At 62.2% G+C, this 57,671-nt stretch carries 48 protein-coding genes (2 of these 48 only partly in view); 24 read left to right on the top strand and 24 right to left on the bottom strand.

Translation table 11 applies throughout. The features are described from left to right. From CHB88_RS14390 to CHB88_RS14380, 3 genes are all read left to right on the top strand, one after another. Positions 1 to 695: the 3' portion of an RraA family protein gene (locus CHB88_RS14390; RefSeq protein ID WP_089400030.1), read on the top strand. Its footprint begins 4 nt before the window's first position; the window shows 695 of its 699 coding nt (coding positions 5-699); its start codon lies off the left edge, out of view; the stop codon is at positions 693 to 695. Next, a complete protein-coding gene (locus tag CHB88_RS14385) occupies positions 692 to 1,636 on the top strand; it encodes a hydroxyacid dehydrogenase (protein WP_089400029.1) in 945 nt (314 codons plus the stop codon). The genes CHB88_RS14390 and CHB88_RS14385 overlap by 4 nt, the downstream gene beginning before the upstream one ends. A gap of 126 nt (positions 1,637 to 1,762) precedes the next feature. Beyond that, positions 1,763 to 2,725: a Bug family tripartite tricarboxylate transporter substrate binding protein gene (locus tag CHB88_RS14380; protein ID WP_089400028.1), complete on the top strand. Its 963-nt coding sequence runs from the start codon at positions 1,763 to 1,765 to the stop codon at positions 2,723 to 2,725. A 122-nt stretch (positions 2,726 to 2,847) separates the two neighbouring features. Here the strand turns inward: CHB88_RS14380 and CHB88_RS14375 are convergent, their stop codons facing one another. Further along, on the bottom strand, positions 2,848 to 3,741 hold the full coding sequence (locus CHB88_RS14375; protein ID WP_089400027.1) for a LysR family transcriptional regulator: 894 nt from the start codon (positions 3,739 to 3,741) through the stop codon (positions 2,848 to 2,850). Positions 3,742 to 3,849: 108 nt separating this feature from the next. Here CHB88_RS14375 and CHB88_RS14370 point away from each other — a divergent pair, with 108 nt between their 5' ends. The 4 genes from CHB88_RS14370 (at position 3,850) to paoC (ending at position 9,120) form a co-directional block, all read left to right on the top strand. After that, a complete protein-coding gene (locus CHB88_RS14370) occupies positions 3,850 to 5,070 on the top strand; it encodes an MFS transporter (RefSeq protein ID WP_176442492.1) in 1,221 nt (406 codons plus the stop codon). A 187-nt stretch (positions 5,071 to 5,257) separates the two neighbouring features. Further along, positions 5,258 to 5,908, top strand: a complete 651-nt coding sequence (gene paoA / locus CHB88_RS14365) for an aldehyde dehydrogenase iron-sulfur subunit PaoA (protein ID WP_089400025.1) — start codon at positions 5,258 to 5,260, stop codon at positions 5,906 to 5,908. Then, positions 5,905 to 6,840, top strand: coding sequence for an FAD binding domain-containing protein (locus CHB88_RS14360; RefSeq protein WP_089400024.1), 936 nt, complete (start codon positions 5,905 to 5,907; stop codon positions 6,838 to 6,840). The genes paoA and CHB88_RS14360 overlap by 4 nt, the downstream gene beginning before the upstream one ends. 9 nt (positions 6,841 to 6,849) lie before the next feature. Beyond that, positions 6,850 to 9,120, top strand: a complete 2,271-nt coding sequence (paoC, locus tag CHB88_RS14355) for an aldehyde oxidoreductase molybdenum-binding subunit PaoC (RefSeq protein WP_089400023.1) — start codon at positions 6,850 to 6,852, stop codon at positions 9,118 to 9,120. Positions 9,121 to 9,404: 284 nt separating this feature from the next. Here the strand turns inward: paoC and CHB88_RS14350 are convergent, their stop codons facing one another. Further along, positions 9,405 to 10,052 carry a response regulator gene (locus CHB88_RS14350; protein ID WP_089400022.1) on the bottom strand — a complete coding sequence of 216 codons (648 nt, stop codon included), beginning with the start codon at positions 10,050 to 10,052 and terminating at the stop codon, positions 9,405 to 9,407. Next, on the bottom strand, positions 10,045 to 11,460 hold the full coding sequence (locus CHB88_RS14345) for a sensor histidine kinase (protein ID WP_143131285.1): 1,416 nt from the start codon (positions 11,458 to 11,460) through the stop codon (positions 10,045 to 10,047). The genes CHB88_RS14350 and CHB88_RS14345 overlap by 8 nt, the downstream gene beginning before the upstream one ends. A gap of 232 nt (positions 11,461 to 11,692) precedes the next feature. Here CHB88_RS14345 and CHB88_RS14340 point away from each other — a divergent pair, with 232 nt between their 5' ends. Together CHB88_RS14340 and CHB88_RS24535 are read left to right on the top strand one after the other, a co-directional pair. Then, the gene (locus CHB88_RS14340) at positions 11,693 to 12,619 is read left to right on the top strand and encodes a hypothetical protein (protein ID WP_245844970.1); all 927 of its coding nucleotides are present in this window, start codon (positions 11,693 to 11,695) and stop codon (positions 12,617 to 12,619) included. After that, positions 12,619 to 12,906, top strand: coding sequence for a hypothetical protein (locus tag CHB88_RS24535; protein WP_143131284.1), 288 nt, complete (start codon positions 12,619 to 12,621; stop codon positions 12,904 to 12,906). The genes CHB88_RS14340 and CHB88_RS24535 overlap by 1 nt, the downstream gene beginning before the upstream one ends. A gap of 453 nt (positions 12,907 to 13,359) precedes the next feature. Here CHB88_RS24535 and CHB88_RS14335 read toward each other — a convergent pair whose 3' ends face one another. Genes CHB88_RS14335 through CHB88_RS14320 form a run of 4 tightly spaced genes read right to left on the bottom strand, consistent with a single transcriptional unit; the run spans position 13,360 to position 17,133 of the window. Continuing rightward, positions 13,360 to 13,746, bottom strand: a complete 387-nt coding sequence (locus CHB88_RS14335) for a hypothetical protein (RefSeq protein WP_089400020.1) — start codon at positions 13,744 to 13,746, stop codon at positions 13,360 to 13,362. 31 nt (positions 13,747 to 13,777) lie between these two features. After that, complete coding sequence (locus CHB88_RS14330) at positions 13,778 to 14,071, bottom strand: hypothetical protein (RefSeq protein WP_342745525.1); 294 nt, start codon at positions 14,069 to 14,071, stop codon at positions 13,778 to 13,780. Positions 14,072 to 14,077: 6 nt separating this feature from the next. After that, the gene (locus CHB88_RS14325) at positions 14,078 to 14,380 is read right to left on the bottom strand and encodes a hypothetical protein (protein ID WP_143131283.1); all 303 of its coding nucleotides are present in this window, start codon (positions 14,378 to 14,380) and stop codon (positions 14,078 to 14,080) included. 50 nt (positions 14,381 to 14,430) lie between these two features. Beyond that, positions 14,431 to 17,133 carry a bifunctional diguanylate cyclase/phosphodiesterase gene (locus CHB88_RS14320; RefSeq protein ID WP_089400018.1) on the bottom strand — a complete coding sequence of 901 codons (2,703 nt, stop codon included), beginning with the start codon at positions 17,131 to 17,133 and terminating at the stop codon, positions 14,431 to 14,433. A 266-nt stretch (positions 17,134 to 17,399) separates the two neighbouring features. Here CHB88_RS14320 and CHB88_RS14315 point away from each other — a divergent pair, with 266 nt between their 5' ends. Then, a complete protein-coding gene (locus CHB88_RS14315; protein WP_176442485.1) occupies positions 17,400 to 17,603 on the top strand; it encodes a response regulator in 204 nt (67 codons plus the stop codon). A 344-nt stretch (positions 17,604 to 17,947) separates the two neighbouring features. Next, positions 17,948 to 18,835 (top strand): class I SAM-dependent methyltransferase, encoded by an 888-nt coding sequence (locus tag CHB88_RS14310; protein WP_217900172.1) that lies wholly within the window; start codon positions 17,948 to 17,950, stop codon positions 18,833 to 18,835. Positions 18,836 to 18,975: 140 nt separating this feature from the next. Here the strand turns inward: CHB88_RS14310 and CHB88_RS14305 are convergent, their stop codons facing one another. Further along, positions 18,976 to 19,284, bottom strand: a complete 309-nt coding sequence (locus CHB88_RS14305) for a hypothetical protein (protein ID WP_089400016.1) — start codon at positions 19,282 to 19,284, stop codon at positions 18,976 to 18,978. Then, on the bottom strand, positions 19,281 to 19,646 hold the full coding sequence (locus CHB88_RS24530) for a hypothetical protein (protein ID WP_143131282.1): 366 nt from the start codon (positions 19,644 to 19,646) through the stop codon (positions 19,281 to 19,283). Before CHB88_RS24530 ends, CHB88_RS14305 begins: the two co-directional genes overlap by 4 nt. Positions 19,647 to 20,426: 780 nt before the next feature. Between CHB88_RS24530 and CHB88_RS24525 the strand changes: the two genes are divergently transcribed. The 5 genes from CHB88_RS24525 (at position 20,427) to CHB88_RS14280 (ending at position 32,807) form a co-directional block, all read left to right on the top strand. After that, on the top strand, positions 20,427 to 20,840 hold the full coding sequence (locus tag CHB88_RS24525) for a hypothetical protein (RefSeq protein WP_143131281.1): 414 nt from the start codon (positions 20,427 to 20,429) through the stop codon (positions 20,838 to 20,840). 320 nt (positions 20,841 to 21,160) lie between these two features. Then, positions 21,161 to 21,955 carry a hypothetical protein gene (locus CHB88_RS14295; RefSeq protein WP_089400014.1) on the top strand — a complete coding sequence of 265 codons (795 nt, stop codon included), beginning with the start codon at positions 21,161 to 21,163 and terminating at the stop codon, positions 21,953 to 21,955. 417 nt (positions 21,956 to 22,372) lie between these two features. Further along, a complete protein-coding gene (locus CHB88_RS14290) occupies positions 22,373 to 26,512 on the top strand; it encodes a CheR family methyltransferase (RefSeq protein WP_089400013.1) in 4,140 nt (1,379 codons plus the stop codon). A gap of 607 nt (positions 26,513 to 27,119) precedes the next feature. After that, positions 27,120 to 29,663, top strand: a complete 2,544-nt coding sequence (locus tag CHB88_RS14285; RefSeq protein ID WP_089400012.1) for a sensor domain-containing protein — start codon at positions 27,120 to 27,122, stop codon at positions 29,661 to 29,663. Between the two features lie 180 nt (positions 29,664 to 29,843). Continuing rightward, a complete protein-coding gene (locus CHB88_RS14280; RefSeq protein WP_089400011.1) occupies positions 29,844 to 32,807 on the top strand; it encodes a CheR family methyltransferase in 2,964 nt (987 codons plus the stop codon). A gap of 200 nt (positions 32,808 to 33,007) precedes the next feature. Here CHB88_RS14280 and CHB88_RS14275 read toward each other — a convergent pair whose 3' ends face one another. From CHB88_RS14275 to CHB88_RS14265, 3 genes are all read right to left on the bottom strand, one after another. Then, positions 33,008 to 34,975 (bottom strand): putative bifunctional diguanylate cyclase/phosphodiesterase, encoded by a 1,968-nt coding sequence (locus CHB88_RS14275; RefSeq protein ID WP_176442484.1) that lies wholly within the window; start codon positions 34,973 to 34,975, stop codon positions 33,008 to 33,010. A gap of 43 nt (positions 34,976 to 35,018) precedes the next feature. Then, on the bottom strand, positions 35,019 to 35,570 hold the full coding sequence (locus CHB88_RS14270) for a heme NO-binding domain-containing protein (protein WP_089400009.1): 552 nt from the start codon (positions 35,568 to 35,570) through the stop codon (positions 35,019 to 35,021). Positions 35,571 to 35,993: 423 nt separating this feature from the next. Beyond that, complete coding sequence (locus CHB88_RS14265) at positions 35,994 to 37,697, bottom strand: methyl-accepting chemotaxis protein (protein ID WP_089400008.1); 1,704 nt, start codon at positions 37,695 to 37,697, stop codon at positions 35,994 to 35,996. Here CHB88_RS14265 and CHB88_RS24520 point away from each other — a divergent pair. From CHB88_RS24520 to CHB88_RS14260, 3 genes are all read left to right on the top strand, one after another. After that, entirely contained in the window at positions 37,675 to 37,995 is a 321-nt protein-coding gene (locus CHB88_RS24520; RefSeq protein ID WP_143131280.1) for a hypothetical protein, read from the top strand. The two genes, CHB88_RS14265 and CHB88_RS24520, sit on opposite strands and share 23 nt — an antisense overlap. A gap of 62 nt (positions 37,996 to 38,057) precedes the next feature. After that, positions 38,058 to 38,210 carry a hypothetical protein gene (locus CHB88_RS25190; protein WP_176442483.1) on the top strand — a complete coding sequence of 51 codons (153 nt, stop codon included), beginning with the start codon at positions 38,058 to 38,060 and terminating at the stop codon, positions 38,208 to 38,210. A gap of 231 nt (positions 38,211 to 38,441) precedes the next feature. Next, positions 38,442 to 39,308, top strand: coding sequence for an alpha/beta fold hydrolase (locus CHB88_RS14260; RefSeq protein WP_342745524.1), 867 nt, complete (start codon positions 38,442 to 38,444; stop codon positions 39,306 to 39,308). A 39-nt stretch (positions 39,309 to 39,347) separates the two neighbouring features. Here CHB88_RS14260 and CHB88_RS14255 read toward each other — a convergent pair whose 3' ends face one another. Continuing rightward, on the bottom strand, positions 39,348 to 40,421 hold the full coding sequence (locus CHB88_RS14255; protein ID WP_089400006.1) for an aromatic ring-hydroxylating oxygenase subunit alpha: 1,074 nt from the start codon (positions 40,419 to 40,421) through the stop codon (positions 39,348 to 39,350). Positions 40,422 to 40,511: 90 nt separating this feature from the next. Next, a complete protein-coding gene (locus CHB88_RS14250) occupies positions 40,512 to 41,687 on the bottom strand; it encodes an ABC transporter substrate-binding protein (RefSeq protein ID WP_089400005.1) in 1,176 nt (391 codons plus the stop codon). Positions 41,688 to 41,818: 131 nt separating this feature from the next. On the opposite strand from CHB88_RS14250, the gene CHB88_RS14245 reads away from it, so the two are divergent. From CHB88_RS14245 to CHB88_RS14230, 4 genes are all read left to right on the top strand, one after another. Beyond that, complete coding sequence (locus CHB88_RS14245) at positions 41,819 to 42,772, top strand: LysR family transcriptional regulator (protein ID WP_089400004.1); 954 nt, start codon at positions 41,819 to 41,821, stop codon at positions 42,770 to 42,772. 47 nt (positions 42,773 to 42,819) lie between these two features. Continuing rightward, positions 42,820 to 43,935: an NADH:flavin oxidoreductase/NADH oxidase gene (locus CHB88_RS14240; RefSeq protein WP_089400003.1), complete on the top strand. Its 1,116-nt coding sequence runs from the start codon at positions 42,820 to 42,822 to the stop codon at positions 43,933 to 43,935. Positions 43,936 to 44,216: 281 nt separating this feature from the next. Further along, on the top strand, positions 44,217 to 44,903 hold the full coding sequence (locus tag CHB88_RS14235; protein ID WP_217900170.1) for a glycine-rich domain-containing protein: 687 nt from the start codon (positions 44,217 to 44,219) through the stop codon (positions 44,901 to 44,903). 220 nt (positions 44,904 to 45,123) lie between these two features. After that, the gene (locus CHB88_RS14230; protein WP_089400002.1) at positions 45,124 to 45,588 is read left to right on the top strand and encodes a hypothetical protein; all 465 of its coding nucleotides are present in this window, start codon (positions 45,124 to 45,126) and stop codon (positions 45,586 to 45,588) included. Between the two features lie 146 nt (positions 45,589 to 45,734). On the opposite strand, the gene CHB88_RS14225 is transcribed toward CHB88_RS14230, so the two are convergent. From CHB88_RS14225 to CHB88_RS14180, 10 genes are all read right to left on the bottom strand, one after another. Then, entirely contained in the window at positions 45,735 to 48,191 is a 2,457-nt protein-coding gene (locus CHB88_RS14225; RefSeq protein WP_425436107.1) for a penicillin-binding protein 1A, read from the bottom strand. 115 nt (positions 48,192 to 48,306) lie between these two features. Then, complete coding sequence (locus tag CHB88_RS14220) at positions 48,307 to 48,714, bottom strand: BLUF domain-containing protein (protein ID WP_176442482.1); 408 nt, start codon at positions 48,712 to 48,714, stop codon at positions 48,307 to 48,309. Between the two features lie 272 nt (positions 48,715 to 48,986). Continuing rightward, positions 48,987 to 49,214: a hypothetical protein gene (locus CHB88_RS14215; RefSeq protein WP_089400000.1), complete on the bottom strand. Its 228-nt coding sequence runs from the start codon at positions 49,212 to 49,214 to the stop codon at positions 48,987 to 48,989. Positions 49,215 to 49,321: 107 nt separating this feature from the next. After that, the gene (locus CHB88_RS14210; protein WP_089399999.1) at positions 49,322 to 51,313 is read right to left on the bottom strand and encodes a sensor histidine kinase, YfiR-like protein-associated; all 1,992 of its coding nucleotides are present in this window, start codon (positions 51,311 to 51,313) and stop codon (positions 49,322 to 49,324) included. Continuing rightward, on the bottom strand, positions 51,310 to 51,939 hold the full coding sequence (locus CHB88_RS14205; protein WP_089399998.1) for a TOL_0243 family YfiR-like periplasmic protein: 630 nt from the start codon (positions 51,937 to 51,939) through the stop codon (positions 51,310 to 51,312). Before CHB88_RS14205 ends, CHB88_RS14210 begins: the two co-directional genes overlap by 4 nt. A gap of 29 nt (positions 51,940 to 51,968) precedes the next feature. Further along, entirely contained in the window at positions 51,969 to 53,843 is a 1,875-nt protein-coding gene (locus CHB88_RS14200) for a TOL_0244 family TonB-dependent receptor (protein WP_089399997.1), read from the bottom strand. Positions 53,844 to 54,072: 229 nt separating this feature from the next. Next, entirely contained in the window at positions 54,073 to 55,044 is a 972-nt protein-coding gene (locus CHB88_RS14195; protein WP_089399996.1) for a Bug family tripartite tricarboxylate transporter substrate binding protein, read from the bottom strand. Positions 55,045 to 55,104: 60 nt separating this feature from the next. Then, a complete protein-coding gene (locus CHB88_RS14190) occupies positions 55,105 to 56,022 on the bottom strand; it encodes an alpha/beta hydrolase (protein ID WP_089399995.1) in 918 nt (305 codons plus the stop codon). Between the two features lie 139 nt (positions 56,023 to 56,161). After that, complete coding sequence (locus CHB88_RS14185) at positions 56,162 to 56,839, bottom strand: HD domain-containing protein (RefSeq protein WP_089399994.1); 678 nt, start codon at positions 56,837 to 56,839, stop codon at positions 56,162 to 56,164. Between the two features lie 44 nt (positions 56,840 to 56,883). Beyond that, entirely contained in the window at positions 56,884 to 57,300 is a 417-nt protein-coding gene (locus tag CHB88_RS14180) for a surface-adhesin E family protein (RefSeq protein ID WP_143131279.1), read from the bottom strand. A 192-nt stretch (positions 57,301 to 57,492) separates the two neighbouring features. Between CHB88_RS14180 and CHB88_RS14175 the strand changes: the two genes are divergently transcribed. Beyond that, a protein-coding gene (locus CHB88_RS14175; protein WP_089399992.1) for a hypothetical protein crosses the window boundary here: on the top strand, positions 57,493 to 57,671 show its 5' portion. Its footprint extends 103 nt past the window's final position; the window shows 179 of its 282 coding nt (coding positions 1-179); the start codon lies at positions 57,493 to 57,495; its stop codon lies off the right edge, out of view.

Genomic DNA, 57,671 nt, shown 5'->3' with positions numbered 1-57,671 from the left:
AAAACTCCACTTCCGCACCCGACCTGCAGCGCGACTTCGAGCGCGTGTCGCCAGAGATCGTCGAAAAAGCAGCCACCTTCCAGGCCGCGATCCTGGCAGACGTCGCCGGCCGCCGCGGCACCGTACATGGCCGCGTCAAGGCCGTGGCCCAGAGCATGAAGCTGGCCGGTCCAGCGCTGACCGTTGAAGTTCGTCCTGGCGACAACCTGATGATCCACGCCGCGATGGCGATCGCCAAGCCGGGCGACGTGTTGGTCATCGACGGCAAGGGCGACCAGACTTGCGCCTTGATGGGCGCGATCATGGTCAATCAATGCAAGGCCATGCAGCTCGGCGGCATCGTCGTCGATGCCGCGGTGCGAGACGTGCTCGAACTGCAGGAACTCGGCTTCCCCGTGTTCTCCGCCGGCACCAATCCGAACGGCCCGACCAAGTTCGTGCCGGGCCGCGTAAACTGGCCGGTCTCGGTGGGTGGGGTCACGGTGAAGCCGGGCGACCTCGTCGTTGGCGATGCCGACGGCGTGGTGGTCGTGGAGCGGGAAAAGGCGGCGTCGCTGCTGCCCTTGGCCGAAAAGAAAGTCGCGGACGAGGCCAAGCGCATTGAAGGCATCCGCCTCGGCAAGCAGCTGCGCCCGACCTGGCTTGACGGTGCGCTGCGCGCCGCAGGCGTGCTGAAAGAAGGGGAGTCGCTGTGACCTCCGTTGCCGAGAAGCAGACCATCCTGGTCACTGGCGCCGACTTGGCGCCGCAAGCAGTCGCCATGCTAAAGGATTTTGAGATCGTGTACGCCGGCAAGGCGCCCGACACGGCTGCGCTGGTCGCATTGTGTGCCGAGCACCAGCCGGTCGGCATCATCGTCCGGTACGGCAAAATTCCGGCCGAGGTCATGGATGCCTCCCGACGCCTGCGCGTGATTTCCAAGCACGGCACCGGTGTCGACACGATCGACGGCAAGGCCGCCGCCGAGCGTGGCATTGCGGTCAAGGCCGCTGTGGGCGCGAACGCGCCGGCGGTCGCCGAGCATACCTGGGCACTGATCATGGCCTGCGCCAAGAGCGTCGTCCAGCTGAATGCGCGCATGCATGACGGGCATTGGGACAAGGCGACCCACAAGAGCATTGAGTTGAAAGGCCGTACGCTTGGCTTGGTCGGCTTCGGCGCCATTGGTCAGCGCGTCGCTGACGTCGCCGTGACGCTGGGCATGAATGTGCTGGCTTACGATCCGTTCGCGCGCAAGGAGTATCCGAATGTCACGTTGTGCGACCTGGATACGCTCTACGCCCAGTCCGATGTGGTTTCGCTGCATTGCCCGCTGACGGAAGACAACAAGCAGATGATCAATCGCGACTCGATCGCGAAAATGCGGGCCGGCGCCATTCTCGTGAACACCGCTCGCGGTGGCCTGGTGGATGAAGCGGCGGTCATCGAAGCCGTCAAGTCCGGTAGACTGCACTCCGCTGGCCTGGACAGCTTCGCCAGCGAGCCGCTGATCGGTTCTCATCACTTTAGCGACGTCGACAACATCGTGCTATCGCCGCATATCGGCGGCGTTACCGGCGACGCCTATATCGGTATGGGCACTGGAGCGGCGGCCAATATCCTGGCCGTGCTTGCCGAGGTGCCGGCCGGCGCCTAGCCTAGACTCGACCCGGCGCTCCCTTTACAAGAGAGGGCCGGGCTGCCGCCACCTGTTTCAAAACAGCGCCGGGCAGGGCGTAAAAGACGCAGTAAGACCTCGATCGAGGATCTATTGGAGATGAAAATGTCAATTCGGAAAATTGCGGCGCTGGCAGTCCTCTTGTCGAGCGCGACCGCCGCTTTCGCCGCCGGTTATCCCGAAAAGCCGGTTCGCATCGTCGTGCCTTATGCGCCGGGCGGCGCGGTGGATGTGGTCGCCCGCAAGGTTGCCCAGAAGCTGTCGGAGCAAACCGGACAAACTTTCTACGTCGAGAACAAGCCCGGCGGTACCGGGCTGATCGGCACGCAGTCGGTGGCGCGGTCGGCGCCGGATGGCTACACCCTGCTGGCCATCGACAATACGTATTCCGTCCTGCCGTATGTCTTCAAATCGCTGCCGTGGGACCATGCCAAGGCATTCACTCCGATCACGGTCAGCATGTTCGCCCCCGTCGTACTCGCGGTGAACGCCGAGTCGCAGTTCAAGGATCTCGGGACGCTGCTGGGCCAGGCGCGCGCCAATCCCGGAAAGCTGACCTACGGCAGCGGCGGCGCCGGCAGTGCGCCGCATTTCGCTGGCGAAGCATTCGCGCTCGCGGCAAACGTGAAGCTGACCCACATTCCCTACAAGGGCGCCGGCGATGCCATGACCGGGCTGATGTCGAACCAGATCGATGCGCTGCTGGTTTCGACGCCTTCGGCAGGCGCCCAGATCAAGGCCGGCAAGATCCGCGCGCTCGCTGTCAGCGGGAGCAAGCGGCTGTCTGCCCTCCCATCGGTGCCAACCTTCGGTGAGGCCGGCCTCAAGGACTTTTCGGTCGTGAACTGGAACGGCTTGGCGGCACCGGCCGGCACACCCGAACCGATCGTCCAGAAGCTATATGCGGAAATGACCAAGGTGCTGCAGGCGCCCGATTTCAAGGAGTTTCTCGCCTCGCTGAGCGCGGAGCCGGGCGGCAATGAACCGAAGGCTTTTGCTGCTCTGATCAGGGAAGAAACGGCTCGCTGGGAAGCGGTTTCCAAGAACGCCGCAATCGAAAAGCAGTAGCGTCAGTCAGATGCGCCGCCAAGTGACGGCCTCGGTTCAACCAAAGCGGCCGTTCGAAAAACCTTCGCCGGCCGCTTTTTGCGCCGCGCGGCCCGACGCGCAGCTTGCAAGCAGACTCGCCGCTAGCCTTGATACCTCACCGCGTCGACGAACGCGGAAAAAGCCGGTGAAGCCTGGCGCCGGTGCGGATAGTACAGGTGGAAGCCCTCGAAATACGGACACCAGTCAGCCAGGACTTCCTTGAGACGGCCATCGGCCAAATACGGCGCGGCCAGCGCTTCCGGGACATAGGCGAGTCCGATGCCATCCAGGGCGGCATTGAGTACGTGCACGATGCTGTTGAAGACGAGTTGCCCTTCGCCCTTGACGGTGAATGCCTTGCCATCCTTCTCGAATTCCCAGGCGTAGATGGCGCCGGACGGCCGGTGCCGGATGTTGATGCAAGGGTAGTTGGTCAGCTCGTAGGGCGTTGACGGTTGAGGGTAGCGTTCGAAGCAGGCGGGCGATCCCACCACCGCCAGGCGCCAATCGGGGCTGATGCGCACCGCGATCATGTCTTTGCTGATCGCTTCGCCTAGCCGTATGCCGGCGTCGAAGCGCTCCTCGACGATATTGGTGAATCCATAGTCGACGAACAGCTCCAGGATGATGTCCGGATAGCTTTTGAGGAACTGCGCCAGCACCGGGCGCAAATACAGCTCGATGGCATCGTCCGTGCAGGTGATGCGGATCGTGCCGGCGGGTTTGTCGCGCAATTCGCCAAGCGCCTCGAGCTCTGCGGCGATCTGATCGAAAAGCGGAGCGATGGAGCGCATCAGCCTTTCCCCTGCCTCCGTCGGCGCCACGTTTCTCGTCGTGCGTGCCAGCAGGCGCACGCCCAGCCTTTCCTCGAGTGCCCGAATGGTATGGCTCAAGGCCGACGGTGTGATGTCCAGCCTGGCCGCAGCCTTGGTGAAGCTTTGATCCTGCGCCACCGCCAGGAAAGCTTGCAGATCGTTTATCTTTGCCTGTGCCATTGCTGAATTTTTTTCACAATCCCATCAAGATTGTACCGGCTTATCGCGCTTGTACGGTCAGGGGAGAATTCGGGTCATGGAAACGACATCTGGCAAAGGCAGACTTTCATGACCGACCAAGTTCTTGATTCCCGGGGCAGCGCCCTCGCCCGCAATGGATCTGCGGATCGCCAAGCTTACTGGAGCGGGGTGTTCTCGATGACGTTGTGCGTCTTCGCGCTGATTGCCTCGGAATTCCTGCCGGTAAGCCTGCTGACGCCGCTTGCCGCCGACCTCCATGTCAGTGAAGGCTCGGCAGGCTATGGCATCGCCATATCCGGCGCGTTCGCGGTGCTGACCAGTCTTTCCATTGCGACGATCGCCGGTTCCATGAACCGCAAGACGTTGCTGCTGCTGTTGACGGGGCTGATGTGCGTGTCGGGGCTGATCGTCGGCCTGTCCTCCGGTTATGTGCAGTACATGATCGGCCGTGCACTGATCGGCGTGGTGATCGGCGGCTTCTGGTCGATGTCGGCGGCAACGGCCATGCGCCTGGTGCCGCCCCGAAGCGTGCCCAAGGCGCTGGCCATCTTCAACGGCGGCAACGCGCTGGCGACCGTGGTGGCGGCCCCGCTGGGGAGCTATCTCGGCGGGATCATCGGCTGGCGCGGCGCATTTTTTTGCCTGGTGCCGCTCGCGCTGGGCGCCATGGCCTGGCAATGGGTCAGCCTGCCATCCATGAAGGCAACGCCGCGCGCGGCAGCTTCCGCCAATGCCCTTGGCCTGTTGAAACGACCGCTGGTCGCACTGGGCATGCTGGCGGTCGGCGTCTTCTTCATGGGGCAGTTCATGCTGTTCACCTATGTCCGGCCCTTCCTGGAGACCGTCACCGGCGTGGACGTGCGCATGCTCTCGATCATCCTGCTTGCGCTCGGCGTCACCGGCTTTGCCGGCACGGTGCTTATCGGCAAATTCCTGAAATCGGGCGTGTACCGGACGCTGATCATCATCCCGCTCATCATGGCTGCCATCGCCCTGGCCCTGATCGCCTTCGGCGCATGGATGCCCGCTGCCTTCGCGCTGCTGGGCTTGTGGGGGCTGGTGGCGACGGCCGCCCCGGTCGGATGGTGGGCATGGCTGACGAAATCCTTGCCACGCGATGCGGAAGCCGGCGGCGGCCTGATGGTGGCCGCAGTCCAGCTCTCCATCGCGCTGGGCTCGACCCTCGGCGGCGTGCTGTTCGATGGCAGCGGCTATCGCGCCACGTTTGCAGCGAGCGCAGCCTTGCTTCTCGTTGCCGCGATTCTGGCTTTTCTGACCGCGCGGATCGAGCGGACGCACACCGCCTGATTTCCTGTCAGCCGACGAGTGTGATTGGCAAGGCTTGCCGGATCCTTGTCCAAGAACCGCATTGACGAGCAGGAACCAATACCTACGAGGCTAATCCGATTAGCGATCGTTATCAATTGCACCAACAGAGCGGTGGCTGCGGTCAACGGCCCGCCCTTCTTTCATTGTGAGAACTCAGGAGCGCATCATGCCCGAATTCGATCCGTCACGGCGGACGTTGCTCAAGGCAACCGCGATGGCCGCCGGCGGCGCGGTTGCAGCAGGCCAGCACCTGCCCGAAGTCCAGGCGGCGCCCGCGCCGCAGCCAGCCCGGACAGCGCAGCCGGCCAGCGTGCACGTCCGGCTGCGGGTGAACGGCAAGGATCATGAGATGCTGATCGATCCACGCACCACGCTGCTCGATGCGCTGCGGGAACGCCTGCATCTCACCGGCAGCAAGAAAGGCTGCGACCAGGGGCAGTGCGGCGCCTGTACCGTGATCGTCGATGGCCGCCGCATCACCTCCTGCCTGACCTTGGCGGTGATGCAGCAGGGTCATGAAATCACCACCATCGAGGGCCTGGGCACGCCGGCCAACCTGCATCCCATGCAGGCCGCCTTCATCAAGCACGACGGTTACCAATGCGGCTTCTGCACGCCGGGCCAGATCTGCTCGGCGGTCGCCATGCTGGAGGAAGTCAAGGCGGGCGTCCCCAGCCACGTCACCGCCGACCTGGCCAGGCAGCCGGAGATGAGCGTCATCGAATTCAGGGAGCGCATGAGCGGCAACATCTGCCGTTGCGGCGCCTATTCCAACATCCAGGACGCGATCGCCGAAGTCGCCGGGGTCAAGTCATGAAGCCGTTCACCTACGAAAGGGCGACGTCGCCCGCCGAAGCCGCCGCGGCCGCGGCCCGCTCCACCGGCGCGCGGTTCATCGCGGGCGGCACCAACCTGCTGGACCTGATGAAGCTGCAGATCGAGACGCCGGCGCATCTCATCGACATCAATGACCTGGCGCTCGACCGCATCGAGCCGACGGCGGACGGCGGATTGCGCATCGGCGCGCTGGTGCGCAATACCGACCTTGCCGCCAACGAGCGCGTGCGGCGGGACTATGCCGTGCTGTCCCGCGCGCTGCTTGCCGGGGCATCCGGGCAGCTGCGCAACCAGGCCACGACCGCCGGCAACCTGCTGCAGCGTACCCGCTGTCCCTACTTCTACGATACCAACCAGCCCTGCAACAAGCGCCAGCCCGGCAGCGGCTGCGGCGCGATCGGCGGATACAGCCGGCATCACGCGATTGTCGGCGCCAGCAACGCCTGCATTGCCACCCACCCGAGCGACATGGCGGTGGCCATGCGGGTGCTCGACGCGGCGGTCGAAACGGTGCGCCCGAATGGCGCCACGCGCATCATTCCGATCGCGGATTTCCATCGTCTGCCAGGCAATACCCCGCATGTCGAGAATGCGCTGGAACCGGGCGAGCTGATCACCGCGGTGACCCTCCTCAGGCCGGTTGGCGGCAGGCAGGTGTACCGCAAGGTGCGCGACCGGGCGTCCTACGCCTTTGCGCTGGTGTCGGTGGCCGCCATCCTGCAGCCGGATGGCACGGGCAGGGTGGCGCTGGGCGGCGTCGCCCACAAGCCCTGGCGCATGGAAAGCGCCGAGCCCAACCTGCCCAGGGGCGCCAAGGCGATGGCCGCCGCGCTCCTGGCCGATGCGCGCACCACGGACGACAACGCGTTCAAGGTGCCGCTGGTCGAGCGCACGCTTGCCTCCGTCCTTTAGGAGTTCACCATGAAATTCGACACGCCCGCCACCACCAACCCGATCGACCAGCTCAAGGTGGTCGGTCAACCCGTGGACCGCATCGACGGCCGGTTGAAGACCACCGGTACCGCGCCGTACGCCTATGACCGCTTCGATGTGGTCGCGAACCAGGCGTACGGCTATGTCGTCGGTTCCGCGATCGCGAAAGGCCGCATCGTCTCGATGGATCTGTCCGCCGCCAAGGCGGCGCCGGGCGTGATCACCATCGTCACCGCCCAGAATGCCGGCAAGCTGGGCAAGGGAAGCCTCAACGTCGCGCGCCTGCTGGGCGGGCCGGACATCCAGCACTACCACCAGGCGATCGCCGTGGTGGTTGCCGAGACGTTCGAACAGGCGCGCGCCGCCGCCGCCCTGATGCGGGTGGAATACGCCCGATCCAAGGGGACTTACGACCTGGCGGCGAGCAAGGACAAGTCGGTCGCGGCGGACAGCTTCAACGCGCCGGGCGCCACCTCGATCGGCAATTTCACGGGCGCGCTCGCCTCCGCGCCGGTGCAACTGGATGCCACCTATTCAACGGCCCACGAGTCGCACTCCATGATGGAGCCGCATGCGTCGGTGGCCGCGTGGGACGGCGACCGGCTCACCGTGTGGACCTCCAACCAGATGATCGCCTGGACGGTGGGCGACCTGGCCAAGACGCTGGGCATTGCCAAGGAAAAGGTGCGCGTCATGTCGCCCTATGTCGGCGGCGGCTTCGGCGCCAAGCTCTTCCTGCGGTCGGATGCGCTGATGGCGGCGCTGGCGGCGCGCGCCGCCCGCCGGCCGGTGAAGGTGGCGCTGCAGCGGGCCTTGATACCCAACAACACCGTGCATCGCTCCGCCACCATCCAGCGCGTGCGCATCGGCGCCACCCGCGATGGACAGATCACCGCCATCGGCCATGAAAGCTGGTCGGGCAACCTTCAGGGCGGCGGCCTGGAGGCGGGCGCGATCCAGACCCGTGCGCTGTATGCCGGCGCCAACCGCATGACGTCGAACCGGCTCGCGCTGCTGGACCTGCCGGAAGCCAACGCGATGCGCGCGCCCAACGAGGCGCCCGGCCTGGCGGTGCTGGAAATCGCGATCGACGAAATGGCCGAGAAGCTGGGGATGGACCCGGTCGAATTCCGCATCCGGAACGATACCCAGGTCGTGCCCGATTATCCATCCAAGCCGTCGTCGTCCAACGATCCGCAATCCAAGAAGCCGGAAGAACAGAAAAAGCCGAACCCGCATCCGCCGTTCTCCAAGCGGCAGCTGGTGCAATGCCTGCAGACCGGGGCCCAGCGCTTCGGCTGGGACAAGCGCAATCCCAGGCCGGGACAGGTCCGCGACGGGCAATGGCTCATCGGCATGGGGGTGGCATCGGCCTTCCGCGACAACCTGGTGACCAAGTCGGCGGCCCGGGTGCGCCTGGACGGCCGCGGCAATCTGATGGTGGAAACCGACATGACCGATATCGGCACCGGCAGCTACACCATCATCGCCCAGACCGCGGCGGAGATGATGGGCTTGCCGCTGCAGAAGGTGACGGTGCGCCTGGGCGATTCAAGCTTCCCGGTATCGTGCGGCTCCGGCGGACAGTGGGGCGGCAACAGCTCCACCTCCGGCGTGTACGCCGCTTGCATGAAACTGCGCGAGGCGGTAGCGCGCCAGGCGGGGTTCGGTGTCGAAGAAGCCACCTTCGCCGATGGCCAGGTCAGGTCCGGTTCGCGCGCGGTTGCGCTTGCCGACGTGGCGGGCAGCCGCGGGATGGTGGCGGAAGACATGATCGAGTTCAGCGATCTCGACAAGCAGTACCAGCAGTCCACCTTCGGCGCGCATTTCGTGGAGGTCGCCGTCGACATCGCCACCGGCGAGACGCGCGTGCGGCGCATGCTGGCCGTCTGCGCCGCCGGCCGCATCCTCAATCCGAAGACGGCGCGCAGCCAGGTGATCGGAGGGATGACGATGGGCGTCGGGGCGGCGCTCATGGAGTCGCTGGCGGTGGACGCCCGCCACGGCTTCTTCGTCAATCACGACCTGGCCGGGTATGAAGTCCCGGTGCATGCGGACATCCCGCACCAGGAGGTGATTTTCCTGGATGAGACCGACCCGATATCCTCGCCGATGAAAGCCAAGGGCGTGGGGGAACTCGGCATCTGCGGCGCCGCCGCTGCGGTGGCCAACGCGGTATATAACGCGACAGGCGTGCGGGTGCGCGACTATCCGATCACGCTGGATAAGCTCATTGAAAAAATGAGCGCATTTGCCTGATCCGGCCTTGGAAAAACCGGCTTGACCAGACAAGCAACGCCAGGAAAGCGACGATGCGGCGCCAGGCATGTGTCTGATGCGGCATTCTGCTAGGGTAGGGTCGGCGTGCAGGTTGCGCTGTCCACTGCCCGGTTTGCTCCAGGGTCTTCTCGCTGATTTAACGGGCAGATAAACGATCTGTCAGGCTAGGAGGGAACACCGCAGTCGACGGATTCGCTGGAGCTATTCATGGTCTGGCCGTTGCATGGCAACCCGGCTGTGAAGACAACATTGAAGCGGCGAGCTTAACGCCGGGCCAGGGACTTGTGTTGTACGGCAAACAAAGCGGCTTCCACTCGGCTTCTCACCTGCAGCTTTTGCAAGATGTTCGACACGTAGTGCTTGATGGTCTTTTCAGACAGGAACAACGCTTCACCAATCTCGCGGTTGGTCTTGCCGGCACCGATGCCGGCCAAGATCTCGCGCTCACGGGGCGTCAGTTCCTGCAATGGATCGGTTGCCTTCTCGTTGGTCAGCGATACCAGCATTTCCGCCGCCAGCGACGAGGAGACGTGGACTTCACCATTCGCGGCGTTGCGAACCACGACGGCCAGATCGCTGGCGGAGATCCCCTTCAGCACGTAACCACGCGCCCCGGCCTTGAGCGCTGCGAGCAGTTTGTCCTTGTCCTCCCACATGGTCAGCATCACCACGACAGTCGCTGGACAGGCCGAGGTGACTTTCTCAGCCGTGGTCAAGCCATCCCACCCGGGAAGGCTGATGTCGAGCAGCATCACATCCGGCAGCATGTCGCGCGCCATCGCCAGCGCCTGCTCCCCGGAAGCCGTCTCGCCAATGACCGAGATATCGGGCTCTGCATTCAGGGAGTTCACCACGCCCTGTCTGAACAAGGGGTGGTCGTCCACAACCAGGACGCGAAGCTTTTCATCCATGTTCTATTTCCGGTACGATCAAAGGCAGTCTGACCTGGATGGTCGTGCCGCAGTTCTGGGCGCTATGCACGTCAAAGGATCCGCCAAGCATTTCAACGCGGTCGCGCATGCCGGTCAGCCCGAGCCGCCCCTTCTGAGCCGCCGCCGCCGAGTCGAAGCCGGGTCCGCCATCGCTCACCGAGACAAGCACATCATCAGCATCGTAGGAGATCGCGACGTACTGCCCCTTGGCGCCGGCATGACGGTAGCCATTGGCAAGCGATTCCTGCAGCAGTCGATAGAGCGCGATGCGCACCGATCGTGATGCCTGTCGCTGTACTGCATCCGCGTCGAGCCGCACCTTGGCGCCCGTCTTTCCTTCATAGTCACGGATCGCGCGCTCGGCGATCTGTGTAATGCCCAGGTCATCCATGTCAGGCAATCGCAATCCGGCGCAGATCGAGCGCAAGTCCTTCAATGCCGAGTCGATCGCAGCGTTGATCGGATGGATTTCCGCCGTGCCAGCCGCTTCCTGGCTGGTCCCGCAACGGCCGCATGTGCCGGTAGCCGACTGGAAGCGCATCAAGGCAAAACTGAGGTCCTGGCCAGGGCCGTCATGCAGGTCCGCCGATATGCGTTTCAAAAAGTTTTCATTCAGCTCGGTCGTGCTCGCCGCGGCGCGCCATACCCGCTTGTGCAGCGCCTCGTTCTGGCGCACCAGACCGGTCAACTGGGCCACCTTGTCATTGAGTTCGGCCTGCTGGCGCTCGATCGTGTGGCTGCCGCGGCGCACCAGCAGGAACAACAGCAGATACATGACCGCGATGACCGGCGCCACGACCAGCCAGCTCTGGCGCTTGGCGAGAAACACCTCGTGCATGACCTCGTCCACCGGCTGATAAAACTCGGCAACGGCGATGACCGAGCCCTGGCCCAGGGCGTGGATAGGCGTGTAGGTTTCCAATAGTCTCGGAAAGCGGGCGGCTTCCGCCGCGTTCTCCTCGGCTGCCAGCGAGCTGATCTCCGCATGGACATTTCCTGCCAGCGCTTCCCGCAACCCTTCCTCGATCGGGTACCGCTTGCCAATCACCCAGGCGTCAGCGCTGTAAAGAATGGTGCCGTCGGGGCGCCAGATCTTGAATGCGACGATGCGCCGGCCGAGCGAGGTCTTGTTGAGCAGTTCGTCCAGCGCCTTGTGGTCCGCTTCGAGCAGTGTGGGAGAGGAAGTAAGGCTCTGCACATGCGGTGAAATCATGCTGTCGACGTACAGGCCAGTCACCCCGCCTATCCGGTGGACGACGCTTTCTTCCACTTGGCGGCCGATCAGGGAGCCGATTACCACCATTCCGCCTAGCAGAATGGGAAAGCAGAGCAGCAGGAATTGGCGCGAAAGACTCGCCTGTCGGAATGCAAACATGGGGTTCTCCACAGCGTGGGTGCGCAGGGTACCACCACTTGCCCCGGTATATCCAGGGTTCGCCAACGATTCCGACTAAAGTCGGAAAAAGCCGGGCCTAAGGGCTTAGCAAAGTCCCATCCATCAGCCATGGCGGACGCCTTGATGGATATCTATAGTTCTTTCCGGGCGATCAGTTCGCCGGGAGAGGAACCTGCAACACGTTCCAGAGGCAGACAACATTAAGCATTTGATAAGGACAAGCATGAAACCGAGCAGTCTGATGAGCATGGCGCTTCTGGCCATGGCAGCCGTAACGCAAATCAGCTTCGCAGCCGACTCCGCCGGGTGCGAGGGGGGCGGATTCCAGGTGTTGGGGCGCAGCGGCGCACAGAACACGACCGTACCCGCGAACATGGTGAGCACCGTGTTCCGCGTGCAGGGCAAGTACGTCCAGTTTGACGTCGACGCGGCCACCTTTGGCATACGCAATTACACACTGACCGGCGCGCCCAATGCGCTCGACATCACCGGTGGCATGGCGACCCAGGTGTTTGACAGCAAGATGCCGGATCACCGAGGCTTGGCACTGACCGGTGACGTATCGGTCTCGCTAAGCAGTTCGGCTGATATCGTGTTGACCCGGACCGGCCCGGGCCTGACGATGAAGATCCAGGCCAAAGACTGTGCCAACGGCGGTCTTTTCCAGATGGAGGTTGCGCGCGCTGACGAGACTAAAACGCTTTTCACGCACATCCTTGCGCAGAGCGCCTTCTATTTCGACAACCGCAATTTCCGCGACCGTGAGGGCGACCAGGTGCCTTACAAGGACACTTTCATCAAGGTGGCGTCGCGGATCAACTTCGGTAACGATTATTCGATGAAGTTTGTCGGCCGCGACAGTCCCCAGTTCGCGGACCGGGTGGCGGAACCGCTTTGCACCAACAACATACTGACTCGTTTCGGCACTTATGCCAGGGTACAGCATTGTGGCGGCGTGTCCCAATGGTGGGTGGCCAGCGGCGGCCGGATGGGGCAGGTCATGGGCGAGGACGCGACCGAGGTTGCTCCGCCGGCGACTGCCTGCACGCATAAGTGCCAGGCGCAAAACCAGACTCGCGGCGGTTCGACGGTGCTCGGATTTCCGTTCCCGGTGGCGCCGGCAGACCGTCTGCAACCCCGGATGCCGTAGTGACCGCTTTGCCGCCTGGCGCGGCAAGAGAACGCCTGGCGCAGTTCGCCGGCCAGATGCATCTGGCCGGCGTCCTGCCGGGTGAGCATTGGTTCGATGGCTATCCCCATCCTGCAAAAATCAAATTACAAGACATGGCTTTGTTCCGCTATATGAGTCGGATGGCAGCCACCGATTCTTTAACGGCGTGCGAAAGCCAAACGACTGACTATGAAAAAGACGATCTTCGCTTTGCTTTCATTGTGCGTGGTCCTGAGTGCCTGTGGGGGTGGCGCCGATTCGGATGACTCCATGACGACAACCACATCTGCACATACTTCGACTGCATCAGGCATTTGACGTATCCAATGGTCGGCATCCCATTCCGGTTGCCGGTGGTTCCGTTGAACATCGGACCCACGTGAAGTCATTTGCCGAAAAAGACGCTACAGTGGCGCTCTCAAGAGCGTAGCGGATAACCGCAACTGGCAAACCAGCCTCGCGACTCGCTCGTGCTGATGGTGTTGAGGGATCTGGGGAACAGGGCGGCAGATAGGCAAGCCGGGCGCCGCGTTCGGCGATGGCGGCTTCTATGCCGGACTGCATGCCGCGTTTACAGGCGTGATCGATTCACCCACGAAAATCTACCAGGATGGATGTTACAGCGCGTGCGATTGTTCGCCCCGCACCCTCAGACGAGGCAGACCAGGATCAGAGCAGGAATGAGCAGGACCTGGAAGTGGATCTTTTCAATCCTTCGCTCATGGCTTGCTTTCCCGTGCTTCGATATCCGCCAGCGATTCGCGTCCGCGTGCCGTCAGTTCGAAACCTTCGCCCGCTGCATGTGGCGCGATCAATCCCTTCCTGCTGAGGAAGGCGGCAACATCGCCCTCCAGCTTCGCGGGTGCGGCAGCAGCCACGGCGCTCGCCGCCATCGTGCGCAAGCCGTCGATGCAACGCTTGACGAACAATGTCTGCTGTCCCTTCTCGGTCAGCATGAATGCGCCATCCTTCCCGCGCGTGACGTATTTCAGGCCGATCAGCGCCTTCGCATTTCGCGCAACGCAAGCGCTCGGTCGTTCGCCCTTGCGCGTCTTCCTGATCTGCGCCAGCGCTTCGTATTCGTCCTTCGTCAAACTGTCATCCATGGCGTTTTCTGTTGCGTACTTGTGTTTGCGATTACTTTTTGCGCGTGCCGGCCCGGGCTTGTTTCGGCTGCCGTGTTGGCTGAGCCGGCTTCGGCTGCTTCGGCGCCGCTGCCGTACTCGCCTCCTGGATTTGCTGGTACATGGCCTTCGCGTCCTGTACCGCGCGCTCCTGCGTACGCATCGCCGGAATGTCGTCGTGCAAGGTGAAGAAGTCCGCTGCCTGTGCGCGCATCACCTGCTTGATCGCCGCTTCCTCGCTCACGTCGTACATCTCGGTAATGAGCGTGGTCACTTCATCGAGGTAAGCTTCGTAGGTCATTGTCATGGAAGCCTACCCGAGCGATTTCAAGGAAATGCCCTGTTCCGGGCTTCCTTCAAGGTAATCATGTCCCGCATTTGTCAGCCGCCAGAAACCGTTCTCCCCTTCGGCAACCCAACCCTTGTCCTGCAGCAGGTGCAGGTGGTGGTGGATGACCGTGTGGTCCGTGTTCAGGCGCTGGGCGATGCCGGGTGCGTTGAGTAGCGGTTCTGGCGCTTCCAGAAGCTTCCCGAGAATTGCTTCCATGAGCATGAGGTCTCGTTTCATGGGGGTGTTGGGAAGGTCAAAAACGAGCATTTTAGCGGAATTGTCCAAGTGGATACCGGTTCAAGGCATCGCTGTCCTCAAGGTGAAGAAGAAAACCCTCATCCCGTCGCGGTCCGGTCCTGCCTGCGCAGATCGGCGGCGATGCCGGGAAGCTTCGCTGCAGGGACGGGCTTCGAAAAATAGTAGCCCTGGGCCTCATCACAGCCAAGCTCCCTCAGAATCTGCAGTTGGCCAGAGGTTTCCACCCCTTCGGCAACCACTTTGAGGCCCAGCGCCTGAGCCATGGTGACCATCGATGCAATGAGAGCCCGTCCTTCCGGCTTTTCGACCTCGCTGGTGAACGACCTGTCGATCTTCAGTACATCGAACTGGATCTTCTGCAGCTGCGACAGCGATGAGTATCCCGTGCCGAAGTCGTCCAGGCAGAGCTTGATGCCCATATCGCGCAGGGCGGGCAGCATGTCCAGGCTGCGTGATGATTCCTGCATCATGACGGATTCCGTGATTTCGATCTGCACCAGCTTCGGGTTGAGACCGTGCCGCTCCAGGTTTGACCTGAAGAGGAAAAGGATGTCGGACTCGTTGAATTGGCGTGGCGATACATTGATCGACACCGGCAGCAGCAGGTTGCCATGGGTCGACCACTCGGAGATCTGCCGGCATACCTTCTGAATGATCAGTTCCCCTAGCGGCAGGATCAGGCCGGTGGCTTCGGCGAGCGGGATGAATTCGAGCGGACTGACCAAGCCTCTGTCGGGATGGTTCCAGCGCACCAGCGCTTCCAGGCTTGAAGCTTGCATCGTGGATATGTCTACACGCGGCTGGTAATGCATCTCGAACTCGTCGTGTTCGATCGCACGCCGGATGTCGATCTCGCTGTTCAGCTTCTGCAGAACGGCGTCACGGAAGTGCGGTTGGAAGAAGCGGTAATTGCCTTTGCCGTTCTTCTTGGCTTCATACATCGCAATGTCGGCATGCTTGAGCAGTTCCTGCGCGTCACTCGCATCGCGCGGGAACAGGCTGATGCCAATCGATGCGCCGATTGCGTGCTGCGTCATCGACAGCTGAAAACGCTCGCCGAACGACGCCATGACGCGGTCGGCTACCAGGATGACTTCCTCCTCGCCATGTACCTGCTCCATCAGCACGACGTATTCATCTCCACCGAGCCGCACGACATGGTCCTGCGGGCGTACATGGTTCATCAGCCGGCGGGCAATCATCTTCAGCAGGTCGTCTCCGGCGGCATGGCCGAGCGCGTCGTTGATGTCCTTGAAGCCGTCAATGTCGATGAACAGCAGCGCCAGCGCAGACGAGGCATCACGCACGCGCGCCATGGCGCTCGGCAGGTAATTCTGGATCCAGTAGCGGTTCGGCAGACCGGTCAGCGCATCCTCGTTGCCGCGCCGCTCCAACTCCTCCAGGTGCGCCTTAGACTCGGTGATGTCCCGGATCGTGACGGCAACGTCACTGCCTGACCGGACCGCCTTGTAGTTGATCCAGGCCGCCTTCAGGCGGTCGCGCCGCGTCACCCTGATTTCGCTTTGGTGGATACCCTTGTGCAGCGCTTCATTCAGGCGCATCAGGGCCTCGCTCTTGAGCCTGCCCTCATAAAAATTGCCGATGGACTTGCCGATCAACTGATCCCGCTGCAACTGGAACATCTCGGCGCCATGCTGATTGCAATCGACCACCAGGTAATCGACGACGTTGCCAGCCTTGTCGCGCAGCGGGCGGTTGATGAAGAAACCGTCCTCGCCTTCCTCGGTGGCGGCTCGATAGGCAAGGCGCGCGGCCTCGCTTTCCGATTTGCGCTTGAGCAGAAGATGCAGCAGTACCGCTGCGATGAGGGCGGATGCAGCGAATGCGCCGGTCGCCCAGTATGCTGCCGCAGCGGCGGCTTCCCCTGCGGCGCGGAAGCGGGCAAGCGCTTCCTCTTCATCGAGCCCCACGAGAGCCGTCAGCGGGTGCCCTTCGACTTGGTGCCAGCCGACAATACGGCTGCGTCCGTCGGCGAACCACTGCTTGCCGTCCAGCAAAGTGGCGCCGTGCGGGGTGTCGGGGTCGGGCGTAAAAACGGCTACCGACGCCGGAGCATGCGGAGTGAAATTGGCGTTGCCGATGCGGGCAGCGCGCATGACATGGTCAAATCCCGTCAAGCCCAAATAGCCGTGTCCGCCGTAGGTAGCCTCAGAAAAGTTTGCTGTCAGGAATTCCGGCCGCATCGAAGCGATTACGACCCCGGCAAAGCGTCCTCCATCGCCGATCAGGCGGCGCGAGAGGACGATCACCTCCCGCTCGGATGTGCGGCCCATCATCGGCCGACTCACCAGAAGGGTATCCTGCTGTACGTCTCGGTGAAACTGGAAGTATGACCTGTCGGCGATATTGAATTGAGCATCGCCGCTGACCGCCGTGCTCGTCAGTGCCCGGCCCTCCCGATCAAAGATGGAGACCACGAGAACGGAGTCCGCTGGAAAGACCCCCGCCTCTTTGGCGCCTTCAAGTTTGGTCTGCCCCTTGCTGATGTTCCAGTCGTAACGCACATGGAGCAGGATTCGGTCCAGCACGTCCATTGTGCGTTCCACGCGGTCGGCGTAGCTTCGCGCCAGGCCGTCGACGCGAGTATAGGTTTCTGCGTACGCTTGGTCTTCCTTCTTCCGCATGCTCTCCAGAAAATAGGTCCAGGCAAGCACGGCGCAGGCCAGCGCTGCGAACAGCATGAGCACCGGGATCCACGTATGGCGCGGACACCGGCGGCAGAGCGTGGCCAAGCGGTGGAAGTAGTTATGCAATGCCATGATCCTTGCCGGAGTCCGCGTCCATGGGGCGACAGGCCGGGATGAGCAGGTCGGTTGTTTTCATATCTGACATTTTGGCTTCAGGCGGGATGAATCACAACCATCCAGGGCGGCTGTACCGGCCCGCCCCGCACCTGAATCCTCGATCGCAAGGACGTTATACCCCAGATTTCGTCCATTTGCGGCAGGCCGGATTGCCTTCGACCGGGCAGCGCAGATACGTCATGTCATCAAATCGATGACCCTTGAGTGGCGTGAGGCTGGGGTTGGCGCTCGTCAAGAGCGTGGTCGGCCTGCTCGATATCGGACTGCCGGAAATCGATGGCAACGAACTGGCACGCCATCTGCGGGCGCAGGAGAAAAACGGAGTGACGGTGCTCATTGCCCTGACCGGGTATGGGCAGGAGAGCGATCGAGCAAGCAGTCTGGCTGCGGATTCGACCACTACTTCGTCGAACCGATTGATATAACGGCGCTGACATCCGTCCTTGCGGCAATCAGCAAGAACTGAAACGTGATTTTGTGCCGAAGGTGGCACTGCTTTCGGGCTCAGTTCGGCCGAGAGCAGCCATTCGCAATAAAAACGGCACCTTGGTTGAGCTGAAGACGGTTCAGCAGAAGCGGTCATTTGCGCCTACCATGCAGATGCAGTGGTGGAGTGGTTGGATGAATTCCACGTTGAGGCGGCTAAAACCGGCAGGCCCGACGTGGCGTTGGCCGCGACGTGATTCCATCCGGCAGGAAGCCGGCGAATTGAAGGGCCGGGGCCGGCCCGGCCGCGGCGATGATCGATTGTTCTTGACGAGAGGGCGATATGGAACACAATCAGAAAGTCTGCATCAGCAGCATCTCCCGCCGTACCTTGGTCCTGCTCGTTGTCGCAACCGCGCTTGGCGCTTGCGCGCAAATCGGTGGCATGCGCGCTTCTCCGGAAAGCGCGGCAATTTCGAAGGAGAGGATAGCGGCCATCGTGGCCAGCCCGGATCGGCGGCCGGCCGATCGCACCAACGACCGGCGCCGCAAGCCCGAACAAATCCTGGAATTCATTGGCGTGGGACCAGGCATGACCGTGCTGGACCTCAGTGCCGGAGGAGGGTACACGACCGAACTCCTCGCGCGAGCGGTGGGTCCCGGCGGCAAGGTGTACGGGCAAAGCGCGCCGCGCAATCCGAACGCCGCGCCACCGGCTTCCCCCGAGGCCGGCACCGCATCTCCTTCCGCTCAGGCGGCCCCTCGGCCGGCACCACTGCCGTCGCCTGCCGCCTTGGCCGAGCGCGCCAGGCATCCTGCGCTAGGCCATATCGTTCCAGTCGTCAGACCGTTCGAAGACCCGGTCCCGCCCGAAGCCGCATCCAATGGCCTGGACCTGGTGACGTTCATGTTCAACTATCACGACATGGGACATCTTCAGGTAGACCGTGCACGCTTGAACCGGGCGGTGTTTGCCGCGCTCAAGCCGGGAGGAATGTACGTCATCGGCGATCACTCGGGGCGCCCCGGAACCGGGATCTCGGAATCGGGAACCTTGCATCGGATCGAGGAAGCCTTTTTACGGCGGGAGGTGGAAGCTGCGGGTTTCGTGCTGGCGGCAGAAGGGGCTTTCCTGCGCAATCCGGCTGATCCCCGCGACAAGAATACGCCGGAGCCGCCGCAGCCCAAGGATGAGTTCATTCTCAAATTCATCAAGCCGGGCGGAAAGTAGGGCATTGCGAGGGCAGGCGATCACGGAACTGGAGATCGCGGGTCTTTTGCGCTTTTTCTTGGCGATCCGTTGCTCCGCGCATGAATCGCGGATGCACTCAGGTTTGAAAATGCTTCGAAACGCCTTGGTCAATGCAGGTACTATGCCTTTCGCACGGCATCCTGAAGTCGATCGAACCGCGTACTGCTGAAGCCGAGAAGGTAACGCTCGAAGGCATGGGTAAGCGCGGCGTCGCCGATATACCTCAGGGCGGCGCCGACCGAGGCAAATGTCGAGAGGGCATTGCCATCCCGGTTCAGCATGAAAATAAGCTCCTCTCCACCATCCTGGCGTTCGATGATATCGATGGCGCCGACCGTATAGTCGCAGGGGTTGTCTTTCAACCATTCCCTGAACAAGCCAACCTCCCCGAGTTGCATGACAATCGGATTGCTAATAAATGCACTCATGGCTTTTCCTCGAAATGTGGCTTGATGGACGCTCCGGCAAGCCGTCGCAAGTTGTCAGCCGTAAAGGTGGTGGGGTGAATGCCATTGAATTGCCTATCGCCCTGCGTCCGTTCGGTGAAGGGGCATTTTTTCAAAACGCGGCGGACTGATTGTCCCGGAACCTTGCTACGATGCCATTGCGCGACCCTGTAGTTCATGAAAAGCGTTCGTGATTCGGTGCATTGATGACGTCGAAGCCGACGTTCTTCATGCCTGTAAGTGCCAGCAGCACCCCAGTGGCGTCGCCCGGTCAAGCGCGGCAACGCCATTGCTGCAGGAGACGGTTGTTTGATCGACTTGGTACCGCCGAGGTGCGTGGTCATCCATTCGGCTGCTGTCGATCACCACGGACGAATACTGCTTTGGCCCGTGGGCTTAGGGATCGTAGTGAGCGGGAAAACCTGTCGCGAGACGTGCTTGGCAAAAATCCCCGGTAATCGCGGGTGGGCGTGATCGTGGCGGTCCCCTTCACGGAACCGACCGTCTGGAAGGGTGTAATGTACCGATGCGAAGACGGGCGGTTAGAGGCATCGGACCTGACCACATTGGACCTAAAGCCAAGGTATGGCAAGCATTATTTCGATTTTAGCTATAGGCGAGAGAGGACATACCTGCTTTCCATTCCTTGCAACGCTGAAGCCAAAGAGGGTCCGCGAGCATGCAGCGGCGAGCAGTCGATCGTCACTTCGGGCTGTTCTCGTCCGGCTTTGGTATCGGGGTGCCGATCTGCATGGACGGAACGGATTCGGCATCGCAAAGAAAGCTGCCAAAGGTCCGTCCGCGGCGGATCATCGCTTCCTTGCTCGCCGTATCATCGTAGCGCCTCGAATTTCCATGCTCCCGCGCGCTCCTAGTTCGCTCCGCCCCAACCAGGCGCGGAAATGCCGCTTCAGTTGAAAAGTCCGAAAAAGATATATGCAGGAATTGAAGCGCCACGTCGAAACAAGCCTATTACTGCACGCGCGCTGCCGTTTGGTGATCCGCGAAGATGTATGCGTTTTCGCAAACATCCACGCCGAATCCGGGCAACTGTGCTTCGCAAACCAACTCACATGACCCTAGGCCATCAGAATGTTGGTCATTCGTCCTGAGAGGCAGGGGTCATGACGCAAATAGTCTATTTCGATGCCGTGCAGCGAACTCTGGCAGCGACGGAAGTCGAAGCCAAGCTGACGGCCATATGTCGCCGCTTGACTTTGAGGATCGAGGGTTTTGTCTGGAATCATGGCGAAGGCATGGATCATAAGAGCCCTCACCTGCTGGACATCAGCATTGGTGAACATGTCATTCGCATGTACTTCACAGACCAGGAATTGGCCTGTTACTGGGGGGAGCAACTTAAGGAAGCGTCGGATGCACGCCTGGAAGCAATATGCAGCAATCTACAGCAAGCCTTGCAAAATTCTGGCGTATCGAGCGGTTCGACAAACCAAGCTGGAAAGTCCGGATGCGTGCCGCCAGCAAATGGCCTGCGTGCATTTCGCAGGGTGCCCCGGGGGAAGAAGTCTACCGGCTAGCCTTTTAATGAAGTTAGCAGCGACGCTGATATACAAGCATTGTTTGCAAAGTCTTCCTCCCGACAGAGGCTTGCGGTCGATTCGAGGCATTTGATGCGCTGGCGTGGTGGAATTTGATGGCAAACGTGAGCTTGCCTCAAAGACGGACGCTTAGTCCAGCAATGCATCAAGAGAAAACCATCAGCGGTGAAGCGACATGGTCCCAAAAGCAAGGCCTGTTTTGTATGCCATCATGCAGCAATCTCTCAAGCGGTGAAGTGGTCTGGCAGGGTTCCCGCTGCCTGCATGTCTGAGATGCAGACCCATCGGCGGAGGTAAATATGACCGTATTGGTATCGGTAAAAATTAATGACGGCGTGGTAATGGCGGCAGACAGCGCCAGCTCTTTTGCCAGCGGCATGGTGTACTACCACTCGCACAAGATCATGAATGTCCATGCCGCCTTGCCGGTGGGGGTCATGGCGACTGGCGCCGGGGGCATTGGAAGTGAATCAGTTGAGACCCTGCTCAAGGATTTGCGCAATCGGCTAAGCGGCAACGACAGTCAGCATCTGGAATGGCGGCTGGATCCGAGCAATTACAGTATGGAAGCCATTGCCAGGCGCTTGCGGGCATTTTTATTCGAGGAAAAATCGATAGCGCATGGCGCCACAACGTACACGAAGTTCCGGCTGTGCGGATATTCGGCAGGCAGGCCGCTGGCTGAAATATGGGAAGTCAATCTGATGGGACAGGACTGTCCGCTGCCGCGCTGTGTCCAAGGGGAACAGGAATTCGGCTTGCGCTGGGACGGCGAATACGAGGCACTGGACCGGCTCGTGTTCGGGCTCGGTACCCGGTTCAACGAGTTCGCGGTCAAGCATGGTTTATCAGAAGAACAGGCAAACGCATTACGCGAGAAACTCGTGCCCGACTTGTACGAACTGCTGTTCGTCGATGCCATGCCGATTCAGGATGCGATAGATCTGGCCCGTTATCTGGCCGAGACCACCGTGGGATTCATCCGATACTCGGTGCCACGCCCCAAGACCGTGGGTGGACCGATCGAGATCGCGTCCATTACCAAGCATGAAGGTTTCCAGTGGGCGCAACGGACGCCCGAGCCAGAAATCTGACTTCGTGTACCGGGATCAGGTCGCGCATTTTCCTTGGCTGATCTTTCGGCTGCTGACGGGTTTTCCTCCTGTCGTTACGGTTGCATTGCGAAGAAACATCATGCTCCCTGTGGACAAGGGCTCCCCGGCTGCCATGTTCCGTCGCTGCTTCCCGAAGCCGTCTATGCCCGGCTCCTGCTTGAGTTCCAATTGGCGAAGCGTGCCACAAGTGCTGTTTCGATCTGCGCGACCGCTTTGATCGCCTCATGGGCATCGCGCCGGGCGGCAGTGACGGTCGACAGGCAGCCGGCCTGCAAGGGGCGGGTGCTTAGCGGTCAATCCTCTGATGAGAGGCGGGATTCCCGACACCTTCGCTGAGGTGGAATGAGTTATGCTCGTTCGTTAATGTGAAATAGCCAACTATCCGAGAGTTTTGCCATGGACGACAACGAACGCCAGATTTTCGAATTTCCCCCGCCGGCGCCGGGATTCATCCCCAGCTCGCTCCCGTTCTGTGTGGTCGGAATCGGCGCCTCCGCGGGCGGCATCGATGCGGTGAGCCGGTTTCTCGAAGCCATGCCGGCGGAAAACGGCATGGCGTTCGTCATCGTGCTGCATCTCTCGCCCAAGCATCAAAGCAGCCTCGACAAGATCCTGCAGGTCAAGACCAGGATGCCGGTCAGCCAAGTCACTGAAACCGTGCCGATCGAGCCCAACCATGTCTATATCATCTCGCCGACGCTGGATCTGCTGATGAACGATGGCACGCTGCAGGTGGTCTCGGCAGCACGTCCTCCCGGCCGTCATGTCGCCATCGACCTGTTCCTGCGCACCCTGGCGGAAGTACACCGGGAAAGGGCGATTGGCATCATCCTTTCCGGCGCGGGTTCGGATGGCGCGGTCGGCATTGCGCGCATCAAGGAAAAGGGCGGTCTCACCTTGGTGCAAGCCCTCGACGATGCGGAGTACGACAGCATGCCGCGCAGCGCGCTGGAACGGGGAACGGTCGATCTGGTATTGCCCGTGGTCGAGATGCCGCAGAAACTGCTGGAGTTGACCCGCAACGCCCGCCTGGTGCAGCTGCCTTCCGCCGGCGAGCTGGAGCGCAGCATTCACGTTGACGATGCCGAAGCCCAGGCGCAGGAAGCGGAATATGCGCTGCGCGACATCCTGGAGATTTTGCAGCAGCGGACCGGCCATGACTTCAAGCACTATAAGCGCGCGACGGTGCTGCGCCGGATCGAAAGGCGGCTTCAGGTCTGCGGCCTGGCCAACGTAATCGCTTACCGGCATTACCTGGAACGGCACGACGAAGAAGCATCGGCGCTGCTGCAGGACATGCTCATCAGCGTCACCAATTTTTTCCGCGATCGCACCGCTTTCGAGGCCCTGGAGCGCGATGTCGTGCCGCGCATTTTCGAGGAGGCGAAGGACACCGAGCAGATCCGCGCCTGGTCAGTGGGTTGCGCCACCGGCGAGGAAGCCTACTCGATTGCGATGCTCCTCGCGGATCAGAACGGCCTGATGGCCAAGCCGAGACCGATACAGGTCTTTGCATCCGACATCGATGAGCAGGCCGTGGCGACCGCGCGCACCGGCCTCTATCCGAGCTCAATCATCACCGATGTGACGCCGACGCGGCTGCGGGAATATTTCGACCGGCAGGACGAGCACTTCCGCGTGAAGCGGGAAATTCGGGAGAAGGTGCTGTTCGCCATCCATAACATCCTGCAGGACCCGCCGTTTTCCCGGCTGCACCTGATTTCCTGCCGCAATCTGCTGATTTACCTCGACCGTGACGTCCAGACCAAGGTGCTGGAAGTCCTGCACTACGCCTTGTATCCGAATGGCTACCTGTTTCTCGGAACCGCCGAGTCGGCGGACGCGGTAACGCGCTATTTCACGCCGGTGGACAAGAAGAGCCGCATCTACCGGGCCGCAAGCGTGCGCTCGGAGACGATATTCCATGCCCCGTCCCTGATCAGCAAATCCAGCCGGCCGCTCGTGAAGGCGCCCAAGGACACCGTGGACCGGCGGCACCTGTCGCCGCAGGATCTGTATCGTCAGCTGGTGGAGATCTCCGGTCCGCCCGGCATCCTGATCGACCAGAATCACCAGATCATCTATGCCACGAAGCAAGCCGGACGGTACCTCTACCATCCCGGCGGCGAGCCCTCGCGCGACATTCTGGTGACCCTGCATCCCGATCTGCAGCTGGAACTACGCGCCGCCCTGTTCCGGGCCGCGCAGGGTCACATGGATGTGCAGACCCGCTTCTTGTCCCTGCGCGAAGGCGATACCGATACTTTCGTCCGCATTCGCATCCATCCAGCCCGCGATCATCATGCCGGCACCGGCGCCACCCTGCTGCTGTTTGAAGAGCGCGACACGCCGGGGGACGTCGAGCCCGCCATCATGCAGAGCGGCGACAATTCAGTCGCCATGCACCTTGAGCAGGAGCTGACCCAGACCAAGGAACAGTTGCGTACCGCGATTGAGCAATACGAAGCGACGCTCGAAGATTTGAAGGGCACCAACGAGGAGCTGCAGGCAAGCAATGAAGAATTGCGCTCGACCGCTGAAGAGCTCGAAACCAGCAAGGAAGAACTGCAATCGATCAACGAAGAACTCACCACCGTCAACAACGAGTTGAAGACGAAGGTCGATGAAACGGCGAAGGCGAACGATGACCTGCAAAATTTCCTGTCAGCGACGGAAATAGCGACCCTGTTCATCGACCGCAACCTGCGCATCAAGCGCTATTCAAAGCCGTGCACGCGGCTGTTCAACCTCATCAGCTCCGATATCAATCGCTCGATCCTCGACATCACCTACCGGCTTGATTACCCGGAGCTGGGGCAGGACATCGAACAGGTCTTCGATTCGCTGCAGCCGTCCGAACGCGAAGTGCGCGGCACCAACGACGGCGTCTGGTACATCGCCCGGCTCCTGCCGTACCGCACGGCGGAAGACCGCATCGAAGGTTTGGTGCTGTCATTCATCGACATTTCCCGGCGCAAGCTGGCGGAGGAAAAACTGCGTGGCAGCGAGCAGCGGATGCGGTTGATCGCAGCCAGCACACGGGACTATGCGATTTCCACGATGGATGCCGACGGCATCATCACCAGCTGGAACAGCGGCGCCGAGCGCTTGTTCGGATATACCGAAGCGGATATCGTCGGCCAGAGCGGCGAAATCCTGTTCACCCCTGAAGACCGGGAGGCCGGCGCGTACCAGGATGAACTGCGCCGTGCGCGGGAAGACGGCCGGGCCGAGGACGATCGCTGGCACCTGCGGCGCAACGGCATGCGCGTCTATTGCAGCGGCATCACCTCGCCGCTGGTGGATGACGAGATCGGCGGGTATGTGAAGATTGCCCGAGACCTGACCGATGCCAAGTGGCGCCACGATCAGCAGGACGCGAAGCTGGAATGGGAAAGGCAGGAACGGATCCGGGCCGAAGAAGCGGCGCGCGTACGTGATGAGTTTTTTGCGGTGCTCTCGCATGAACTCAAGCAACCGCTCAACCTGATACAGCTGACGGCGGAAATGCTGAGCCGCATTCCCGAAGCCGCCCATTTGCCTGCCATCTCGCGCGGGACGGCCACCATCAAGCGCATGGTCGAGGGGCAGGCCCGGATCATCGACGACCTGATGGACCTGTCGCGCCTGCACACTGGCAAGCTGACCCTGACGCACTCGCAGCTCGACGTGTCGGAGCGCGTCTGCCATGTGGTCAGGCTGATGGAGCAGGACGCGAAGCACGAGCGGATCAGGCTCGCTCTGGATGCGTCGGCGCAAGACCTGATCATTCAGGGCGACGTTGTCCGCATCGAGCAGATCATCTGGAACCTGCTGAGCAATGCCCTCAAGTTCACGCCGGCAGGCGGCACCGTGCAGGTGCGGGTTTCGCGGGAAGACGACATGGCTTGCATCGAAGTCGCGGACACCGGCAAGGGGATTGCGCCAGAGTTCCTGCCGCATGTCTTCGACATGTTCCGGCAAGCCAACAACAGCACGACGCGGCAGCATGGCGGCATGGGCATCGGACTGGCGCTGGTGAAGGAGCTGGTGCACAGCCATGGCGGCCGGGTTGAGGCGCAGTCCGCCGGCGAAGGACGGGGCGCCCAATTCCGCGTCTATTTGCCGCTCGCGGTCTCCCAGCCATCGGCATCACCGCCTGAAATCGGGCCAACCCGAAGCGTTGCCGGCAAGCGGGTGCTGCTGGTGGATGATTCCATCGAGACGCTGGAGGCGCTGACAGCGCTGCTGACGAGTGAAGGGGCGCAGGTACTGGCGGCGTCGAGCGGCGCTCAGGCGCTGGAGCTCGTGGAACGGTCCGCCGACGTTTTTCACCTCATCGTTTCAGACATCGGCATGCCCGATATGGACGGATATGCCTTGCTGGCAGCGCTCCGTGCTGCGACGAACACGGCAACGACGCCGGCGATTGCCTTAAGCGGGTTCACCCGTCCCAGCGATGTCGATCGGGCGCTTGCAGCGGGATTCGAAACCCACATGCGCAAGCCGATCGTCTTCGCCCAGTTCATTGCAGCGGCGGGCAGGATCAGCCGGTAGTCAAGCGACGATAGACGAAGCCTCGGTGAACCAGCTTGTCAGTGGTTGAGGCGGTGTATGGCGGGCGGGGTAACGTTGCTTGCTTCGAAGGTCTGCTTTTGGTCAATTCTGTTGAAAGCGTTTTCTTGTATCTGTCCGAGACGCGTTCTACGATGGCTGAACAGGCTAGGCGAACAAGGTTGTCATGACGGGACATCGCATTGCCAGCCGCGGCCAGGGCGAGGTCATCAACCTGGAGGAGTCCGTCCCACCCGAATGCTTAGCGCGGTCCATACGGTAAAACGGCACGATTCAATGACGCCTTCCAAACGGGATGGCCAGCAAACCATAAAATGGTCTCAGGAAATTTGCGTGTTGTGTCCAGCCTGCCGATTCGCACCGCTGTCGGTAAGAGCGACGTGGTCGACATAGTTCGCAGCATGCATAAATAGTGGATTTCGCGCAGGCCGCCATTGCGGAAATCAGCCAAGAGACGCTTGCGACTGGTTTTTGAAGAGACCGCTCTTCGGCGGGTTACGCCAAATTAAATAAGAACAGCGTTCTGGCTCAAAAATGGAACTTAAAAATTTTCAGAGGTTCCAAACATGTTCCGCCTAAATATCCACTAATGAGCGCCGCCGAGATTCCCGGCAGTTTGCGTGCCTTCAGCTCTGCGCTGTCTTCGGAACCGTCACTTCTTTCGGGGGGAACTGCGTCGGAGTGGTTCAGCGCCCAGCAGAACTGTCTGGATCAGACCTACCGCCTCGCCGCCGGAGCCGCCGGCATTGGCCTCTGGTATCTCGATCAGCCTTCCCAAACGATCATGCTGTCCCCGACGCTGGCGCGACTGGTCGGCTTTCCCGAGCGATTCCACCTCATCCCCGCGGATCGCTGGATGCAGCTGATCTGTCTTGAGGACCGCGCTGGCGTAGCGAAGCATGTGTCGGGCGGCAGGCCGTTTGACATTGAATACCGGCTGCAGCTTCCCGCTGGCGAAAAGATATGGCTGTTGACGCGCGCTACCGTCGTCTGGCAAGGGAAGGACAACGCCGGGCGCATCATTGGCGTGTGCATGGACGTGAGCGCCAGGAAAGATGCCGAAGCTGCCGCCCATGCCAGCGCGGAACGCTATCGCGCCCTTGCCGACAGCAATCCGGACGGCATTCTTGTGAAACGCGGTGGCCGTTTCGTGTATGCGAACCCGTCTGCGGCGCGCATTCTGAATGCCGATACGCCAAGAAGTCTCATTCGCAGGCTCGCCGAAGAGCAGGCCAGCGGTTCGCCGATGAGCGAACTTTTACAACGCTTGACGGAAGCGTGTCAGGTCAGGCGGGAAGCCGTACCGGCAACCTTCCGCTGTGCCCGACCAAACAGGGACGCAGCTTTCCTGGACGTTTCCTGTGCCTTCTTGAACTGGGAAGGCCGGCCCGCGACGCAATTCATCCTGCGCGACGTAACGGAAAAGACGCAGACGCGCGACCATCTGCGCGTCATGAATGAACGCCTTAAGCTGGCGGTGGAAGGAACGGGAGAAGGTATCTGGGAATGGGATCTCATTCAGGACACCTACAGCGTTTCGGGAAAACTCAAGGAAATATTCGGCTGGCAAAAGAATGAGCGATTCACCGGCAAGGTGAACTGGCGTCGGCTCATTCATTCGGAAGACTACGAGCGCGTGATGGAGGCAGTGCAGGCCTGCGTCAGGGGCGATAAGAAAATCTATGAATGTGAATTTCGACTCCTCGATCGTCAGGGCCGTTGGAAATGGGTGTTGTCGCGCGGCGTGGTGGTCGCTTGGGACCAGGCTGGCCAGCCCATCGCCATGGGCGGCATGACGTCCGATATCAGCGTACGCAAGGATGCAGAGGGGCTCGCCTGGCGCCACGCCAACGTGGACGCGCTGACCGGACTGGCCAACCGACGCATGTTTCGGGATCGCCTGGAGCAGGAGATACGCAGCTCCCAGCGCTCGGATCGAAAACTGGCGCTCCTATTCGTGGACCTGGATGGGTTCAAGCATGTGAACGATCTGTATGGCCACGATGTTGGCGACCTCCTGCTGATCGAAGCGGCGTACCGCATCAAAGCCTGTGTGCGCAAGACGGATGTCGTCGCGCGCTGGGGCGGGGACGAGTTCACGATCATTCTGACGGGCTTGGAGGATTTGGGTCATGTCGACCTGGTGATTGAAAAACTGCTGCATGGCCTGGCCACGCCATTTTATCTGGGCCATGCGCTCGGACACATTACGGGCAGCATCGGAGCGGCACTCTTTCCCCTCGACACCGATGAAGGCAAGGACTTGATCAAGAAAGCCGATCAGGCCATGTACATCGCCAAGCAAAACGGCAAGAATCGCTTCAGCTATTACAGAACAGAGATGGATGAGCATGCCCATACCCGGCTGCGCCTTTCCAACGCTTTGCGGCGGGCGCTGGCAGTCGGCGAACTGTCGCTCCATTTCCAGCCCGTCGTCGACCTGAATACCTCCAACATCGTCAAGGCGGAGGCGTTGCTGCGCTGGCAGCACCCGGAAATGGGCAACATCGAGCCAGCGAAATTCATTCCGCTGGCGGAAGAGACGGGGTTGATTCTGGAGATCAGCAACTGGGTATTTTGTGAAGCGGTTGCCTGCGCCAAGCAAGCCTGCCTGATCGCCGGCCACCTGATCCCGATCTCCATTAACCGCTCCCCGGTTGAATTTCTATCGGAAAATGCTTCTTCTGACTGGCTGGATTATCTCGCCAAAATGAACGTGCCTACCAGCGCGATCATCATGGAGATTACCGAAGGTCTGTTGCTTCATCCATCCCAGGCGGTCAAGAATCAATTGTTGCGCTACGCCGAATCCGGACTGATGGTGGCGCTCGATGATTTCGGCACCGGCTACTCGGCAATGTCCTACCTTCACCAGTTCCACCTCGACTATCTCAAGATCGATCAGTCGTTTGTAAAGGGCATAAGTGAGAACCGCGCCCATCGCACGATTGTGGAAACCATCATTCTGATGGCCCATAAGCTCGGCTTGAAAGTGATTGCCGAAGGGATAGAAACCGAGGAGCAGCGGAGACTGCTGCTGCAGGCTGGCTGCGATTACGGCCAGGGTTACTACTTCTCGCACGCAGTGCCGGCCGCCATTTTCCAGCGGATGCTTGGCAACGCGGCTCATTAACGCGAGCCGGCAATCAAGCGCTCACGATGAGGGCGACAAGGAAAAGCCGGTTTCCGGCCACGCAGTCTGTCAGGCGCGCGAAAAGGCAATTTCCGTCATGCCGGTCAAACAGCAACTAAGCGAACGACGATGGGTGTAAGCTGAATATCAATTAAATAACTCCATACCTGATCGCTTTCCATGAACGAAGACAAATCCAGGCTTCCGCAATTCCCGCCCCCCGCGCCTGGCTTTGTACCCAGCAGCCTGCCGTTTTTCGTCGTCGGCATGGGCGCCTCTGCCGGCGGCATCGAAGCATTGGTCCGCTTCTTCGAGGCCATGCCCTCGGAAAACGGCATGGCATTTGTGGTGGTACTCCATCTTTCGCCAACGCATAAGAGCAATATCGCCCAGATCCTGCAGGAAAAAACCAGGATGCCGGTGCTGCAGGTGATGCAAACGGTGACGATCCAGCCGAATCACGTCTACATCATTCCGCCGACCAAAGACCTGCTGATGAATGATGGCGCGCTGCAAATCGTCGAAGCGGCCCGTCCGCGCGGTCGGCATGTGACCATCGATGTTTTCTTTCGCACCTTGGCCGAGGTTCACCGTGAACGGTCGATCGGCGTCATCTTGTCCGGCGCCGGTTCGGATGGCGCCGTCGGTATCGCCAGGATCAAGGAAATGGGCGGCATGACCTTCACCCAGCTGCCCGACGATGCCGAGTATGACAGCATGCCGCGTTGCGCGATTCAGACCGGGCTGGTGGACTGGGTGCTGCCGGTGGTGGACATGCCGCAGAAGCTGCTTGATCTCTTTCATAACGCGACCTCGCTGCAACTGCCGTTGGCGCACAACCTGGAAAAAAGCCTGTCGACGGAGACCCTGAAATCCCAGGCGGGAGAAACGGAGATTGCCCTGCGCGAAATCATGAAAATCCTGCACATGCGCACGGGCCATGATTTCCAGCATTACAAGCGCGCGACCGTATTACGCCGCATCGAGCGGAGATTGCAGGTCACCGGCTTGCCGAACGTGATCGCTTACCGTAATCACTTGGAAGCCGACTCGGGCGAAGCTCGCGCCCTGCTGCAGGACATGCTGATCAGCGTTACCAATTTTTTCCGCGACCGTACCGCCTTTGAAGCGCTAGAGCGGGATGTCATTCCCAAAATCTTTCAGGATGCGCTGGCAGATGAGCAAATCCGCGCCTGGTCGGTCGGATGCGCCACAGGCGAGGAAGCCTATTCGCTGGCGATGCTGCTTGCGGACCAGAACACCCTGGCCGGCGCACCAAGATCAATCCAGGTCTTCGCTTCGGATATCGATGAACGCGCGATCGAGACTGGGCGGCGCGGGGTGTATCCCAATTCAATCGTCACCGACGTAGCCCCAGCCCGCTTGCGCCAGTATTTCGACAAGCTCGATGAAAGCTACGCGGTGAAGCGCGAGATTCGGGGAAAGGTGCTGTTCGCCATTCACAATGTCTTGCGTGATCCGCCCTTTTCCCGCCTGCACCTGATCACATGCCGCAATCTGCTGATTTATCTCGACCGGGACGTGCAGAAAAAGGTGTTCGAACTCCTTCATTATGCGCTGGCTCCGAACGGCTTTCTTTTTCTCGGCACGGCGGAATCGGTCGATGTGCTGCCCGACCTTTTCATCCCGGTCGACAAGAAGCATCGCATTTACCAGGCCAGCGACACTCGGTCCAGTGGCAACCGCGCGCTGATTCCAACGTTGCCAGCCATGCACCACCTTTCGAACCTGCAGCCCGTCGAGCAGCAAGCGGCGCGCCGGCGCGCCGTGCCGCAGGAAATACACCGGCAATTCCTTGAAGATTACGCGCCGCCCAGCATCCTGATCGACGAGAACCGTGCTGTCGTGTACACGACGAAAAGCGCCGGCCGCTTTCTCCACTACCCTGGAGGCGAACCCTCCACCGACATTCTGACGACGATCCATCCCGGCCTGCAGCTGGAGCTGCGTGCGGCGCTATTCCAGGCATCCCAGTCGCATCAGGAAATCGCCACCCGCTACCTGCCGTTGCAGGCGGGCACCGAGACGAGGTTCATACGCATCGTGATCCGTCCACCTTGCGGTCAGCATGCGGGAACCGGCATGTTCTTCCTGGCGTTCGAGGAATCCGTCGATGCGCCCGAGTGCGGCTTTATCGCCGGTCCGCCGATGGACAACACGGTTGCGATCCATCTCGAAAAGGAACTGATGCACACCAAGGAGCAGCTGCGCTCGGTGATAGAGCAGTACGAGACGGCACTTGAAGAACTGAAGGGCGCGAATGAGGAGCTGCAAGCGAGTAACGAGGAGCTGCGCTCTACCGCCGAGGAGCTGGAAACCAGCAAGGAGGAACTGCAGTCGATCAACGAAGAGCTGATTACCGTCAATCAGGAATTGAAAATGAAGGTCGATGAAACCGCAAAGATTAACGACGATCTGAAGAATCTTCTGTCGGCAACCGAAATTCCTACCCTCTTCGTCGACCGTAACATGCGCATCAAGCGCTACTCCAAGCCTTGCACCAAGCTGTTCAATCTCATCGAGAGCGATGTCAACCGCTCGCTGCTGGACATCACCTACCGCCTCGATTATCCGGAACTTGAAGACGACATCGAAAGCGTATTTCAGACGCTGCAGCCGAATGAACGGGAGGTGCATGGCACCGAGGATGGGCAATGGTACATCGCCCGCCTTCTGCCTTACCGTACGTCCGAAGACCATATCGACGGCCTGATTCTGTCCTTCATCGATATATCCAGGCGCAGATTGGCAGAGAACAGGTTGCACACCAGCGAGCAGCGCATGCAGCTCATCACCGGGACCAACCAAGACTATGCGATAGCGACCTTGGACACCGATGGCATCGTCACAAGCTGGAACCTCGGAGCAGAGCGGGTCTTTGGGTATTCAGAAGCCGAGATGATCGGATGCAGCGCCGAGCTGCTCTACACTGAGGAAGACCAGGCGAATGGTGTTTTCCAGGATGAGTTGCGGCGCGCCCGAAATACTGGACGCTCCGAGGACGACCGCTGGCTTCTCGGCAAAAATGGCTTACGCGTGCTATGCAGCGGTATTACTTCGCTCCTCACGGGACAGGCGGTGGCAACCTATGTCAAGATTGCGCGCATCGCGGATTCGAAATAGGTTCGCGATCAGCTGAAAGCCGATCTGCCGTGGCAAAGTGGGGAAGCATGCAGGCAAAAGCGGCGGTGGGTTGATGGGGCGTCGAAACGCAGTCAGGCAATGGGCGCTTTACTTGACCGTGTTTCGCAATTGACGCTCTCTTCGAGAATCTCGCGAAGCGATTGAGTTGAAGGAAGCTCGCGCTTCCAAGATCCAACCAGCTAGTTTTCCAGCGCGCAGGGTAGGGCGCCCACGATTTGCTGTTGCAAGGCATGGGTCGCATGGTCGGCATCCAGGGGCCGGTAATAGAAATAGCCTTGAACGAAATCGCTCCCGATCTCGCGCAGGATGCGGACTTCTTCTTCCGTCTCGGCGCCTTCCGCCACGACTTTCATCGCAAGCGTGCGGGCTAGCATGACGACTACCTCGGCGATCTGGCGCTTGTCGTCGTGCTTGTCCATCTGGCTGACGAAAGAACGGTCGATTTTCAGCGTATCGATCGGCAGGCGCCGCAAATGGCTGAGCGAGGAATAGCCCGTGCCGAAATCATCCAGACTGAGCTTGACGCCCAATGTCTTGAGCTGCTGAAAGATGAGCAGAGCCCGGTCGGGATTGGTCATCACGGCGGTTTCGGTCAATTCAAGCTTCAATGTTTCGGGGGATACGCCTGACTTCTCCAAGGCGTTCGTCACGACGCCGACAAGCGCGTCGTCATTCAATTGAACCGCTGAAACATTCACGCTCATGCTGAGTTCCGAACCGCCGATTTGCTGCCACTGCTTGAGCTGAGCACAGGCCTGTTCGATCACCCATTTGCCGATCGGGCCGATGATCCCGGTCTCCTCGGCGACCGGAATGAATTCCGCCGGCGATATCCAGCCGAAGACCGGGTGCCGCCAGCGGAGAAGCGCCTCGAAGCCGGTGATGCGTTCAGAAAAGGGGACGACGATCGGCTGGTATTGCAGCGACAGCTGACCGCCTTCGACCGCGGCTCGGAGATCGGCCTCCAGTTGCAACCGTCGCAGCGCAGACTGCTGCATGGATTGATCAAACATGATCCATCGCGCGCGCCCGGTCTGCTTCGCGTGGTACATGGCGATGTCCGCGTCGCGCAGTACGGTATGTACATCCGTGTAGCCCGTGGCGCTGAGGGCGATGCCGATGCTTGCGGTGACGTTCACCTGTTGCTGGTCGAGCAGGAGCGGCTCCGCCACCACGTTGAGCACGCGCTCCGCAACCCGGATGGCGGACTGCGGATTGGCGATCTTGTCGAGCAGGATGGTGAATTCATCGCCACCCAGGCGGGCCACCGTATCGTTGCCCCCATCTTCAGGATTATTGCGGGTGACGAGGTCGGTAAGTCGCAGGCAGGCGCCTAGGCGATCCGCCGTGGCCAGGATCAGCTGGTCGCCGGCCTGATGGCCAAGCCCGTCGTTGATCGCCTTGAAGCGGTCCAGATCAACGAAGAGCACGGCGAACTGATAGTCGGGGTCGCGCCTGGCTTGCTGTAAGGCCTGCGCCAGGCGGCTGAGAAAGAGCTTGCGATTGCCCAGCTGCGTCAGCGGATCGTGCAGCGCATCATGCAGCAATCTTTCGCTTGCGCGCTCGCGTTCGACCACTCGCCCGAGCTGGGTGCCGATCTGCATCATCAGGCGCGACATGGGCTGCTGTGGATCCTGACGTTCGCGGCTGAAAAACTCGAGTATGGCCACGGTATCCGAACCAATCACCACCGGCAAGGCAAAGAACGACGCAAAGCCGCTGTGCATCGCGGCCGCGATATGGGCAGGCTGATGTGCATCGGCTTCCGTGAAGTTGCAATACACCGGAGCTGCCGATTGCAATAAATCGCGATAGCGGTCGCACTCCTGTTCGGCTGTGGCGGCTTCGGTTGCGGCGCGCAGTCCGTCGAAGCGTCCGTCGCCTTGATCATGCCAGGTGGCCGTAGACTCAATGACGCTCTTGTCGTCGTGACTGCGCACCAGCAAAAGATGGCCGAGCGGGGCGCCGGTGAACTGGCAAACCGATTCCAGGGCGTGCTGCATTGCTTCGCTGACGCTGGACGCATTGTTGGCGGCCGCCGCAATGCTTTCCAATAGCGCTATTTCCTGCTGCTTCTGATACAGGTCGCGCAGGCCGCGTTCAGCAATCGCTTCCGCTTCGTGGCGAGCCGCGGTTTCGCGCTGCAATCGACGCTGCAGGCGCACGACTTCCGGTGAGGCGGCTGCCTGCTCAGACGGGGGTGTCACGACGGAACCGGACGTGGAACACGCACTTCTTCTCGCCATGGTGCATGCACTGCGGCTGCTGTATCTCGATGCGCTCCTGGTAATACGTGGCGGCGCCTTGCATGAAGCCTTCAGCGAGCGCGCACAGGCGGCGGTCCGAGTTATAGCCAATGGCGAGCTTGCCATCGGGCGATTGGTCGAAATCGAAAACCGGCGGGGTAGCGCCGGGATAGAGTTTCCGCACTTCCGGATGGATGATGCTGTTCAGCGTCAGCAGAAAGCTGGAGGCGGTAGTGTGATTGGCGAAGAATGCGGGATACCGTTTCGCCAGTAGCGGCATGGCGCGTTGCCCGAACCAGCGCAGCACATCTTCCGGCGCTATCTGCAGCGTTTTGGCCGCGATTTCTACGATGGCAGAGATCTCGGCATCGTTGTAACTGCCAAGCGAGGTGTACGCTCCCTCCAATCCTGCCTCGTCGAGGAATTGGTCCCATACGGCGTCGCCGTATTCAGAGCTCACCGCTTCTTCCAGAAGATTAAATACGATGCCTTTCATAGGTCTCCAATCATGCGCGCGAAGCGGATGGCGCGAGGCGAATTGATTCTATACCGGGAATATGTTTTGTCCAAAGGAAATGTTGTGTATGGGAATCATTGCTGGCTCACCGTCGATTGACTCGGTGGCGATGTTTCGGCCGCAGGCCATCATTTGCGATGCGGGCTTCAGTGATCTGATAGAGCGACGCCCGCTTTGGTGCGTTGCGCCATGCGCGGCTTTGCTCGCGATATCTGAACCTCTTTGGCAATGGCTTGCCCCTGCAAGGCAGACATTGATCGATGCCAGGAATGGCCATCCCGGTCGATCGCGTTTGCTCGCGTTTGATGCGCGCTCATTGCGAACTGAGTCCCAAATAAAAATGCCGCCCGGTGCTGGACCGGGCGGCATTTTGGGCAAATAACTTGTCTGGTGATGCCGAAACTAAAACTGCTCCCAGTCGCCGCCGTCGTTTGGCAGGGTCATCTTGGCCGGCTTGGCCGAGGGCAGCGATCGCCTTTGGGCCACGCGCTGGGCGGATTGGCGCGGCAGTGCAGCAGCCGGGGCGGATGGCGCAGGCAAGGATGAGGGCGCGTCGGCGATGGACAGATTGAACGCGCCTACCGAGCGGGCCAGGCTGCGCACCTGGTCCTGCATCGACTCGGTGGCGGCAGCAGCTTCCTCCACCAGGGCGGCGTTCTGCTGGGTTACCTGATCCATCTGTCCGATGGCGAGATTGACTTGTTCGATGCCGGTGCTCTGTTCCTGGCTGGCGGCTGCGATCTCGCCAACGATGTCGGATACGCGGCGAATGCTCGACACCACCTCGTCCATGGTCGTCCCTGCCTGTTCCACCAGCCTGCTGCCGATGTCCACCTTCTCCACCGAGTTGTCGATCAGGCCCTTGATCTCCTTGGCCGCGGCCGCGCTGCGCTGGGCGAGGCTGCGCACCTCCGCGGCGACCACGGCGAAGCCGCGTCCCTGCTCGCCGGCACGCGCCGCTTCGACGGCGGCATTGAGGGCCAGAATGTTGGTCTGGAAGGCAATGCCATCGATGGTGTCGATGATGTCGACGATCTTCCGCGACGATTCGGTGATCGCGCTCATCGTATCGACCACCTGGCCGACCACCTCGCCACCCTTGACGGCGACGTCGGAGGCGGAGATGGCCAGCTGATTGGCCTGGCGCGCATTGTCGGCGTTCTGCTTGACGGTGGAAGTGAGCTCTTCCATGGAAGAAGCGGTTTCCTCCAGCGAGGCGGCCTGCTGCTCGGTGCGGGAGGACAGGTCCTGGTTGCCGGACGCGATTTGCACCGATGCGGTGGCGATGGTGTCCGAGCTGCGCTTCACCTCGCCCACGATGGACGTCAGGCTGTCGTTCATGTCCTTCAGGGCCTGCAGCAGCTGGCCCGTTTCGTCGGCCGACTGCACCTCGATGCGGCTGGTCAGGTCGCCCGATGCCACGGTGCGCGCGACCGAGACGGCTTTGTTGAGCGGCACGAGGATGCTGCGAGAAATGAGCCACGAGAGCAGGGCGCCCAAGCCCAAGGCGAACAGGCTGATCAGCAGGACGATGTTGACGCTGGACTGCTCGATCGACTTGACCTTGACGTGAGCCTCTTCCGCCAAATGCTGCTGATATTCGAGGGTTGCTTCCACCGTCTCGATATAGCTCCTGAGCGCCGGCACCAGCTTCTCGTCGACCGTCGCGCGGATCTTCGCAATGTCCGCGCCGTCATCATGCATCTTCAATATCTGCGACCGGGCTTCGATGTAGACCTTCCTTTTTTCCGTGGAGGCGGCAAGGAGCTTCTTGCCCTGTTCGCTCTTTACCAGACCCGTGAGTTCGCTCTGGAACTTGTTGATCTTCTCGGTCTCGGCGCTCATCTTCTCGGCCAATTGCTTGCGATGTTCGGCATCGGTGCTTTTCGCCGCAATGATGGCGCGTTCGGCATTCAGCGAGATGGAGCGTATCCACTGCTGCGCAAGACGTTCCTTGTAATTGAATACCGCCATTTCTTCAGTGCTGGCGCCGACCTGATGCAGGCTCCAGGTACCGATGCCGGTGATGCCGCCGCTAAGTGCGAGTACGAGAAAAAAGCCGCCCCCCAGGCGGGTGCTGATCTTGACGTTCGAAAAAACTGCCATACCATCCTTCTGTAACGATTTACGCCGTGCTCTTGTGGATGACGCCTCGGCCTTGTGGCTTGAGGCCATCGATATTCTTTTGTCATGCGGCGGCACGGTAAAGGCCCGCTCGGCTGCGCGATTCGCCCAGGCTCTTCCCGTGCAAGCAAGAGAAGGCGCACCGGAGGGCTATTTTGCATCATCGAAAAAGGAACGGAAACGCGAATTTAACCTGCTATGGCAAGGCGTTTCTTTAGTGAGACCAAAAAGCTGTCTTTATCTTAATTTGTCTTCGACAAAATCATTCATGCTCTCTTGATGTGAGCGCTTTCATTGGCATCCGCTTCCTGTGATCTATAGAACTCATTGACTATCGGGTCGATGGACAACAAGGTTCAGCCGGCTGGACAAAAGATGTTGTATCTGCGTATTGCCGAAGCTTTAATTAAAGATGAAAAGATCAATGCAAGGCCCGAATCCATGCCTTGCCTTGCGCCAGTCATGGCGAAATTTGTCGGGACAATGGCCGGATGAATGATTAATGAACCGAAGCCTGCGGTATCATTAATTCAAGAACAATCAAATAGCCACGTTTGAGGAGGAGAGACATCAAGCGCAGCAGGAGTGAGGGAAAAGGCGCGGCATGTATTGACCGAGGAAAGTGGATGTCATGGATCGCCGACATCGACGCTGCAGCTATCCCTACGCGAATTCCGTGTAAGCCCGATACACAAATCGGCGGCCGGACAAGACAATCCAGTCAGGATGGAAGGTCCGCCAGGAACTTCGCTCGAGCCGCGCCGGCCGGACGCCGGAATACTCAGTCAACCTTGCCTAGACACTATGCCAGTTATCAAAAAGCACAACGTGCACATCCGGGGAAATGGAGATGCCGTCATCATGTTCGCTCACGGCTTTGGCTGCGATCAGAACATGTGGCGACACGTTGCGCCTGCCTTCGAGCGCACGCATCAGGTGGTGCTGTTCGATCACATCGGCGCAGGCGATTCGGACCTTTCCGCCTTCGATCCGAGCGAGTACACCAGCCTCTCGCGCTATGCGGATGATGTGATCGCCATCTTGCGCCGACTGGGAAAGCAGCAGGCCGTGTTCGTCGGTCATTCGGTGTCGGCGATGATCGGCGTTCTGGCCGCGAACAAGATGCCGGAATTGTTCAGCAAACTGGTGCTCGTCGGCCCTTCCCCCTGCTACATCAACGATGGCGATTATTTCGGCGGCTTCGAGCGCTCCGACATCAACAGCCTGCTCGATTTCCTCGAGGATAACTACCTCGGCTGGTCCCAGGCCATGGCGCCCGCCATCATGGGCAATCCTGACCGGCCGGAGCTGGGGCAGGAGCTTACCAGCAGCTTCTGTCGCACCGATCCGAAGATCGCCAAGCAATTCGCCGCCGTGACCTTCCTTTCGGATAACCGGGCCGATCTGGACAAGTGCACCGTGCCGGCCCTGGTGATGCAGTGCTCCGACGATGTGATAGCACCGATTGAAGTCGGCAAGTACATGCATCGCCATCTGCGCGGCAGCAGTTTCGTTCAGCTCAAGGCGACCGGCCACTGCCCCAACCTGAGCGCGCCGGAAGAGACCGTCGCGGCCATCAAGTCTTATATCTGACCGGTCCCTTGCCCGCTGGCGCGGGTAAAGTCGCAGCGCTCAGCTATTCTCAACCAGCTTCGCAACGATGCGGCGGGCGCGATTCGGCCCCGCGTCCACATGAATGTCGGTCCAGTCCGATTGTCCGTTGAAGCGCTGCATGTTCCGGTACTGCGCCTCGATCACGAGGCGGTCCTCGTCGAAGGTGAACTTGGTCTGTTCGACGACGGTATCGATGGTCTCGGGCATGTCGGGATGCCGGTTGCTTGCCATGCTCCAGAAATAATGAGCGCTGCTTTCCGTCTCCGGCGTGATGCCGTGGAAGCCGCGCATGTGGAAGCCGCCGCGGTTCGGGTCGTCGATCGCATCCTTGCCCGGTTCCACCGCTCCGGTCCAGATGGCGAGATGGCTGATGTGGAATTCGATCTCCTGCCAGCGGTCGCAGGCGTCGCCGAAGGGATAGGCGGCCCTGTAGGTCGGCGGCGGCGTGCTTCCGGGCATCAGGCGCACTACCTTGACCGAGCGCTCGTCGCTGCTGACGACCGTCTTGGCGGTCATGTGCAGCCGTGCGTTGCCGCCGATGGTCTTCAGGTGCACATAGCCCAGGTGGCTGAGGTCGAGCAGGTTGTCGTGGATGAGCTGGTAGGGGGCGTCATAGTGATAGACGCCGAAGCCATACTTGTATTTCGGGTCGTCGTGGTGCGGGTAATCGGGCGGCTCGCTGGTCGGCGCGGTGCCTTCCTGTTTCGGCATCCAGATCCAGATGATCTGGTCCTTCTCGCGCACGGCGTAGGACTTCACCCTGGCCTTGGCGGGAATCTTTTCCTGGCCGGGGATTTCGATGCAGCTGCCGTTCGGCGAGTAAAGCATGCCGTGATAGCCGCAGCGCAGCCCGCCGCCTTCGACGCTGCCGCATGACAGCGGCAGGGAACGGTGGCAGCAGCGGTCTTCCAGCGCCGCCGCCCGGCCGTCGCCGGTGCGGAACAGCACCACCGGATGATTCAGCAGGGTGCGGGCGACAGGCTTGTCCGTCAGCTCGCGCGCCATGGCGGCGACATACCATTGGTCGAGGGGGAAGGAGGATTTCTTTTCGACCGCGATGGGAATCTGCCTGGATTCGAGGGGGGCGTTCATGTCATCTCCTATGGACGAGCAGGGGGAATGCAGGCTGTCGAGTGCCGCCTGCATGAGAACCGGGTGAACCGACGAAAAATCTGCCGCGGCTTACTTCGCCGGGTCTTTCACGCCGTCGTACTTGTCGATCTCGGTGGCGACCAGCTTGCCGCCTGCCTTGTCGATGCGACGGATGTAGATGGTCTGCACGATGTCGCGGGTGCCGGGGTCGATGCTGACGCTGCCGCGCGGGCTGGGGGCGGTGTAGCCCTTGAGCGCATCCATGAAGGGCCCGACATCGGCATTGCCCTTGGTCTTCTCCAGGGTCCGGGCGATCAGCGCCATGCCGTCGTAGGAGGCGGCGGCGAGGAAGCTGGGCTTGAACTTGCCGCCCACCGTCTGGCTGAAGGCATCGACGAACTTCGCGTTTTCCGCGCCGGGGCGGGTGAAGGAATAGAAGCCGGCGGAGTAGATGCCGACCAGGGTATCGCCGCCGGCCGAGAGCACATCCTCGTCGCCCCAGCCTTCGCCGCCGAGGAAGCGGATGCCGGCCTTGTCGAGTCCCTTGTCGCGATACGCCTTGGTGAAGGACACCATCGGCTGGCCGTTCGGCAGGAAGACATGCACGGCATCGGGCTTCTCATCCTTGATGCGCTGCACGAAGGCGCTGTAGTCGGTGGTGGCCAGCGGCATGCGCACCGAGCCCACGATCTGGCCGCCGGCGGCGGTGAAGGTCTTGTTGAACCAGGTCTCTGCTTCCAGGCCCGGCGCGTAGTCCGAGACCACGGTGAAGACGCGGCGCGAACCGGTCTTGTAAGCCCATTCGGCCAGCGGCACCACCGACTGGGCGATGGTATAGGACACCCGGGTGACCGCCGGCGAGCGGCTGGTGATGCCGGAGGCGGCCGCGTTCATGATCACCATCGGCTTCTTCGCCTGGTCGGCGACGCCGGCCGCTGCCATGGCATTGGGCGTGAAGACGAAGCCGGCCAGCACATCCACCTTGTCGCGCGAGAGCAGTTCGGTGGCCAGGCGCTTGGCGACGTCCGGCTGGGCGCCGGTATCGTCCTTGTAGATCATCTCGATTTTCCTGCCGGCCACGGTGTCGCCGTGGGTGCGCAGATAGGTCTCGATGCCGGCCTTCATCTGGGCGCCGCTCTCGGCGGCCGGGCCCGACAGGGACGTGATCACGCCGATGCGTATCGTCTGGCTTTGCGCCTGTGCGGCGGGAAGAATGCCGGCCAGCGCCAGGCTGGCGGTGAGCAGGGCGGCCTTGAATGCTTGCATGTCGCTTGTCTCCTGGTTGGATATGTCGTTATCGGCGGCCTGAAGGCCTTGGGTGGCAAAACAATGGTAGTGAAAAACCGGTATATTTTCAGCAAATCCGGCTTATAACCTGTATTAGTTGGGCAAATACAATGGAAAAATTCGATCTCAACCTGCTGACGGTGGCGCTGGCCATCGCCGAGGAAAAAAGCGTCAGCCGGGCGGCGCAGCGCCTCGAGCTCAGCCAGCCGGCAGTGAGCCTCGCGCTCGGCAAGCTGCGGCGGCGCCTCGGCGATGAACTCTTCGTGCGCACGCCGGGCGGCATGGCGCCCACGCCCAAGGCGGTGGGGGTCATCGAACTCGCGCGCCAGGTCACGCAGCGGGTGAAGGAAGAAGTGCTGCAGCAGAAGGCATTCAATCCGGAGACCAGCACCACCGAATTCACCATCGCGCTGTCCGACATCGGCGAGATGGTGTTCCTGCCCAAGCTGCTGCAGCGGGTCCAGGAACTGGCGCCGCATGCCTCCATCGCCTCGGTCACGCTGCCGGCCAGCGAGGTCGGCGCCGCGCTGGAGTCGGGACGGCTGGATCTCGCCGTCGGCTATTTCCCGGACCTGAAGAAGAACAACTTCTTCCAGCAGCGGCTGTTCTCGCACAACTTCATCTGCCTGCTTCGGGCGGACCATCCGCTGCGCGGCGATCGGCTGACCCTGGCGCAATTCCTCCAGCTCGGCCACGCGGTGGTGCGCGCCGAGGGCCGCAGCCAGGAAGTGTTCGACCGCCTGCTGGAGCGCAAGAACATCCGGCGCCGGGTGGTGCTGTCCACGCCGCACTTCATGTCGATTCCCTTCATCGTCGCCAGCTCCGACCTGCTGGTCACGGTGCCGATGGCGGTGGGCACCTCCTTCGCCAGCTTTGCCAATATCCGCCTGGTGCAGCCGCCGCTGAAGATCCCCGGTTTCGACCTGAAGCAGCATTGGCACCGCCGCTACCATGACGACGCGCGCCATCAATGGCTGCGCCGCCTCGTCGCCGACCTGTTCAAGGACGATGCGCGCTGGCCCGAGCCACCCGCGTCCAGACGTCAATCGCAAAAGCCGGGATAATCGAGGCTCGTCGAACTTGCATCATTTCGCCATAAGGAAACCGTTCCATGAGTCATCTGTTCCAGCCGCTGCCCATCGGCAAGCTTCAACTCGCCAATCGCATCATCATCGCGCCGATGTGCCAGTACTCGGCCGACGACGGCTGCGCCACCGACTGGCACATGATCCATCTCGGCCATCTCGCGCTGTCCGGCGCCGGCCTCATGATCCTGGAAGCCACGGCGGTGTCGCCCGAGGGACGCATTTCACCGGACGACCTCGGCTTGTATTCGGATGCGAACGAGGAAGCGCTGAAGCGGGTGCTGGCAGCCATCCGCCGCTATTCGCCGATGCCGGTATCGGTGCAGCTCGGCCATGCCGGGCGCAAGGCATCTAGCCGCGCGCCCTGGGAAGGCGGCGCCCAGATCCGTCCCGACGAGCCGCGCGGCTGGAAGACGCTGGCGCCGTCGCCGGTGCCGCATTCCGAAAGCGAGGACGCGCCTCTGGCCCTGGACCGCGCCGGCATGGACAAGGTACGCGACGACTTCGTCGGCGCCGCCCGGCGCGCGGTGCGGCTTGGCCTGGACGGCATCGAGATCCATGCGGCGCATGGCTATCTGCTGCACCAGTTCCTGTCCCCGCTGGCCAACAAGCGCGACGACGAATACGGCGGCTCGCTGGAAAACCGGATGCGCTTCCCGCTGGAAGTGTTCGACGCGGTGCGCGCCGCCGTGCCGGCCGACCTGCCGGTCTGGGTGCGCGTCTCCGCCACCGACTGGGTGCCGAACGGCTGGGACATCGAGGGCACGATCGCGTTTTCCCACGCGCTCAAGCAGCGCGGCTGCGCCGCCATGCACGTCTCCACCGGCGGCCTGTCTCCGGCCCAGGCGATCAAGCTCGGCCCGGGCTACCAGGTGCCGTACGCGCAGCGGGTGAAGGCCGAGGTCGGCCTGCCGACCATCGCCGTCGGGCTGATCACCGAACCGCAGCAGGCCGAAGCCATCATCGCCAACAACGAGGCCGATGCCGTCTCCCTGGCGCGCGCCATGCTGTACGACCCGCGCTGGCCGTGGCATGCCGCCGCCGAGCTGGGCGCGCATGTCAATGCGCCGAAGCAGTACTGGCGTTCGCAGCCGCGCGAGTACAAGGATTTGTTTGCTGGTTCCAGCTTCGGGCAGCGGTGATTTGACCCTGTTGCGCCGTAGGGCGAGGCAGATATTGGAACAGAGGCGAAGGCAAAAAGCCTTTTGCCTTTGCGCGGCGTAGCCACATGTGATTGTGTCGTGCAAACGGCTTGTGCAATGGAAGCCGCAACGCATTGCACGAATGCGGTTCTGCAATCAGTGATTGAGATTTGGAGAATTGCGACTGGGGTTCCAGTCATTTAAAGCCTGTGCTCCTTCAAGGGGCGGAAAATCGCTACCATCCTGAACGACGCTTAACCGCGCTGTCGATTCGATTGCGCTTGAATCAGGAAGGAGTGGTTATCGTGCAGGTTTTTCTTCTGATGACGGGGCTAGTTGCATCAATCGCTGTATTCATCTGGCGCCAAAGAGCCGGCATGCGGGACCGGCGCATCACCGACTATGTGTTCCCGGTTTCCGTATCCCGGAAAGTCAAGGCAACTTATCCGAATCTCGATGCCGCACAGGTCCGGATGGTGATGAAAGGCCTTCGCGAATATTTTCTTATCAGCGCCGCTGCTGGCGGACGCATGGTATCCATGCCATCCAAAGCCGTGGATGTCGCGTGGCACGAGTTCATCATCTGCACCCGCGCCTATCAGAAATTCTGCCAAGCGGTTTTTGGGCGATTCCTGCACCATACGCCTTCCGAGGCGATGAGAAGGCCGACGATGGCCCAGGACGGGATCAAGCGTGCCTGGCGTCTTTCCTGCGGGAGGGAGAACATCGACCCGCGAAGACCCGACCGGCTTCCCCTGCTATTTGCAATCGACGAGCGACTGCAGATCGCTGACGGTTACCGCTACGCACTCGACTGCAGCCAGAAAGGCAATGTCGCTTATGGTGACATCTATTGCGCCTCGCATATCGGGTGCGGTGGCGGATGCGCGGGCTGGTCGACGGATGCCGATAGCGGTTGCAGCTCCGATAGCGGCTGTGGAGGAGGATGCGGCGGGGGCGGCGACTGAGGCGGGTTTCGGCTGGTTGCTTTGGCGCCCTTGACTTGCATCCAAGACCAAGATGTGCCAGACCCGTTATTGGATTAACCAGGTATCGTGCGTAGCGGAATACGTAAAGCACTTGGGATGCGAATTCAGATAGCCCAACTCAGGAACCACCTTGCCATCGAGAAAGTCTGTGTGATGTATTGCCTGATTGGTCGGGCATGAGACTTCGCAAAAGAATCAAATGGACTATATTGTCGGCATTCGACAAGGCGACGGCCTGGAAATCGCCAGCCTCCGGCAGGTGGCGGCGGAGCACTTGTACGATGCCATCCGGCAGTACCGGCTGCAGGTAGTGGCACATGACCATGCCTTTCAGGCGTGGGTGCGCGATAAGTCACCGAGCTGCGGATTCTGCCACTTCGCCTGGCTTGCCCCGGCCGGAGAGAGTGGGCGCGACAGGGGCGCCGGCTGGCTGCTTGTCGCCGACAATCGGTTTCGGGAGCGGATGTTGACGTACTTTGCCGATGCGCCGCGGCTTGGGCTTATTTATCTCAACTACTACTTCGGGCACGACGCCGACCCGGAAAACCAGGGCTTGCCCCAGGGAGTGTTCGACTATATCGCGCTGCGCAGCGAGCGCTACACCGAGGTCGACGCGCTGCCGCTGGCAATCATCAGGATGCCGCCGGCGCCGTCGCCGGAGTGAATGCGCTCTGATGAGAAGATCGTCTTCGTAGGATTGGAGGACAAGCAGACGAGATCGCGCTCACGACATCGTACGATCGCTCACGGGCTCGCGTGCGCGCCTGCATCGGCGCACGTCTTTGCCATTCGTTTTCTCGAATCCACTCTTTAAAACAGCTTCCTCAGCCCATCTATCGCATTCTGCACCCAGTGCCACTGGCGCTCGATGTCATCCTGCGCATTGCGCACATCCCTGAGCACCTGGTCTATCGCATCGAGCGGCCCGCCCTCCTTGCGCGGTTGCTGGGAAGGCGCGGGCGCCGGCTTGGCAGCCGGCTTCGGCGGCGCGGTCGGGCTGGGGCCGCCGAAGAGATTTTCGAACCAGTCCAGCACCGGACCCCAGATCGACGCGCCGGGCAGGGCGTCGCGGGCGCGCGGGAAGCGGGCCTGGGTGTCGATCATGCGGCTGCTTTGCGCGCGGCGGAAGAAATCGCCGACGATGGGCAGCGCATTGTGGGCGCCTTGTCCCCAGTAGCTGCTGCGCATGGTGATGCGCGGGTCGTCGAAGCCGACCCAGGCGCCGGCCACCAGGCGCGGGTGCATCAGGATGAACCAGCCGTCGGTATTGTCCTGGGTGGTGCCGGTCTTGCCGGCGACATCCGCGCCGATGCCGAACTGCGAGCGGATCGCCTGGCCGGTGCCGCGGTTGACCACGCCGCGCAGCATGCCGGTGAGGTCTTCCGCCACGCCGCGGCCCATCACCCGGTCGCTTTCGCCTCCGAACTCCACCAGCGTGTTGCCGTCCTTGTCCTCCACCCGCGTCACCAGCACCGGCTTGCGGTATTCGCCGCCGTTGGCGATGGTGCCGTAGGCGGTGGCCATCTCCGCCAGCGACACCGGGCTGGTGCCCAGCGCCAGCGCCGGCACCGGATTGAGCCGGCTCTGGCGCACGCCGCTGCGGCGGGCGAAGTCGGCGGCGATATTGGGGCCGATCACCTGCATGACCTGGGCGGTGATGGTGTTCTTCGAGTACATCAGGCCTTCGGCCAGCGTCATCGGCTTTCCGGTCGCGGGCGTGATGTCGGTCGGGCGCCAGATGGTGCCGTCGCGCATGCGGAAGTCGCGCACTTCGTCGATGAAGGTGCGGTCCGGCGTCATGCCCTGTTCCAGCGCCGCGCCGTAGACGAAGGGCTTGAAGGTGGAGCCGGGCTGGCGCTGGGCGCGCGCCACATGGTCGAACTGGCCGCTGTCGAAAGCGCGGCTGCCGACCCAGGCGCGCACTTCGCCGGTCTTCGGATCGAGGGCGATGAAGCCGGCTTCGAGGCGGGTCTTGTCGCGCCTGAGCTTGTCCATGAATTCGGCGTCGCCGCGCAGCTTGGCCAGCGCTTCGCCGCCGTCCATGCCGCCAGCCACCAGATTGCGCCAGGCGCCGGATTCGCGGATGAAGGCATCCACCAGATCCGGACGCTCGCTCCAGAGATGGCCGAACGGCCGCACCCGCTGGCGCATGCCGGCATAGGCAGCGGCGCTGGTCGACAGCAAACGGTCGCCGCGCATGCCCCATTCCACGTCGGCCACCGCCTGCAGCGCCTCGGTCTGCCGCGCCAGCGCCTGATTCGCCATGGCCTGCAGCCGGGAATCGATGGTGGTGCGCACCCTCAGCCCGTCGGTGTAGATGTTGTAGTCGTGGCGGTCGGCCCATTCCACCAGCCACTTGCGGATGTGCTCGGCGAAGTGCGGGGCGATGCCGCGTTCCTCCTGCAGCCGTTCGAAGTCGAGCACGATCGGCTTCTTCTTCATCGCTTCCAGCGCCGCCTCGGTGAGCACGCCGCGCCGCGCCATCTGCCCGAGCACCGCGTTGCGGCGCTCGGTGGCGCGCTTGATGTTGGTGACCGGATTGTAGTAGCTGGTGCCCTTGAGCATGCCGATCAGGGTGGCGCTTTCCAGCACGTTGAGCCTGGCCGCCGGCTTGTCGAAGTAGGTGCGCGCCGCCATCTCGATGCCGAAGGCGTTGTAGAGGAAGGGCACGGTGTTGAGGTAGGTTTCGAGGATTTCGCGCTTGGTGTAGGCGCGTTCGATCTTCAGCGCGGTGATCGCTTCCTTGAGCTTGCGCGACAGCGAGCGCTGGCGGCCGATCTCTTCCGGATAAAGATTGCGCGCCAGCTGCTGGGTGATGGTGGAGCCCCCCTCGGTGCGGCCGGCGAGCGTGTGCAGCACCGCGCCGCCGAGACGGTAGAAATCGATGCCGTGATGTTCATAGAAACGGTGGTCTTCGGTGGCGATCAGCGCCGCCACGACGTGAGGCGACACCTGGTCGAGCGGCACCCAGTCGCGGTTGAAGCGCTTGTAGCTGGCCAGCCATTTGCCGTCGGCCGAGATCAGCATGCTCGGCTGTTCCGCCTTGGCTTTCTTCAGGTCGGTGGCGCTGGGCGTCAGCGGGATCAGCAGAATGGTCCACAACAGGAGCAGCACGAAACCGGCAGCGCCGAGCAGGGCGCCTGCCTTGCCGGCAGCGAACAGCCGCACGCGCGGGCTGATGCCCGGGGCGGTCAGGGTTCTGAAGAGGCCGGCAGCGCGGGCCAGCAATGTCCGCAGTCGGGATGCGGGTGGGGTCGGTTGATCCAAGGAAGTCGGTCGTCAGCATGCTCGCCGCCCATGCGGCGGGATGCATTTTAGACGAGAAAGCTTGCTGCTTGGTTTCAGCCGGGCGCGGGCATGCCGGCCTGTGCCGATGCGCAGGTCAGCCGAAGCGGGTGCGCGCGCTGAGCGTGGCGAAGGAAGAATGCATGTGGGACACAGCGCAGTTGCCGCCCTTGCCCGCCGTGTTGACCGACAGCAGGAAATCGGTGCTGCGGAACAGCCGGTGTGCCGCCATCGGCTTGTCGGGGAAGGCGCGCTCGCTGATCGTCTGGCGCATGATTTCCGTGACGTCGCAATGGCGCGGATCGCGCCGTATCCTGTCATACAGCGCCAGCACCTCGTTTTCCGGTCCTTCCAGCGTTTGCAGGAAGCTGCCGGCGCCATAGGTCAGCATGCCGGTGATCCCACGCTGGCGGTTGTTGCGTTCGCTGACGGCGAGCAGGGCCGACATGGAGGCGCCGTCCGGCTGTCCGACGATCTGGCTGATGTACGATAGGGTGAATAGCATTGTCTCGCCGCTGGCTGTTTTTATTGGGGCCGGCCTCCGCAAGGAGAGCCCGCCTGCTTGATGCGCAATCAGCATTGTAGCGATTCATTGGCTTGCAGGAATACCTACCTGAAGGGATTTTGATCGCCTGCAATTGCCTGGCGAGGTTGGGCGCTGGGCAGCGCCCGGAATCCGGTGCGTTCCGGACCGGGGCATGCCCGCGGAAGCGGACGCCGGCCGGATCACCGGCGCGACGTCCTGGCCGCGTGGCCGAATCGAGCGACGGCCCGATGTCAGTGATGGCGCTGCTGCTTGGCGCCGCCGCCGGCGCCCTCATGCGTATCGGCCTTCACATCGCTCATGTTGTCGTGGCTGCTTTTCTGGCGCTGCCCCGCCTTGCCGTCCACCGACTTGGCTTCCGCCTCGGTGCGGGCATCGTCGTGCTGCTGGCCGGCATCCTGCTGCACCTGCTTGGCGTCGCCGCCCTTGGGCTGGCTGCCCTGAGTGTTTGCATTGGTCATCGATCTCTCCCGAAAAGGGCGCTTGGCCCTGGTGAAAACGATAGACCCGCCTGCCGATGGAAAGATTCCACATCCGTTGTCCCGCTACAAGACTTTCGCTCGATGGGCTACGCCTGCGGTACGCCTTCCAGCATGGCGGCGATGCGGGCGGCGAAGGCATCCAGCCGGAACGGCTTGGTCAGCAGCGAGGTGTCGGCATCGAACCGGCCTTCGTCGAGCGCGCCGGCCTGGGCGTAGCCGGTAATGAGCAGCACCTTCAGCCCCGGCCGCAGCCCGCGCGCCGCCTCGGCCAGCTGGCGGCCGTTCATGCCGTTGGGCAGCCCGATGTCGGTGACGAGCAGGTCGATGCGGCGACCGGACTGCAGCAGCGGCAGCGCTTGCGGCCCATCGCCCGCCTCCAGGACTTCATAGCCGAGCTCTTCCAGCATCTCTGCCGCCATCTGCCGAATCGGCGCCTCGTCGTCCACGACCAATACCGCATGCCGCGCTCGGGCCGGATGCAGGCCTTCGCTGGACGGTTTCAGCGCCTGCTGCGCTTCCTCGCTGCCGGCATGGCGCGGCATGTACAGCCATACCGTGGTGCCCTCCCTCGGTTCCGACTGGATGCGGATGAAGCCGCCGGACTGGTTGACGAAGCCGTACACCATCGACAGGCCGAGGCCGGTGCCCTGGCCGAGCGGCTTGGTGGTGAAGAAGGGATCGAAGGCGCGCGCCAGCACTTCCGGCGCCATCCCGACGCCGCTGTCGCTGACGCTGATGGCGACGTAATCGCGGCTTCCCGTCTTGCCGTCGGCATTGTCTTGGGTGGTGTTGCGGCTCTCGATATGCAGGCGCCCGCCGTGCGGCATGGCGTCGCGCGCATTGATCGCCAGATTCAGCAGCGCATTCTCGAGCTGGTGCGGGTCGCACATGGTGTTCCAGAGATCGGGCGCCAGATCGGTGGTCACCTGCACCGCCGGGCCGACGCTGCGCCGGATCAGGTCTTCCATGGAGCGCACCAGGGTGTTGATGCTGGTCGGCTTCGGGTCCAGCGCCTGGCGCCGCGAGAAGGCCAGCAGGCGGTGCGTGAGCGATGCCGCGCGGTCGGCGGAAGACATGGCGGAATCGACGTAGCGGCCGATGTCGCCGGTGCGGCCCTGGGCGATGCGCACCTGCATCATCTCCAGGTTGGCGACGATGCCGGCCAGCAGATTGTTGAAGTCGTGAGCGATGCCGCCGGTGAGCTGGCCCACCGCTTCCATCTTTTGCGCCTGGCGCAGCTGCTCATGCGCCGTTTCGAGCTCGGCGGTGCGGGCGGCGATGCGATGCTCCAGCGTATCGTTGAGCTGGCGCAGCGCTTCTTCCGCATGGCGGCGCTCGCCCATCTCCAGGATCAGCGCATCATTCGACCGGCGCAGCTCGGCGGTGCGCTGGCCGACTTCGCTCAGCATGCTGTTGAAGGCATCGACCAGCATGCCGATCTCGTCTTCGGTCGGCTTGGCGACGCGCAGCGAGAAGTCGCGCTTTTCTACCACCCGGCGCGCGATGTCGGCCACCGACAGGATGGGCTGGGTGATCGCGGCCTGCAGCCAGCCGGCCACCAGCGCCGCCACCATCAGGCTGGCGGCCATGACGACGGCCAGGATCGCGAGGTAGGTGCCGATGCGTCCGAGCAGGTCGTAACGGCCCTGCAGGTAGATGGTGCCGAACTTTTCGCCATTGGCCTGGATCGCCTGGTACACCAGGATCTGATCGATGTCGATGGTGCTGCCGGGCGGGTCGGGCAGGCGCGGAACCAGCCCGGCGGACCGGTCCGCCACATAGCTGGCGAACAGCTCGCCATCCTGGTTGTAGATCGCCGCGGCAAGGATGCCTGGACGCGCCTTCAGCTGCTCCAGGTTCTCGCGCGCCACGCGCGGGTCGTTGAACTCCAGCGCCGGCAGGCTGACGCCGGCCAGGATGTTGGCCTGCGTGGTGAGGTCATTCACCCAGCTGCGGCGGTAGTCCCGGATGTCGTAGGCCAGCATGGCCAGGGCCGACACCAGCAGCGCCATGAAGGTGGTGGCGAGCACCACAAGCATCAGCTTGCGCGAGATCGAACGCCGGATCGACCGCATCATGGCCGGGCTCCCTTGTGCACGGAAAGCGCCACCGACAGCATGCGCGAGCTGACCCGCAGTTCCGACCGCTCCACCGCGTCGAGGTTGACTTCGAAGCGCACCCGCTCATCGGCGAGGCGGAAATTGATCATGCTGTCCTGCGCCAGGCCCGGCTCGCTTTCGGTTACCGTCAGCACCGGCAGCTTCTGCGCCGCCTGCAGCCATGCGCCCTGGCGCGCCTGCTCGTCGCGGCCGATGAACAGCAGGTGGATGCCGGCCAGCGCCTCGCCCGCCTTCAGGCGCCGCACCTGCAGCGGCCGGTTGTTGACGGTGCGGCCGGCGCTGATGGCGCCCAGCTCCTGGGCAATCTCCGGCGCGCCCGCCACGCCGACGATGTAAGGCGCCGCCGCATCGGGAAACGACCAGGCCGGCCACTCGACGTAGCCGGGAAAGCGGTACAGCGAAGCCGCCTTGACCCGCTGCTCGACCGTGGCGCCCGACGGCACGCTGGCTTCCGGCGGGGGTGCCAGCTGCGCCTGCAGCGGCGGCATGCCAAGCGCCAGCGCCAGCAGCAGCGCGGTCTGCAGCAGCCAGGCCGGTCCGCGTCCGGGCGCGGCGCGGCGGCCGTAGGGAGGGTGAACAAGCATGGGCGTGGACGTGGGATGCACTTTCCGGCTCAGTAACGCCACACCAGTTTCAGGAACACGGAGCGTTCGAACACGCTGCGCGCCGGCAAGCTGCCGAACTCCGCATGGTCATGGTCGAACAGATTTTGCACCAGCGCCGACAGTTCCAGGTCGCGCCGCAGGCGCCAGGCGAAACGCAGGTCGGTGCTGGTGTAGGCGGGCACGGCCGGCATGCCCAGGGCACCGCTGTGGCGCACGCTCAGCTCCACCTCCTTGTCGGCGCTGATGTCGTAGGAACTGCGCAGCGTCCAGTAATTGCTGGGGTCGTTGGTGGCCAGGCCGGTCGCGCCGGAGGCATCGGTGCTGCCCGGCTTGAGCGAGGTGGTGATGCGCTGGGTCACCAGTCCGGCCGACAGGCGCCAGGCCTGGGTCGCCTGCCAGCTTCCCCACGCTTCCAGGCCGGTCGACCGGCCTTCGGCATTGTTGCCGAAGGTGGCGTCGAAGCCGCTGGCAGTGCGCTCCAGGGTGCGCAGCCGGTCGTAATGGGCGGTGAACACGGTCGCCGACACCAGCACCGAGGGCAGGGGCTGGCCGCGATAGCCGAGTTCCAGCACCTTGGCCACCTCCGACTGGAAATTGGGACCGCCGGCCACCACAAAGCGCGGGCTGCCGTTGACCACGAGCGGCGTGGTCGGGCTGTAGAAGTCGCGGTCGATGCGCGACGGCGCCCGCACCGAGCGCGATGCCGCGCCCCACAGCAGATGATGCTCGGCCGGCTTGTAAGCCAGGCGCAGCGTCGGCAGGACCTCGAGGCCGGTATAGCTGTTGTGCTCCAGCTTCAGGCCGGCGGTCAGGCGCAGGTCGGGCCGCACGGCGATTTCATCCTGAGCGAACACGTTGGACCATTGCAGGTTGCGGCGGCCGGGCAGGAAGGCGAAGGCCCGGTCGTTCTGCACCGCGTCCACCGCGAGGCGGTAGCCTCCGCCCCAGGTCAGGTTGTGGCGCTGGCCCAGCCGCAGCGCATGCTGGGCTTCCAGGTCCAGGGTGTGCAAATGCTCGAAGAAGGCATTCGGCTGGTTGCGCTCGGTGTAGTCCCAGTAAGCCTGCAGGCTGAGGTCGGAATCCTGGCCGAGCCGGCGCTTGAGGCTGCCCACCAGGTTGGCGCCGGCGATGGCGATATCCGCCGTGCCTTGCTGATGCAGGCGGCCGTCGTAGGCATCGCCGTGTACGGTGAGGTCGTCGCCGCCGCTGCGCCAGTCGCTGCGGAAGCCGGCCTGGCGACGCCGCCAGCCGGTCAGGCTGGTGCCGCCGTCGGCGCGGCGGGTGTCGTCGTCCTGAGCGAGCTTGCCGTAAACCCGGTAATGGCCGCCATTGGCCATGTCGCCGCCATGGCGCACGGCAGCCTGGCGCTCATCCTTGCTGGCGGAGAGGCTGACCAGGCCGCCCCGGGTGTCGCCGGCCGGCCGGGTGATGACGTTGATGACGCCATTGACCGCATTCACGCCCCACAGCGTGGAACCGGGGCCGCTGATGACTTCGATGCGGTCCACGTCCTCCAGCACCACATCCTGGGCATCCCAGTAGACGCCGGAAAACAGCGGCGAGTACACGGTACGCCCGTCGATCAGCACCAGCAGCTTGTTTTCGAAAGGGCTGTTGAAGCCGCGTGCGGTGATGGCGTAGTTGCGGGCATCGACCCGCGCCACCTGCAGGTTGGGCGCCAGGCGCAGTGCTTCCGGCAGGCTGGTCGCGCCGTAGCGGCGGATGTCCTCGGCGGTGATGACGAAGATGGATGCCGGCGCATCAGCCAGCAGTTCGCTCCGCTTGGAAACCGAGGTGACGCGGATGTCGGCCAGTTCCTCCAGGCTGAGGTCGGCCAGGTGACGGCTGTCCACCGGGGCGGCGCCGGCCGGCAGGCAAAGCATGCCGAGCAGCCAGGGAAGCCAGCGCCATGCCCGCCGACAGGCAGGCGGCACCGTGGGAACGTGAACTGTTGACGCAAGTCGGCTCATGGGCGAAACAGGCTGGTGAGACGCGGATGGCGCCACGGTCGGCCGTGGCGGGCGAATTGATGCTAGCCAAAATAGCACCCCGCCAGCTTAGCGCATGATGACGAAAATAAACACTCTTGACGTTATTCTTTAGTGATAGGCGCTAATCCACCTTGATGCCCGCCTCCTTGACCACGGCGCTCCACAGGTCCCGCTCCCGCAGCAGATATTCGCCCAGTTCCTCCGGCGTGGATGGGCTGGGTTCGACGCCGGCAGCCGTGAACTGCTGCTGGGCATCGGGCGAATTCAGGATCTTCACGATTTCCGCATTCAGCCTGGTGACGATATCCTTGGGCGTCTTCGCCGGCGCCAGCAGCGCCAGCCAGACGTTGGCATCGTAGTCCGGCACGCCGGCTTCCTGCAGGCTGGGCACGTCCGGCATCAGCTTGCTGCGCTTGGCGGTGGTGACGGCCAGCGCCTTCACCTTGCCGGACGGCAGATAGGTGAGGGCGTTCGGCACCCCGGCAAAGCTGCTTTCCACCACGCCGGCCACCAGGTCCTGACCCGCCTGGCTGCTGCCGCGGTAGGGCACATGCTTGAGCTGCACCCCCGCGCGGGCGGCGAACAGTCCGCCCATCAGGTGCTGCGAACTGCCGTTTCCAGAAGAGGCATAGTGGATCGCATTCGGCTGCACCTTCGCCAGCTCGATGAAGTCCTTCACGCTGTTTGCCGGCACCTTGCTGTTCACCAGCAGCACATAGGGCGACTCGACCAGCTTGGCCACCGGCGTGAAGCTGGCGATGGGATCGTAGCCGAGGTTCCTGTACAGCGCCGACCCGATCACATGGGTGGTGGACACCATCACCAGGGTATAGCCGTCCGGCGCCGCCTTGGCCACCTGCTCGGTGCCGATGGTGGAGCCGGCGCCCGGCTTGTTCTCGACGATGAAGGATTGCCCGAGCGAAGCTTGCAGCCGCTGCGCCAGCAGCCGCGCCACCACGTCGGTGAAGCCGCCCGGCGCGAACGGCACCACGAGCTTCACCGGCCGCGACGGATAGCCGTCGGCATGCGCCGGCGCGCCCACGCCGAGAGAAAGCGACAACAGCACTGCGAATGCACCCAGAACCGATTTCATGCCTGACCTCCCTGCTGGAAAACCAACCCGGAAACCGCGAATGACGATGACTAACCGCGCCTAGCCTTTGTAGACTTGCGGCGGCAGCGTCAGGAAGGCATGCAGGATGTGGTAGACCGACAGGTAGTTCTTCTGCTGGAAGCTGGCATGCGAAATGCCGGACATGACGGTGAACTGCTTGTCGGCGTTCGGCAGCAGGGTGAAGAAGCGGATCAGGTCGTCGAAGGACGCGATGCCGTCGTACTCACCGCGCATGATCATGGTCGGCACGGTGATCCGCGCCGGGTCCACCAGCGGCAATCTTGAGCACATGTCGACATAGGTGCCGGTCGGCACCGAGTCGTCCAGGCTGAGGATGGCGTTGGCGAAGGCATTGATGGTGGCTTCGTCGGCGGTGCCGGGATGGTCGCGGTTGAAGATGCTGTGCACGAAGGCGCGGTCGATCGGCCGCCTGTTCCTGGCGCTGAATTCGGGCAGCTTCTTGCGCCGCTCTTCCAGCGTCGGGCTGCCTTCGCCGGTCCAGACGAACGCATCCAGCGCCAGACGGGCCACCCGGTCCGGATGGCGCTGGGCGAACAGCGCCGCCTTCAGCGCGCCGGAGGAGATGCCGTACAGGTGCATCTGCCGGGCGCCGGTCTTGTCCATGATGTATTCGGTGCCGGCGGCGAGGTCGTCGGCGCCGTTGCCGATGTCGAAGTTGATCGGCCGCTGCTTGTCGGAGCGGCCGTAGCCTTCATTGTCCATGCACCAGGTATCGAAGCCGCGGGCAGCGAACCAGTCCATCACCGAGGAATCCGGCCGGCCCGGCACGCTGAGATCGAAGGTCGGCTGCGAGGCCATCGAGGAGCCGTGCACGAACAGGATGGTGCCCTGGAACGGTACGTCCTTCGCCGCCGGCTTCTGCCACAGGAAAAGCCGGATGTCACCGCCCTTGCGGGTCCAGTGCTCGATACCGCCCTGCCACGTCACTTCGTTCATGTCGTCTCCTTCGCGGTTTTATTTATTGGCCTCCATCATGGATTTGCCAGGAAGCGCCCCTTTTGATGTAAAGCAAGCTTCGTGACAGGCGGTTTTCTGAGCGCTTGTACGCAATGCCAGACAAGTAGTGACCAGGCGCTCACTCGGATGCGCTGCCCAGCCAGTCGGCGGCGAAGCGACGCTGGAAGTCCTTCAACCATGCCAGACGTTCGTCTGCCAGCCGGCGGCCCGCCGCGGTCTGCATGGAAGCGGGCAAGGTGGCGAGCTTGACGTCGATATGGTCGAGCGCGTAGGCGCGGTCATCCGGCCGGCGGGCGCGGGCCAGGGGATCGTCGGCATGGGCCAGCGCGGAACCCATGCGGCCGGCGGTATAGAACAGGCGCGCCAGGCCGATCGGGCCGAGGGCGTCGAGCCGGTCGGCATCCTGCACGATGCGGGCCTCGATGGTGCGGGGCGCGATGCCGGCGGAAAAGCTGTGCGCCTCGATCGCATGGGCCACGCTGTCCAGGCGCGCGGCCGGAAAGGCCGCGGCGAGCAGGCGTTCCCGGGCGAGCTCGGCCGCCATCGTCGAGGCTCTTTCCCGCTGCGGATGGTTCTTCGGCAGGTTGACGAGATCGTGCAGATAGCATGCGGCCAGCACCGTCAGCGCATCGGCCTCGGGATGGGCGTGCAGCATCGCGCGGGCCGCCGACCAGACCCGATGCAGGTGGTTCAGGTCGTGGGCGCCGTCTTCTCCCGCTTCGGCGGCGGCGATGGCGGCCAGGCGCGGGCGCCATTGCTCGATCAGGTCATCGCTTGCGGCGGTTTGGTCTGGCATGGCGCTCAATGGTGGCTAGGAAAATCGAAAGGGGGCTCACTCGGCTAGCTCTTCGGACAGGCCAGCTTGAATATCGCCGCCTGCGGCGTGTTCGGTGCGAGCACTTCCCAGTTCTGCGGGACCGACCTCACGCCGACCACTTTGCCGGCAGCCATGCGCTCGGCGTAGTTGACCACGTTGACGGTGCGCGCCAGGTGCTCGGCGCAGTTGAATTCGATCTGCACCCGGGACGAATGGGCGTATTCGTTTTCACGCTGCAATTGCGGGACGTCGGCATCGAACAGGGTCCATATGCTGACCAGGTCCCCATTGCGGCGCAGGCTCCCGCGGTCGGCATAGGTGACGCCCTGGGCTTCGAGTCCGATGCGGGTCCATTCGCCGGACGCCGCCAGGGCAGGCGCGGCGGCAAGCAGCAGGAGGGAAAACGTTTTGAAGCGTGGCGGGTTGCCTTGTCGTTTCATGATGGTGTCCTTGGGCAAGCCGCCACGATAGCAGAAGCCGGTAATGCGGATGCGACCGCCCATGGAATGGCGCTCTGCCAAGTAAAAAAATGCAAGGTTTTGCGGAAACCTTAGCTGCCCACTCGATTTCCAATCGCAAGGAGACGCCCATGCCCTTGGCGTTGGCGTACGCACCGAAAGGAAAATACCGACATGAATTCCGTCAACGTACTGGAAGGCAAGCGCGATGCGGTGCGCGAACTGGCACGCATACGCTATGACAGCACACTAAGTCTGATAGAGCCGGATGCCAGCAAGAAGCATGAGGAACTGCGCTTCCTCATCGATGCGCCGCCGGGCATCACGCTTACCGAACTGGGAAACATGGAGGC

The organism is Noviherbaspirillum humi (genome assembly GCF_900188095.1).
Lineage (GTDB): Bacteria > Pseudomonadota > Gammaproteobacteria > Burkholderiales > Burkholderiaceae_D > Noviherbaspirillum > Noviherbaspirillum humi.
The sequence above is the reverse complement of the archived record's forward strand: the minus strand, read 5'-3'. Positions and strand labels throughout refer to the sequence as shown.

Excerpts from the sequence above, each read along its gene's own strand:
- CHB88_RS14380 (WP_089400028.1), top strand. The coding sequence starts at position 1,763 with ATGTCAATTCGGAAAATTGCGGCGCTGGCAGTCCTCTTGTCGAGCGCG.
- CHB88_RS14375 (WP_089400027.1), bottom strand. The coding sequence starts at position 3,741 with ATGGCACAGGCAAAGATAAACGATCTGCAAGCTTTCCTGGCGGTGGCG.
- CHB88_RS14370 (WP_176442492.1), top strand. The coding sequence starts at position 3,850 with ATGACCGACCAAGTTCTTGATTCCCGGGGCAGCGCCCTCGCCCGCAAT.
- paoA (WP_089400025.1), top strand. The coding sequence starts at position 5,258 with ATGCCCGAATTCGATCCGTCACGGCGGACGTTGCTCAAGGCAACCGCG.
- CHB88_RS14360 (WP_089400024.1), top strand. The coding sequence starts at position 5,905 with ATGAAGCCGTTCACCTACGAAAGGGCGACGTCGCCCGCCGAAGCCGCC.
- paoC (WP_089400023.1), top strand. The coding sequence starts at position 6,850 with ATGAAATTCGACACGCCCGCCACCACCAACCCGATCGACCAGCTCAAG.
- CHB88_RS14350 (WP_089400022.1), bottom strand. The coding sequence starts at position 10,052 with ATGGATGAAAAGCTTCGCGTCCTGGTTGTGGACGACCACCCCTTGTTC.
- CHB88_RS14340 (WP_245844970.1), top strand. The coding sequence starts at position 11,693 with ATGAAACCGAGCAGTCTGATGAGCATGGCGCTTCTGGCCATGGCAGCC.
- CHB88_RS14335 (WP_089400020.1), bottom strand. The coding sequence starts at position 13,746 with ATGGATGACAGTTTGACGAAGGACGAATACGAAGCGCTGGCGCAGATC.
- CHB88_RS14330 (WP_342745525.1), bottom strand. The coding sequence starts at position 14,071 with ATGACAATGACCTACGAAGCTTACCTCGATGAAGTGACCACGCTCATT.
- CHB88_RS14320 (WP_089400018.1), bottom strand. The coding sequence starts at position 17,133 with ATGGCATTGCATAACTACTTCCACCGCTTGGCCACGCTCTGCCGCCGG.
- CHB88_RS14310 (WP_217900172.1), top strand. The coding sequence starts at position 17,948 with ATGGAACACAATCAGAAAGTCTGCATCAGCAGCATCTCCCGCCGTACC.
- CHB88_RS14305 (WP_089400016.1), bottom strand. The coding sequence starts at position 19,284 with ATGAGTGCATTTATTAGCAATCCGATTGTCATGCAACTCGGGGAGGTT.
- CHB88_RS24530 (WP_143131282.1), bottom strand. The coding sequence starts at position 19,646 with ATGACCACGCACCTCGGCGGTACCAAGTCGATCAAACAACCGTCTCCT.
- CHB88_RS24525 (WP_143131281.1), top strand. The coding sequence starts at position 20,427 with ATGACGCAAATAGTCTATTTCGATGCCGTGCAGCGAACTCTGGCAGCG.
- CHB88_RS14295 (WP_089400014.1), top strand. The coding sequence starts at position 21,161 with ATGACCGTATTGGTATCGGTAAAAATTAATGACGGCGTGGTAATGGCG.
- CHB88_RS14290 (WP_089400013.1), top strand. The coding sequence starts at position 22,373 with ATGGACGACAACGAACGCCAGATTTTCGAATTTCCCCCGCCGGCGCCG.
- CHB88_RS14285 (WP_089400012.1), top strand. The coding sequence starts at position 27,120 with ATGAGCGCCGCCGAGATTCCCGGCAGTTTGCGTGCCTTCAGCTCTGCG.
- CHB88_RS14280 (WP_089400011.1), top strand. The coding sequence starts at position 29,844 with ATGAACGAAGACAAATCCAGGCTTCCGCAATTCCCGCCCCCCGCGCCT.
- CHB88_RS14270 (WP_089400009.1), bottom strand. The coding sequence starts at position 35,570 with ATGAAAGGCATCGTATTTAATCTTCTGGAAGAAGCGGTGAGCTCTGAA.
- CHB88_RS14265 (WP_089400008.1), bottom strand. The coding sequence starts at position 37,697 with ATGGCAGTTTTTTCGAACGTCAAGATCAGCACCCGCCTGGGGGGCGGC.
- CHB88_RS25190 (WP_176442483.1), top strand. The coding sequence starts at position 38,058 with ATGGACAACAAGGTTCAGCCGGCTGGACAAAAGATGTTGTATCTGCGT.
- CHB88_RS14260 (WP_342745524.1), top strand. The coding sequence starts at position 38,442 with ATGGAAGGTCCGCCAGGAACTTCGCTCGAGCCGCGCCGGCCGGACGCC.
- CHB88_RS14255 (WP_089400006.1), bottom strand. The coding sequence starts at position 40,421 with ATGAACGCCCCCCTCGAATCCAGGCAGATTCCCATCGCGGTCGAAAAG.
- CHB88_RS14250 (WP_089400005.1), bottom strand. The coding sequence starts at position 41,687 with ATGCAAGCATTCAAGGCCGCCCTGCTCACCGCCAGCCTGGCGCTGGCC.
- CHB88_RS14245 (WP_089400004.1), top strand. The coding sequence starts at position 41,819 with ATGGAAAAATTCGATCTCAACCTGCTGACGGTGGCGCTGGCCATCGCC.
- CHB88_RS14240 (WP_089400003.1), top strand. The coding sequence starts at position 42,820 with ATGAGTCATCTGTTCCAGCCGCTGCCCATCGGCAAGCTTCAACTCGCC.
- CHB88_RS14230 (WP_089400002.1), top strand. The coding sequence starts at position 45,124 with ATGGACTATATTGTCGGCATTCGACAAGGCGACGGCCTGGAAATCGCC.
- CHB88_RS14220 (WP_176442482.1), bottom strand. The coding sequence starts at position 48,714 with ATGCTATTCACCCTATCGTACATCAGCCAGATCGTCGGACAGCCGGAC.
- CHB88_RS14215 (WP_089400000.1), bottom strand. The coding sequence starts at position 49,214 with ATGACCAATGCAAACACTCAGGGCAGCCAGCCCAAGGGCGGCGACGCC.
- CHB88_RS14210 (WP_089399999.1), bottom strand. The coding sequence starts at position 51,313 with ATGATGCGGTCGATCCGGCGTTCGATCTCGCGCAAGCTGATGCTTGTG.
- CHB88_RS14205 (WP_089399998.1), bottom strand. The coding sequence starts at position 51,939 with ATGCTTGTTCACCCTCCCTACGGCCGCCGCGCCGCGCCCGGACGCGGA.
- CHB88_RS14200 (WP_089399997.1), bottom strand. The coding sequence starts at position 53,843 with ATGCTTTGCCTGCCGGCCGGCGCCGCCCCGGTGGACAGCCGTCACCTG.
- CHB88_RS14195 (WP_089399996.1), bottom strand. The coding sequence starts at position 55,044 with ATGAAATCGGTTCTGGGTGCATTCGCAGTGCTGTTGTCGCTTTCTCTC.
- CHB88_RS14190 (WP_089399995.1), bottom strand. The coding sequence starts at position 56,022 with ATGAACGAAGTGACGTGGCAGGGCGGTATCGAGCACTGGACCCGCAAG.
- CHB88_RS14185 (WP_089399994.1), bottom strand. The coding sequence starts at position 56,839 with ATGCCAGACCAAACCGCCGCAAGCGATGACCTGATCGAGCAATGGCGC.
- CHB88_RS14180 (WP_143131279.1), bottom strand. The coding sequence starts at position 57,300 with ATGAAACGACAAGGCAACCCGCCACGCTTCAAAACGTTTTCCCTCCTG.